Annotated in this window: 51 protein-coding genes (2 of these 51 cut by a window edge); 29 read left to right on the top strand and 22 right to left on the bottom strand. The window is 77.1% G+C overall.

All coding sequences use genetic code 11. From position 1 onward, the window contains the following. Positions 1-1,036, bottom strand: partial view of a serine/threonine protein kinase gene (locus JOD57_RS05795; protein WP_204691020.1) — the 5' portion only. It extends 1,622 nt beyond the left edge of the window; only the first 1,036 of its 2,658 coding nucleotides appear in the window; the start codon lies at positions 1,034-1,036; its stop codon lies off the left edge, out of view. Between the two features lie 50 nt (positions 1,037-1,086). Between JOD57_RS05795 and JOD57_RS05790 the strand changes: the two genes are divergently transcribed. After that, positions 1,087-1,893, top strand: a complete 807-nt coding sequence (locus tag JOD57_RS05790) for an SDR family oxidoreductase (protein ID WP_204691019.1) — start codon at positions 1,087-1,089, stop codon at positions 1,891-1,893. Positions 1,894-1,916: 23 nt separating this feature from the next. Here JOD57_RS05790 and JOD57_RS05785 read toward each other — a convergent pair whose 3' ends face one another. From JOD57_RS05785 to JOD57_RS05775, 3 genes are all read right to left on the bottom strand, one after another. Next, positions 1,917-3,314, bottom strand: coding sequence for an FAD-dependent oxidoreductase (locus tag JOD57_RS05785; protein ID WP_204691018.1), 1,398 nt, complete (start codon positions 3,312-3,314; stop codon positions 1,917-1,919). Positions 3,315-3,469: 155 nt separating this feature from the next. Further along, a complete protein-coding gene (locus JOD57_RS26135; RefSeq protein WP_204691017.1) occupies positions 3,470-4,393 on the bottom strand; it encodes a GGDEF domain-containing protein in 924 nt (307 codons plus the stop codon). A gap of 85 nt (positions 4,394-4,478) precedes the next feature. Continuing rightward, positions 4,479-5,420 (bottom strand): S1C family serine protease, encoded by a 942-nt coding sequence (locus JOD57_RS05775; protein ID WP_204691016.1) that lies wholly within the window; start codon positions 5,418-5,420, stop codon positions 4,479-4,481. 195 nt (positions 5,421-5,615) lie between these two features. On the opposite strand from JOD57_RS05775, the gene JOD57_RS05770 reads away from it, so the two are divergent. Both JOD57_RS05770 and JOD57_RS05765 read left to right on the top strand, forming a co-directional pair. Continuing rightward, complete coding sequence (locus tag JOD57_RS05770; protein WP_204691015.1) at positions 5,616-6,830, top strand: carboxylate-amine ligase; 1,215 nt, start codon at positions 5,616-5,618, stop codon at positions 6,828-6,830. Then, positions 6,778-7,599, top strand: a complete 822-nt coding sequence (locus tag JOD57_RS05765; RefSeq protein ID WP_239568210.1) for an alpha/beta hydrolase — start codon at positions 6,778-6,780, stop codon at positions 7,597-7,599. Before JOD57_RS05770 ends, JOD57_RS05765 begins: the two co-directional genes overlap by 53 nt. On the opposite strand, the gene JOD57_RS05760 is transcribed toward JOD57_RS05765, so the two are convergent. Further along, complete coding sequence (locus tag JOD57_RS05760; RefSeq protein ID WP_204691014.1) at positions 7,596-9,047, bottom strand: NAD(P)/FAD-dependent oxidoreductase; 1,452 nt, start codon at positions 9,045-9,047, stop codon at positions 7,596-7,598. The genes JOD57_RS05765 and JOD57_RS05760 overlap by 4 nt on opposite strands. Positions 9,048-9,173: 126 nt before the next feature. Between JOD57_RS05760 and JOD57_RS05755 the strand changes: the two genes are divergently transcribed. From JOD57_RS05755 to JOD57_RS05725, 7 genes are all read left to right on the top strand, one after another. Then, positions 9,174-9,863, top strand: coding sequence for an alpha/beta fold hydrolase (locus JOD57_RS05755; RefSeq protein WP_204691013.1), 690 nt, complete (start codon positions 9,174-9,176; stop codon positions 9,861-9,863). 4 nt (positions 9,864-9,867) lie between these two features. Beyond that, positions 9,868-11,034: an ROK family protein gene (locus JOD57_RS05750; RefSeq protein WP_204691012.1), complete on the top strand. Its 1,167-nt coding sequence runs from the start codon at positions 9,868-9,870 to the stop codon at positions 11,032-11,034. A gap of 272 nt (positions 11,035-11,306) precedes the next feature. Then, a complete protein-coding gene (locus JOD57_RS05745; protein WP_307824497.1) occupies positions 11,307-12,914 on the top strand; it encodes a sugar ABC transporter ATP-binding protein in 1,608 nt (535 codons plus the stop codon). Beyond that, on the top strand, positions 12,911-14,080 hold the full coding sequence (locus tag JOD57_RS05740; RefSeq protein WP_204691011.1) for an ABC transporter permease: 1,170 nt from the start codon (positions 12,911-12,913) through the stop codon (positions 14,078-14,080). The genes JOD57_RS05745 and JOD57_RS05740 overlap by 4 nt, the downstream gene beginning before the upstream one ends. A 110-nt stretch (positions 14,081-14,190) precedes the next feature. Next, positions 14,191-15,243, top strand: a complete 1,053-nt coding sequence (locus tag JOD57_RS05735; protein ID WP_204691010.1) for a substrate-binding domain-containing protein — start codon at positions 14,191-14,193, stop codon at positions 15,241-15,243. Positions 15,244-15,300: 57 nt separating this feature from the next. Then, on the top strand, positions 15,301-16,482 hold the full coding sequence (locus JOD57_RS05730; protein ID WP_204691009.1) for a Gfo/Idh/MocA family protein: 1,182 nt from the start codon (positions 15,301-15,303) through the stop codon (positions 16,480-16,482). Positions 16,483-16,537: 55 nt separating this feature from the next. Next, positions 16,538-17,542, top strand: a complete 1,005-nt coding sequence (locus tag JOD57_RS05725) for a sugar phosphate isomerase/epimerase family protein (RefSeq protein WP_204691008.1) — start codon at positions 16,538-16,540, stop codon at positions 17,540-17,542. A 49-nt stretch (positions 17,543-17,591) separates the two neighbouring features. Here JOD57_RS05725 and JOD57_RS05720 read toward each other — a convergent pair whose 3' ends face one another. The 4 genes from JOD57_RS05720 to JOD57_RS05705 form a co-directional block, all read right to left on the bottom strand. Next, positions 17,592-18,011: a hypothetical protein gene (locus JOD57_RS05720; protein WP_204691007.1), complete on the bottom strand. Its 420-nt coding sequence runs from the start codon at positions 18,009-18,011 to the stop codon at positions 17,592-17,594. Beyond that, positions 18,008-18,526 carry a cupredoxin domain-containing protein gene (locus JOD57_RS26720; protein ID WP_204691006.1) on the bottom strand — a complete coding sequence of 173 codons (519 nt, stop codon included), beginning with the start codon at positions 18,524-18,526 and terminating at the stop codon, positions 18,008-18,010. Before JOD57_RS26720 ends, JOD57_RS05720 begins: the two co-directional genes overlap by 4 nt. Before the next feature lie 103 nt (positions 18,527-18,629). Further along, positions 18,630-19,562, bottom strand: a complete 933-nt coding sequence (locus tag JOD57_RS05710; protein ID WP_204691005.1) for an alpha/beta hydrolase family protein — start codon at positions 19,560-19,562, stop codon at positions 18,630-18,632. After that, the gene (locus JOD57_RS05705) at positions 19,559-19,918 is read right to left on the bottom strand and encodes a hypothetical protein (protein ID WP_204691004.1); all 360 of its coding nucleotides are present in this window, start codon (positions 19,916-19,918) and stop codon (positions 19,559-19,561) included. The genes JOD57_RS05710 and JOD57_RS05705 overlap by 4 nt, the downstream gene beginning before the upstream one ends. A 55-nt stretch (positions 19,919-19,973) precedes the next feature. Between JOD57_RS05705 and JOD57_RS05700 the strand changes: the two genes are divergently transcribed. Continuing rightward, entirely contained in the window at positions 19,974-20,507 is a 534-nt protein-coding gene (locus JOD57_RS05700) for a helix-turn-helix domain-containing protein (RefSeq protein WP_204691003.1), read from the top strand. 40 nt (positions 20,508-20,547) lie between these two features. Here JOD57_RS05700 and JOD57_RS05695 read toward each other — a convergent pair whose 3' ends face one another. The 3 genes from JOD57_RS05695 to JOD57_RS05685 form a co-directional block, all read right to left on the bottom strand. Then, positions 20,548-21,102: a hypothetical protein gene (locus JOD57_RS05695; RefSeq protein WP_204691002.1), complete on the bottom strand. Its 555-nt coding sequence runs from the start codon at positions 21,100-21,102 to the stop codon at positions 20,548-20,550. Between the two features lie 74 nt (positions 21,103-21,176). Then, a complete protein-coding gene (locus JOD57_RS05690; RefSeq protein ID WP_239568196.1) occupies positions 21,177-22,811 on the bottom strand; it encodes a DEAD/DEAH box helicase in 1,635 nt (544 codons plus the stop codon). A gap of 281 nt (positions 22,812-23,092) precedes the next feature. Further along, positions 23,093-24,112: a GlxA family transcriptional regulator gene (locus JOD57_RS05685; RefSeq protein WP_239568193.1), complete on the bottom strand. Its 1,020-nt coding sequence runs from the start codon at positions 24,110-24,112 to the stop codon at positions 23,093-23,095. Positions 24,113-24,185: 73 nt separating this feature from the next. Here JOD57_RS05685 and JOD57_RS05680 point away from each other — a divergent pair, with 73 nt between their 5' ends. After that, positions 24,186-25,508: an MFS transporter gene (locus tag JOD57_RS05680; RefSeq protein ID WP_204691001.1), complete on the top strand. Its 1,323-nt coding sequence runs from the start codon at positions 24,186-24,188 to the stop codon at positions 25,506-25,508. A gap of 28 nt (positions 25,509-25,536) precedes the next feature. On the opposite strand, the gene JOD57_RS05675 is transcribed toward JOD57_RS05680, so the two are convergent. Together JOD57_RS05675 and JOD57_RS05670 are read right to left on the bottom strand one after the other, a co-directional pair. After that, positions 25,537-25,881, bottom strand: a complete 345-nt coding sequence (locus JOD57_RS05675) for a nuclear transport factor 2 family protein (protein WP_204691000.1) — start codon at positions 25,879-25,881, stop codon at positions 25,537-25,539. Positions 25,882-26,134: 253 nt separating this feature from the next. Further along, positions 26,135-27,673, bottom strand: a complete 1,539-nt coding sequence (locus JOD57_RS05670) for an aldehyde dehydrogenase family protein (protein WP_204690999.1) — start codon at positions 27,671-27,673, stop codon at positions 26,135-26,137. Positions 27,674-27,748: 75 nt separating this feature from the next. Here JOD57_RS05670 and JOD57_RS05665 point away from each other — a divergent pair, with 75 nt between their 5' ends. Then, complete coding sequence (locus JOD57_RS05665; protein WP_204690998.1) at positions 27,749-30,802, top strand: sacsin N-terminal ATP-binding-like domain-containing protein; 3,054 nt, start codon at positions 27,749-27,751, stop codon at positions 30,800-30,802. Between the two features lie 60 nt (positions 30,803-30,862). Here the strand turns inward: JOD57_RS05665 and JOD57_RS05660 are convergent, their stop codons facing one another. Together JOD57_RS05660 and JOD57_RS05655 are read right to left on the bottom strand one after the other, a co-directional pair. Then, positions 30,863-31,228 (bottom strand): hypothetical protein, encoded by a 366-nt coding sequence (locus JOD57_RS05660; RefSeq protein WP_204690997.1) that lies wholly within the window; start codon positions 31,226-31,228, stop codon positions 30,863-30,865. A gap of 208 nt (positions 31,229-31,436) precedes the next feature. Beyond that, entirely contained in the window at positions 31,437-31,703 is a 267-nt protein-coding gene (locus JOD57_RS05655; RefSeq protein WP_204690996.1) for a hypothetical protein, read from the bottom strand. On the opposite strand from JOD57_RS05655, the gene JOD57_RS05650 reads away from it, so the two are divergent. The 4 genes from JOD57_RS05650 (at position 31,690) to fabG (ending at position 34,539) form a co-directional block, all read left to right on the top strand. Further along, positions 31,690-31,863: a hypothetical protein gene (locus JOD57_RS05650; RefSeq protein ID WP_204690995.1), complete on the top strand. Its 174-nt coding sequence runs from the start codon at positions 31,690-31,692 to the stop codon at positions 31,861-31,863. The genes JOD57_RS05655 and JOD57_RS05650 overlap by 14 nt on opposite strands. Positions 31,864-32,018: 155 nt before the next feature. Further along, positions 32,019-32,384 carry an STAS domain-containing protein gene (locus JOD57_RS05645; protein WP_307824496.1) on the top strand — a complete coding sequence of 122 codons (366 nt, stop codon included), beginning with the start codon at positions 32,019-32,021 and terminating at the stop codon, positions 32,382-32,384. Between the two features lie 107 nt (positions 32,385-32,491). Next, a complete protein-coding gene (locus JOD57_RS05640; protein ID WP_204690994.1) occupies positions 32,492-33,703 on the top strand; it encodes an acetyl-CoA C-acetyltransferase in 1,212 nt (403 codons plus the stop codon). A gap of 74 nt (positions 33,704-33,777) precedes the next feature. After that, positions 33,778-34,539: a 3-oxoacyl-ACP reductase FabG gene (gene fabG, locus JOD57_RS05635; protein WP_204690993.1), complete on the top strand. Its 762-nt coding sequence runs from the start codon at positions 33,778-33,780 to the stop codon at positions 34,537-34,539. Between the two features lie 21 nt (positions 34,540-34,560). On the opposite strand, the gene JOD57_RS05630 is transcribed toward fabG, so the two are convergent. Then, positions 34,561-35,385: a DUF1206 domain-containing protein gene (locus JOD57_RS05630; protein ID WP_307824494.1), complete on the bottom strand. Its 825-nt coding sequence runs from the start codon at positions 35,383-35,385 to the stop codon at positions 34,561-34,563. Between the two features lie 89 nt (positions 35,386-35,474). Further along, a complete protein-coding gene (locus tag JOD57_RS05625; protein WP_204690991.1) occupies positions 35,475-36,314 on the bottom strand; it encodes a DUF1206 domain-containing protein in 840 nt (279 codons plus the stop codon). A gap of 159 nt (positions 36,315-36,473) precedes the next feature. Here JOD57_RS05625 and JOD57_RS05620 point away from each other — a divergent pair, with 159 nt between their 5' ends. From JOD57_RS05620 to JOD57_RS05610, 3 genes are all read left to right on the top strand, one after another. Beyond that, positions 36,474-37,127: a hypothetical protein gene (locus JOD57_RS05620; RefSeq protein WP_204690990.1), complete on the top strand. Its 654-nt coding sequence runs from the start codon at positions 36,474-36,476 to the stop codon at positions 37,125-37,127. Positions 37,128-37,173: 46 nt separating this feature from the next. Then, entirely contained in the window at positions 37,174-38,796 is a 1,623-nt protein-coding gene (locus JOD57_RS05615) for an SIR2 family protein (protein WP_204690989.1), read from the top strand. A 90-nt stretch (positions 38,797-38,886) separates the two neighbouring features. Then, a complete protein-coding gene (locus JOD57_RS05610) occupies positions 38,887-40,116 on the top strand; it encodes a cytochrome P450 (RefSeq protein WP_204690988.1) in 1,230 nt (409 codons plus the stop codon). Between the two features lie 41 nt (positions 40,117-40,157). Here the strand turns inward: JOD57_RS05610 and JOD57_RS05605 are convergent, their stop codons facing one another. Genes JOD57_RS05605 through JOD57_RS05595 form a run of 3 tightly spaced genes read right to left on the bottom strand, consistent with a single transcriptional unit; the run spans position 40,158 to position 44,029 of the window. Further along, positions 40,158-42,482: a HelD family protein gene (locus tag JOD57_RS05605; protein ID WP_204690987.1), complete on the bottom strand. Its 2,325-nt coding sequence runs from the start codon at positions 42,480-42,482 to the stop codon at positions 40,158-40,160. Positions 42,483-42,507: 25 nt separating this feature from the next. After that, entirely contained in the window at positions 42,508-43,317 is an 810-nt protein-coding gene (locus tag JOD57_RS05600) for an alpha/beta fold hydrolase (protein ID WP_204690986.1), read from the bottom strand. A gap of 46 nt (positions 43,318-43,363) precedes the next feature. After that, positions 43,364-44,029 carry a hypothetical protein gene (locus tag JOD57_RS05595; protein WP_204690985.1) on the bottom strand — a complete coding sequence of 222 codons (666 nt, stop codon included), beginning with the start codon at positions 44,027-44,029 and terminating at the stop codon, positions 43,364-43,366. A gap of 244 nt (positions 44,030-44,273) precedes the next feature. Here JOD57_RS05595 and JOD57_RS26130 point away from each other — a divergent pair, with 244 nt between their 5' ends. The 5 genes from JOD57_RS26130 (at position 44,274) to JOD57_RS05570 (ending at position 50,386) form a co-directional block, all read left to right on the top strand. Continuing rightward, on the top strand, positions 44,274-44,405 hold the full coding sequence (locus JOD57_RS26130; protein WP_275582059.1) for a hypothetical protein: 132 nt from the start codon (positions 44,274-44,276) through the stop codon (positions 44,403-44,405). A gap of 184 nt (positions 44,406-44,589) precedes the next feature. Next, the gene (locus JOD57_RS05590; RefSeq protein WP_307824493.1) at positions 44,590-45,393 is read left to right on the top strand and encodes an alpha/beta fold hydrolase; all 804 of its coding nucleotides are present in this window, start codon (positions 44,590-44,592) and stop codon (positions 45,391-45,393) included. Between the two features lie 14 nt (positions 45,394-45,407). After that, positions 45,408-48,059, top strand: coding sequence for a SpoIIE family protein phosphatase (locus JOD57_RS05585; RefSeq protein ID WP_239568191.1), 2,652 nt, complete (start codon positions 45,408-45,410; stop codon positions 48,057-48,059). Positions 48,060-48,146: 87 nt separating this feature from the next. Further along, a complete protein-coding gene (locus tag JOD57_RS05575) occupies positions 48,147-49,316 on the top strand; it encodes an acyl-CoA dehydrogenase family protein (protein ID WP_204690984.1) in 1,170 nt (389 codons plus the stop codon). Then, the gene (locus JOD57_RS05570; protein WP_204690983.1) at positions 49,313-50,386 is read left to right on the top strand and encodes an acyl-CoA dehydrogenase family protein; all 1,074 of its coding nucleotides are present in this window, start codon (positions 49,313-49,315) and stop codon (positions 50,384-50,386) included. Before JOD57_RS05575 ends, JOD57_RS05570 begins: the two co-directional genes overlap by 4 nt. Positions 50,387-50,471: 85 nt before the next feature. On the opposite strand, the gene JOD57_RS05565 is transcribed toward JOD57_RS05570, so the two are convergent. Then, on the bottom strand, positions 50,472-51,092 hold the full coding sequence (locus JOD57_RS05565) for a hypothetical protein (RefSeq protein ID WP_204690982.1): 621 nt from the start codon (positions 51,090-51,092) through the stop codon (positions 50,472-50,474). A gap of 134 nt (positions 51,093-51,226) precedes the next feature. Here JOD57_RS05565 and JOD57_RS05560 point away from each other — a divergent pair, with 134 nt between their 5' ends. From JOD57_RS05560 to JOD57_RS05545, 4 genes are all read left to right on the top strand, one after another. Further along, a complete protein-coding gene (locus tag JOD57_RS05560) occupies positions 51,227-51,958 on the top strand; it encodes a type 1 glutamine amidotransferase (protein WP_204690981.1) in 732 nt (243 codons plus the stop codon). A gap of 69 nt (positions 51,959-52,027) precedes the next feature. Continuing rightward, complete coding sequence (locus tag JOD57_RS26715) at positions 52,028-52,762, top strand: alanyl-tRNA editing protein (protein ID WP_204690980.1); 735 nt, start codon at positions 52,028-52,030, stop codon at positions 52,760-52,762. A gap of 1,804 nt (positions 52,763-54,566) precedes the next feature. Continuing rightward, positions 54,567-55,736 carry a hypothetical protein gene (locus JOD57_RS05550; protein WP_204690979.1) on the top strand — a complete coding sequence of 390 codons (1,170 nt, stop codon included), beginning with the start codon at positions 54,567-54,569 and terminating at the stop codon, positions 55,734-55,736. A 499-nt stretch (positions 55,737-56,235) separates the two neighbouring features. Then, a protein-coding gene (locus JOD57_RS05545; RefSeq protein WP_204690978.1) for a hypothetical protein crosses the window boundary here: on the top strand, positions 56,236-56,462 show its 5' portion. 19 nt of this gene lie beyond the right edge of the window; only the first 227 of its 246 coding nucleotides appear in the window; it begins with the start codon at positions 56,236-56,238; its stop codon lies beyond the right edge, outside the window.

Below are 56,462 nucleotides of genomic sequence, written 5' to 3'. Positions count from 1 at the left end.
TGCCGGCGGTCCCCGGGGGCGTGCCACGGGTGACTGCGGCGGTGCCCGCCCGGGACACGGCGGGCACCGCGGCCACGGGGACGGTGTCCCGGGCGCCTCCGGTGGCGGGCCGTGCAGGCGCCGCCGGGTGCAGTGCCGCGCGGGCGGCCAGCGCCAGCGCCCCCGCGCTCGGGTGGCGGTCGTCGGGGTCCTCGGCCGTGCCGCGCGCCACGACGTCGTCCAGCTCCCGCGGGACGGAGGGCGCTGCCGCGGAGGGGCGCGGCGGCACCCGGCCGGCGCCTGCCTCCGCCGTGCCGGCGGCGCGGGAGGGCGGTGCGCCGGTGAGCGCCTCGTGCAGGAGGCAGGCCAGCGCGTGGACGTCGGTCCGGTGGTCGACGGGCCGGCCGGTCAGGCGCTCGGGGGCGGCGTACCGAGGTCCCCCGACGGCCCCGCCGGTGCCGAAGCCGGTCAGGTGGCACTGCGGGTGGCTGCTGTGCCCGGACAGCAGGACGTGGGACGGCCGGACGTCGCCGTGCACGAGCCCGCGGGCGTGCGCGGCGTCGAGCGCGGCCGCGACCTGGCCGACGACGTCGACGGCCCGGTCGGCCGGGAGGGGTCCCTCGGCGGCGAGCACCGCGGACAGGTCCCGCCCGTCGACCAGCTCCGTGTCCACGTAGAGCCGGCCGTCGATCTCGCCGGAGTCGTGGACGGCGACGACGTGCGGCTCGTCGAGCTCCGCGGCGGCCCGGCACTCGCGGAGGAAACGGGCACGGAACTGCTCGTCGTGGGTCAGCTCGGGCCGGAGCAGCCGGAGCGCGACGGTGCGGTGGCGGCGGGTGTCCCAGGCGCGGTGGACCTCGCCCGTGTGGCCGCGGCCCAGGAGCTCGTCCAGCTCGTAGGGGCCGAAGGTCTGGAGCGGCAGGAGCGTCTCCCGGTGGAGCCGGAGGTGACGGTCGTCTCCGTCACCTCCCGAGTGTTCGTGCCGATCGGCCGGCCTGCCGGGCCACCTGGCGACGCGCGGGCGGGCGCACCAGCCGGTCGCGGACGGACTGCGCACGGTGAGGGGTCACCCGGCGGGGACCGGCGGCCGCGCCGAGCATGGGGCACATGACGGATGCAGTGGGCCGCGTCGCGGTCGTCACCGGGTCGGAGTCGGGCATCGGGCGGGCCGTCGCGGTCGCGCTGGCCGAGCAGGGCTGCGACGTCGGCATCACCTGGTACCGCGACGAGGCCGCCGCCCGGGGCACGGCCGAGGAGGTGCGCTCGCGCGGTCGGCGCGCGGAGGTCCGCCCGGTCGACCTGAGACAGCTGCCCGGTGCCGCGGCCGTGGTCGACGAGCTGGCCGACGCGCTGGGCGGCATCGACGTGCTGGTCAACGACGCCGGCACCGGCCACTCGACGTCGCTCCTCGACACCGACTACGAGACCTGGCGCGAGGTGCTGGCGACCGACCTCGACGCGGCGTTCCTCTGCCTGCAGCGCGCGGCGAGGCGGATGGTCGCCGCCGGCCGGGGCGGGCGGATCGTCAACGTCACCAGCGTCCACGAGCACCAGCCGCGCGTGGGTGCCGCCGCCTACTGCGCGGCCAAGGGCGGGCTCGGCCTGCTCACCCGGGTGGCGGCCATCGAACTGGCCGAGCACGGGATCACGGTCAACGCCGTCGCCCCGGGCGAGATCGCCACGCCGATGACCGGCCAGGAGGACGAGGACCCCACCGCGCCCGGGCACGAGCGGCCGGGCGTCCCGGTCGGCCGGCCCGGCGACGCGCACGAGGTGGCCGCCGTCGTCGCCTTCCTCGCCTCGCCGCAGGCGTCCTACGTGACCGGGTCCTCCTACGCCGTCGACGGCGGCATGCTGCAGATGGGCCCGATGGCCGGCTCGCACATGACCGGCGACGACTGGCGCCGCCCCTGACGACCCGCCCGGCCACCCGGCGATCAGCCCGCGAGGAGGTCCAGCAACCGACCGCGGTCGGGACCGGGGAGGGGCGCCGACGGACGGCGCTCCGTCGCGGCCATCCGCTCGCGGACCGCGGGCCGGTCGAGCAGCTCGGCCAGCGGCGCCATGCACGTCCGGTACTCGAGCATCGCGCGGAAGAGGTCGGCGTCCTGCCCGGCAGCGCCGAGGAAGGCGGCCAGCCCGGGCGGCGGCGGTGGCGGGGGCCGCCCCTCCCGGGCGGCGGCCATCCCGGCCAGCCGCGACCGGTCCTCGACCAGCTGCTCCTCGACGAACGGTCCGACCGTGCGCTCGGTGGCCTCGTCCCAGGCCACGGCCAGGTCGGCGGGCCGGTCGAGGTGCGTGGCGACCAGGTGGCGCAGCAGTGCGGCGTGCACGAGCCCCACCGACAGCCCGCGGCCGGCCGACGGGTTGGTGCAGGCCCAGGCGTCACCGACGGTGGCGAACCCGGTCACCACCGGCCGGCCGTCGACGACGAAGCGCCGGGAGCAGTCCAGGCCGCCGGCCATCGCCAGCACGCCGCCCGTGGGTTGCCCGTCGAGCCAGTGGGCGTGCAGCGGGCAGGCCCCGATGACGCGGTCGAAGACCTCCGGGGCGCGCAGGGCCTTGAGCGGCGCGTCCCCGCTCTGCGCGAAGACGGTCACCGACCAGGTGTCGTTGTCGCCGTCGAGCGTCAGCACCGAGATGCTGCCCAGCGGGCTGATCGGTGGGCCGAACGCGGCCGGCCGCTGCGGCCCGGTGAAGTAGCGGGTGTAGTAGACGAACCCCGAGTCCTGCGCCCGTGTCGTCGGCGGCCGGGCGTCGAGCGCGGCCAACCAGCCCGTCGACGGGCTGCGCCGGCCGGTGGCGTCGACGACGAGGTCCGCGCGGACGTCCTCACCCGTCGTCGTCCGGACCCCGGCCGCGTGCGGGACCCCGTCCAGCGTCGGCGTGCCGGGGAGCAGCTCGGCCACCCGGACGCCACGACGCACGGTGACCCCCGGTGCGTCCTCGGCCGCGGCGGCCACGGCCGACTCGACGACCGGGCGGCGCCCGGTGACGCCGAGCAGCCGCTCGTCACCCGGTCGCGGTGCGCGGTCGGTGAGCGAGGGTGGCATCGAGGTGAGCCGGTCCACCCAGATGCACCCGGCGTCGAGCAGCCGGTCGGTCAGCCCGGGCAGCTCCTCGTCGGCGACGGCGCGGAAGCGCGGGAACACCGTGTGCGGCTGCTGGAACTGGGCGACGCCGTGCCGGCGCCAGGACTCCCAGGCCTCCGACGGGGTGGCCGGAGCGCCGTCGGGGTCGGACTCCAGGACGGTGACCTCGTGGCCGTCCCGGGCCAGCATCATCGCCGCGCTGAGGCCCACCACGCTGCCGCCGCACACCACGATCGAGGCCATCGCCGTCTCCACGCCCGGGCCGGCGCAAGCGGCCGGGCCGCCGGGCGCACCGCACGCTGCCACGGTGCACGGCCGCCCGGACCGGCCGGCGGCGCGCCGCGGTCCGCTCCCGGGCGCGGCGGCACCCAGGGTGGGGGAGCGCTGCCGCGACCGGGTCAGCGGCGGGCGCGCTTGGCCCGGTAGAGGGCGGCGTCGGCGCGGGCGAGGAGCTCGTCGAGGCCCTCGCCCGGCCGCGCCGTCGCCGTCCCCGCCGACCAGGCCGCGCTCGAGGCCCGGCGCAGCCGGTCGAGCAGGTCCTCGGTGGTGGCCGTGTCGGTGGCGGGCAGGCAGAGCACGAACTCGTCGCCGCCGAGCCGGCCGAGCAGGTCCGAGCGGCGCAGCTCGCCGTGCCACTCGGTGGCCAGCGCCCGCAGCAGCGCGTCGCCGGCCGCGTGGCCCTCGGTGTCGTTGACCGCCTTGAAGTCGTCGAGGTCGAGGACGGCCACGGTCAGCGGTTCGCCGGTGCGCTGCGCGTGCGCCAGGAGACGGCCGGCCCCGAGCTCCCACGCGCGGCGGTTGGCCATCCCGGTGAGCGGGTCGGTGGTGGCCGCCCGGCGCAGCGCGCCCGACTGGCGCACCTGCGCCTCGGTCAGGACGACGGCGGTCACCACGGCGGCCACCCACGGCGAGGCGAAGCCGGTGGGCGCGGCGGCGGCCGCGCCGGCGCTGACGGCGGCGACCGCGCCGGCCACGTGCCAGCGGGCCGGTGCCGGCGGGAGCACGTGCCCGGCCAGCACGCCCAGGGCGACGAGCGTGCACCCCAGGCCGACGATCCCGACCGCGGTGGCCGAGCGCCACGCCAGCAGGGCCGAGGCCAGCGTGAACAGCCCCAGGCCCGCGTGGACCGCACCTCCGGGCAGCCGGTCCCGGCCCGACCAGCACGCGGCGGACGCCAGCCCGCCGACGACGGCGAGGGCCGACAGCAGGGCCACCGGCGTCCGCGGGCTCATCGGCCACATCGCCCCGGCCGCGCAGAGCCCGCCGGCGCACGCGTGCAGCAGCGCGAGCAGGCCGAGTCCGCCCCTGTGGTCCCCGTGCACCCGGTCCCCCCTCCGTCGCCGGGGCATCGTCACAGGTGGCGGCGACCCGTGGGGCGGTGGCCGCTGCGGAGCTGGACGGACGTCGTCAGCCGGTCAGCTCGGTGGGGACGGCGACGACGTCGACCATCGCGCCGCGCCGGTACACCGTGACCGGCAGCGGCCGGCCGACCGCCTCGGCGAACAGCAGCCGCTGCAGGCTCTGCGCCTCGGCCACCGGGGCGCGGCCGGCCTCGAGCACGAGGTCGCCGGCCCGCAGCCCCGCCCGGTCGGCCGGTGAGCCGGCGACGACGTCGACCACCCGCAGGCCCCGGCGCCGTCCGGTGCGCTCGGCGAGCGGTGCGGGCAGCGGAGCCGGGCTGCTGACCAGGCCGAGGTAGGCCCGCCGCACGCGGCCGTCCCGCACGAGGGTGGCCATGATGCGGCGGGTGGTGTCGTTGACCGGCACGGCCAGGCCCAGGCCCCACCCGGCCACGGCGGTGTTGATGCCGACCACCCGGCTGGTGGAGTCCGCCAGCGCGCCGCCGGAGTTGCCGGGGTTGAGCGCGGCGTCGGTCTGGATGACGTCCTCGACCACGCGCGCGGTCCGCCCGTCCCGGGTGGGCAGCGAGCGGCCCAGCCCGCTGACCACCCCGGCGGTGACCGACCCGGCCAGCCCGAGCGGGTTGCCCACGGCCACGACCAGCTGCCCGACCCGCAGGCCGGCGGCGTCGCCGAGCACGGCCGGCTCCGGCGCGCCGTCGGTCGCGCGGACGACGGCGAGGTCGGACAGCGGGTCGGTGCCCACCACCTCCACCGGCGTCTCGCTGCCGTCGCCGAACACCGCGCGCCCGGATCGCGCGCGGCCGACGACGTGGGCGTTGGTGAGCAGCAGCCCGTCGCCGGGGACGACCACCGCCGAGCCCGCGCCGGGGCGGCCGTCGCGGGCGGTGACCTGCAGCGCGGCCACGTGCGTGCCGAGGTCGGCGGCCACCGCGGTGACCACCTGCGAGTAGGCGTCCAGCGCCGCGTCGGTGTCCGGTCGGGTCACGACGCACCTCCTCTGATTACACAGTTGCACTGACCAGGAGACGCCTGCCACGGCCTGCGGTGCCACCCCTCGCGCTACGCCGTGAGCGATCAGCCGGGACGGGGCCCGGGCCGCACCCGGGCGAGCGGGTGCGACCCGGACGGCGCGGCCGTAGCGTCGGCCTCCCCGGCGACCGGACCGGCACCGAGGAGGGGCGTGGACACCGACGGCCAGCACCCCGTCAGACAGGGGTCCACCAGGACACAGGAGCGCGGCGCCGTCGGGCGCACCCTCGGCGTCGAGGAGGAGTTCCACCTCGTCGACCCCGACACCCTCGAGGTGGCGCCGGGACCGCGGGCGTCCGCGGCGGCGCTGGCCGGCGAGGCCGGTCCGCACGTGCACCCGGAGATCGCGACCACGCAGCTGGAGACCGCCACCGGCGTGTGCACCTCGCTCGCCCAGCTGCGCGCCGAGCTCGCCGGCGCCCGCGCCGAGGCGGCCGCGGCCGCGGAGCGCGACGGGTTGGTGCTGCTGCCCGCCTCCACCCACCCCTGGAGCTCCTGGCACACGATGCCGGTGACGCCGGGGCGGCGGTACGAGGCGATGGTCGAGCGCTGGGCGGGCCTGGCCCAGCAGCAGGACATCTGCGGCTGCCACGTGCACGTCGGCGTCCCCGACCTCGACACCGCCGTCGCCGTCCTCGACCGCACGCGGCCCTACCTGCCGGTGCTGCTGGCGATGACCGGCAGCTCCCCCTTCCACGACGGCGTGGACACCGGCTACGAGTCCTGGCGCACGCTGTGGTGGACCCGCTTCCCGCACGCCGGGGCGCCCGAACCGCTCGGGGACGCCGACGGCTACCGCCGGGTGCTGGCCGGGCTGGTCGCCTCGGGCGTGGTCGAGGACGGCTCGCACCTGTACTGGGACGTGCGCCCCTCGGCCCGGCTGCCCACGCTGGAGTTCCGGCTGGCCGACGTCTGCACCACCCTCGACGACGCCGTCCTGCACGCCGCGCTGGTCCGCTCGCTGGTGCGGGTGCTGGCCGGGCGCGCGTGGCGCGGCGAGCCGGTGCCGGAGCTGCGGCCGGAGCAGCTGCGGGCGGCCCGCTGGCGCGCGGCGCGCTCCGGCCTGTCCGCCCCGCTGTTCGACCCGCTGCGCGGTGAGCTGGTCGACCCGGGGGCGGCCGTCGGCGCCCTGCTCGCCGAGCTGGAGGCCGACCTCGCCGACGCCGGCGAGTGGGACGAGGTCACCGCGCGCGTGCAGGACCTGCTCGGCCGGGGTACCTCGGCGGCGCGGCAGCGGAGCACCTGGCTGCGCACGGGCGACCGCCGGGCGGTCGCCGAGCAGGTCGTCCGCGAGGGGCGGCCGGGAGGACCTGATGGGCGGCGACGGGTTCGGGGCACCGGCGCTGCCGCTGCGCGACGCGGGTGACCTCGTGCCCCCCACCACCCGCACGCTCGCCGCGGGACCCGGCACGGGGCCGCGCCCGGCCCGCGACGGCCGCCTCGGCACCCGGCCCGGCGCCGATCCCGCCGGGCCGCCGCTGCCGCCCGGCACCACCGCGCTCGACCTCGGAGGAGCCGAGGCGCTGGTCGCGGTGCCCGACGGGCCCCCCGGACCGCGGCCCCTGCTCGTGTTCTGCCACGGCGCCGGCGGGAACGCCGGGCAGAGCCTGGGCGCGGTGGCCGACGCGGCCACCGCGCGGGGGGTCGCGGTGCTCGCGACGACCTCGGTGGCCTCCACGTGGGACCTGCTGGCCGGCGGGCTCGGCCGCGACGTCGCCGTCCTCGACGCCGCGCTGGAGCAGGCCGCGGCCGGGCTGGCGGTGGCGCGGCTGGCCCTCGGCGGGTTCTCCGACGGCGGCTCGTACGCCCTGTCGCTGGGCCTGGCCAACGGCGGTCTGTTCGAGGCGCTGCTCGCCTTCTCGCCCGGCTTCGTCGCCCCGCCCGGACGCGACGGCCGCCCCCGGGTCTGGATCTCCCACGGCACCCACGACCGCGTCCTGCCGGTGGCGCGCTGCGGCCGGCGGGTGTCGCGCGACCTCGCGGCGGCCGGCTACGACGTCGTCTACGAGGAGTTCGACGGCGGCCACGTGGTGACCCCCGACCTCGTCACCGCCGCGCTGCGGACGTGGCTCGGCCCGCCCGGCCAGGAGCCGGACGGGCCGGGGCCGCCCCTCCGCGGGGGCTACGCCGGTTAGGCGGTGCGGCGGCCGACCAGGTCCTGCTGCTGCTCGGGGTTGACCGTGTCGGGCTGGGCTGGGTGGTCCTTGGGGCCACCGGTCTTCGACGTCGCGAAGCCGTCACCGAGCTTCTCCAGCGCCAGGCGGCCGTAGACCTGCTGCTGGGTGGCCACCCGCTGCGAGCGGCCGCGGCCGAGGAAGCTGACCATCCAGTGCAGCACGGTGGTGATCCGGCTCTTGAAGCCGATGATGTAGAAGAGGTGCACCACCAGCCAGATCACCCAGGCGATGAAGCCCTCGAACTTCATGTTCTTGATGTCGGCGACGGCGGAGAACCGCGAGATGGTCGCCATGTTGCCCTTGTCGCGGTAGCGGAACGGACCCCGGGGCGCCTTGCCCGCGAGCCGCCGCTGGATCTGGTCGGCGGTGTAGCGCCCGCCCTGGATGGCCACCTGGGCCACGCCGGGCAGCTTGTCGGGGTGGTTGGCCATGTCCCCGATGACGTGCACCTCGGGGTGCCCGGGCAGCGTCAGGTCCGGCTGCACCGAGATGCGGCCGGCGCGGTCGACCTCGGCGCCGGCCTGGTCCCCCAGCAGCCGGCCCAGCGGCGACGCCTGCACACCGGCGGCCCACACCTTGGTGGCCGCGGGGATGCGGCGGAGCTCGCCGTCGGCGTCCTTGACGGTGAGGCCGTCGGCGTCGAGGTCGGTGACCATCGCGCCGAGCTGGACCTCCACGCCGATCTCGTTGAGGTGCCGGCGGGCCTTCTCGCCCAGCTTCGGGCCGAACGGCGGCAGCACCTGTGGCGCGGCGTCGAGCAGGATGATCCGCGCCCGCTGCGGGTCGATCGAGCGGAAGTCGCGGCGCAGCGTGCGGTGGGCCAGCTCGGCGATCTGCCCGGCCATCTCCACGCCGGTGGGGCCCGCGCCGACGACGACGAAGGTCATCAGCCGGTCGATCTCGGCCTGGTCGGTGGCGAGCTCGGCCAGCTCGAAGGCGCCGAAGATGCGCCCGCGCAGCTCGAGGGCGTCGTCGACGCTCTTCATGCCCGGGGCGAACTCGGCGAAGTGGTCGTTGCCGAAGTAGGACTGCCCGGCGCCGGCGGCCACGACGAGCTCGTCGTAGGGGTGCACCGTGGTGCGGCCCAGGACCGTCGAGGTCACCGTGCGCGCGGCGAGGTCGACGTCGACCACCTCGCCGAGGACCACCCGGGCGTTGGCCTGGTGGCGCAGCACCTCGCGGGTGGCCGGGGCGATCTCGCCCTCGGACAGGATGCCCGTGGCCACCTGGTAGAGCAGCGGCTGGAACAGGTGGTGGCCGGTCTTGCCGATGACGGTGATGTCGACCGGGGCCTTGCGCAGCGCCTTGGCGGCGAACAGGCCCCCGAAGCCGGAGCCGACGACGACCACCCGCGGCCGGCCGGTCGCGGGGGTGCCGGCAGTGGTGGGCGCAGGTGATGTCGTCATGATGACTGATCCTTCCCTGTCAGGAACTCCAGCGTCCGGTGGCGGGCCGGGTGAGGAGGTGATCCCCCTCACGGCCGTCGTCCGGTCCGATCGCGGTCGGCGCCGCCGACCAGTACAACCGGGCCGGTGGCCACCGTCATCCCCCGGCTCGTGCTGGTCCCTGGCCTGGGGCTGGACGGACGGTCGTCGTCGCGGCTGCGCCGGCGGGTGCCCGCCGACGTCGTCCTCCTACCCGGGATGGGCCGGTCTGCACCCGTTCCGCCGCTGGACGTGCTGGCCGCCCGGCTGAGGAGGCGCCTGGGGGCCGGGCCGGTCGTGCTGGTCGGCCACTCGCAGAGCTGCCAGGTGGTCGCCGCGGCCGCCGTCGACCCGCGGGTGACCGGCGTGGTCCTGCTCGGGCCGACGACCGACCCGCGGCTGCGCCCGCTGCCCCGGCTGGCCGGGTGGTGGCTGCAGACGGCGGTCCGCGAGCCGTGGTGGCAGCTGCCGCTGGTCCTGGCGCAGTGGCTGTCGACCGGCCCGCGGGCGATGCGGGCGCTGTGGCGGGTCGCCGCGCCCGACCGCATCGACGCCCGGCTGCCCGCCGTCCGGGTGCCGGTGACCGTCGTCCGCGGCACCCGCGACCGGCTGTGCCGCGCCGACTGGGCGCGGCAGGTGGCCGCCGCCGCGCCGCTGGGCCGGGTCCACGAGCTGCCGGGTGCAGCACACATGGCCGTGCAGACGCACCCGGACGACGTCGCCGCGGTCCTCCGGGCCGCCCTCGCGGACGTGCCCGGGCCGGGCGGCGGAGACCGGGCCAGCGGCGTGTCACCATGACCGCGTGGCCACCTCCTCCGCCTCGGCCGGCGCGCTGCTGCACCACGTGCGCACCGGCCGCGCGCGGAGCCGGGCCGAGCTGGTCGCGCTGACCGGGGCCGCGCGCAACACCGTCAGCGCGCGGGTCGACCAGCTGATCGCCGCCGGGCTGCTCGAGGAGGGCGGCCGGGGCTGGAGCACCGGCGGCCGGCCGCCGACGCTGCTGCGGTTCAACAGCCGGGCCGGGTGCGTGCTCGCCGTCGACCTCGGCGTCACCAGCGTCGACGTCGCGGTCACCGACCTGTCGGCGCAGGTCCTCGCCACGGTCGGGCACCCCATCGACATCGCCGACGGCCCCGGTCCGGTGCTGGCCGAGGTCGACCGGCTCGCGCAGCAGGTGCTGGCCGAGGCCGGGCTCACGCCGGCCGACGTCTGCGCCGTGGGCGTGGGCATCCCCGGCCCGGTGGAGTTCTCGACGGGGCGGCCGTCGCACCCGCCGATCATGCCCGGCTGGCACGACCACCCGATCCCCAGCGCCTTCGGCCGCTACGGGTGCCCGGTGTTCGTCGACAACGACGTGAACGTGATGGCCCTGGGCGAGATGGGCGTGGCCGGGTCGGTGCAGGACGTCCTGGTGGTGAAGGTCGGCACCGGCATCGGCTGCGGGATCATCGTCGACGGCGCCGTCTACCGGGGTGCCCAGGGCAGCGCGGGGGACATCGGGCACATCCACGTCCCGCAGCCCGACGGCCGGACGGTGCTGTGCCGCTGCGGCAACGAGAACTGCCTCGAGGCCATCGCCGGCGGCGGTGCCCTGCTGCGCGACGCCCTCGCCGCCGGCCTGCCGGTGAGCAGCACCCGGGAGGTGGTCGAGCGCGCCGCCCAGGGTGACGGGCCGGCGCTGGAGCTGGTCCGGCGGGCCGGCCGCACCATCGGGACCGTGCTCGCCGCGCTGGTCAACTTCTTCAACCCGCACCGGATCGTCATGACCGGCGGGGTGGCCCAGGCCGGCGCACCGCTGCTCGCCGGCATCCGCGAGGCCGTCTACGGCCGCTCGCTCCCGCTGGCCGCCCGCGCGCTCGAGATCACGGTCAGCGACGCCCCCGACCTGTCGGGCCGGATCGGCGCTGCCCTCATGGCCATCGAGGGCCACCTCGACGAGGACTCGGTCCACCAGGCGCTCGCCCGCTGAGGTAGGGCCCCCTGTCCCTTCCGCTCGCACGCTCGCGGCGGCCCCTGGCGCGAGCCGGGACGGCACCTGGCCGCGGTGCGGTCCGGAGGCCGCTCCGTCCCCGCTTCATCCCGATTCGGTAACCGGCCTGCCGGTGCCTTGACCGCGTGTGACTCGCCCCATATGTTCTGCGCTCAGCGGACTAATGGTCAACAATGAGCAGAAGTCGGGAGTGACGCTGTGGTCACCGAGGGACGACGCCGGACCGCCGGCGGTTCCGGGCGAGCCGCCCGGTGACCGCGCCGGCACGGGAGGCAGCGCTGCGCGAGGCGCCGCTGCTGGAGATGCAGGGCATCGTCAAGACCTTCCCGGGCGTCCGGGCGCTCGGCGGCGTCGACCTCGACGTCCGGGCGGGCGAGGTGCACTGCCTGCTGGGTCAGAACGGCGCGGGGAAGTCGACGCTGATCAAGGTGCTCGCCGGGGCCCACCAGCCCGACGAGGGCACGATCCACTGGCGCGGCGAGCGGGTCCGGCTCGGTGACCCGCAGGCCGCCCTCGGGCTCGGGATCGCGACGATCTACCAGGAGCTCGACCTCGTCGCCGGCCTGACCGTGGCCGACAACGTCTTCCTCGGCCGGGAGCAGTCCCGCTTCGGGCTCACCTTCCCCGGGGAGATCAACCGGCGGGCCGCCGCGCTGCTGACCCGGCTCGGTCACCCCGAGATCCGGCCCGGTGCGGAGCTGGGCTCCCTGTCCGCGGCCTCGCAGCAGATGGTCAGCATCGCGCGGGCGCTGTCGCAGGACGCGCGGCTGATCATCATGGACGAGCCCTCCGCCGTCCTGGACAACGAGGAGGTGCAGCGCCTCTTCGCCGTCATCCGCGACCTCACCGCCGAGGGCGTCGCCGTCGTCTACATCTCCCACCGGCTCGAGGAGATCCGCGAGATCGGTGACCGCATCACCGTCCTCAAGGACGGCCGGACGGTCGCCACCGGGCTCCCGGCCCGGGAGACGCCGACCCGCGAGGTCATCACCCTGATGACCGGCCGCACCATCGAGTACGTCTTCCCCGAGCGCCGCCGGCCGGTGGCCGGGGACCAGGAGCCGCTGCTGGAGGTCGAGGACCTCGGGCTGCACGGCACCTTCGCCGGCGTCTCCTTCGCCGTCCGGCCGGGCGAGATCGTCGGGCTGGCCGGGCTCGTGGGCTCGGGCCGCTCGGAGGTCCTGGAGACCGTCTACGGCGCGCGCCGGGCGACCTCGGGCCGGGTCCGCGTGGCCGGCCGGCGGCTGCGCCCGGGCGACGTCGGCGCCGCGGTCGCCGCCGGCGTGGGCCTCGCACCCGAGGAGCGCAAGAGCCAGGCGCTGCTGCTCGGTGAGTCCGTGGCCCGCAACATCACCATCTCCAGCCTGGCCCGCTTCGCCACGGGCGGGCTGCTGTCCGGTGCCGCCGAGCGGGCCGCTGCGCGCGAGCAGGTCCGCTCGCTCGACGTCCGTCCCGCCGACGAGACCCGCGAGGTCCGCACCCTCTCAGGCGGCAACCAGCAGAAGGTCGTCCTGGCCCGCTGGCTGCTGCGCGACTGCCGGGTGCTGCTGCTCGACGAGCCCACCCGCGGCGTCGACGTCGGCGCCCGCTCGGAGATCTACGCGCTCGTGCGCGACCTCGCCGACCGCGGTGTCGCCGTCGTCGTCGTCTCCAGCGAGATCCCCGAGGTGCTGGGGCTGGCCGACCGCGTCCTCGTGCTCGCGGAGGGCCGGGTGCTGGCGCAGGAACCGGCCGAGGCGCTCGACGAGCACCGGGTGCTCGACCTGGTGATGCAGGGGACCACCACGCACGGCGTCGCGCCGGAACTCCACCACACGACAGGCGTCGGGACGGCGCAGCACGAAGGGACCGGAGCATGAGCAGCGACACCAGCGGCGGCAGCACCACGCTGACGGCGGGGACGGGGGAGTCCGGCGCCGGCCGCCGGGGGCGCTCCGGCGGCGGCTTCGCCGCCGGACCTGTGGGCCGCAACCTGGGCCTGGTCGTCGCGCTGGTGATCCTCTGCATCGTCGGCATCGTCACCGCCGGTGACCGCTTCGCCGACGTCGACAACGTGCTGACCATCCTCCGGCTGGCCTCGGTCATCGGCGTGGTCAGCATCGGCATGACCTTCGTGATCATCGGCGGCGGCATCGACCTGTCGGTCGGCGCGCTCGCCGCGCTGGCGTCGGTGTGGGCCACCACCCTCGCCACGCAGCAGATGGCCGAGGACGTGCACTGGATCGTCATGGTCTTCACCGCGCTGGCGGTGGGCGCGGTGGCCGGCCTGGTCAACGGCGTGGTCATCGCCTACGGGAGGCTCGCCGCCTTCATCGCCACGCTGGCGATGCTCGCCGCCGCCCGCGGCCTGGCCGAGATCATCGCCAACCGCCGCACCCAGATCGTGCGGGACCAGGACTTCCTGTCCTTCTTCGCCGGCGACGTGCTCGGCGTCCCGACGCTGGTGATCATCTTCGCGCTGGTCGCCGTCGCCGGGTGGGTGCTGCTCAACCGGACCACCTTCGGCCGGCGCACGTTCGCCGTCGGCGGCAACGCCGAGGCCGCGCGGCTGGCCGGCATCCGGGTGCAGCGGCACACGGTCAAGCTCTACGTGCTCTCCGGCATCACCTGCGGCATCGCGGCCGTGATGATCATGGCGCGGACGACGACCGGCAGCTCGACCCACGGCACCCTGTGGGAGCTCGACGCCATCGCCGCGGTGGTCATCGGCGGCACGCTGCTCATCGGCGGGCGCGGGACGATCGTCGGCACCGTCCTCGGCGTCCTGATCTTCACGACGCTGGGCAACGTGTTCACGCTCAACAACCTGTCGAGCTCGGCCCAGGCCGTCGCCCGCGGCGTGATCATCATCCTCGCCGTCATGCTGCAGCAGCGGCTGGCCACCGGCGGTTTCAGCTTCCGCCGGCCCACGGCCGGACCCCCCGCCGGCGGTCCGGTCACGGCCGGCGCACCGGCCGGCGCGGTCTCCGGAGGCACCACGGCCGACGGCGCCCCGGGCGGCACCGTCCAGGCCCCGACCCGCTGATCCACCGGCGCGCGGCGGTCCGCGCGCCGGCCGGCACCACCCACCGGACGCCCCGTCCGGTGGCGTCCCACCCGGCTCCCGGACAGGGAGGCGACACCCGAGGAGAGAGCATGTCTGCAACGAGGCAGCGTCCGTTCCGCCGTCTGCCGTACGCCACGGTCGCCCTGCTCAGTGCGGGCGTGCTCGTGGCCGGCTGCACCAGCAACACCCCGGAGGCCTCCGGCGGCGGCGGCGGCAACCAGGCCGCCAGCGACAACGACGAGACCGGCGACACCGTGACCATCGCGTTCTCGGCGCCGGCCGCCGACCACGGCTGGATCGCCGGCATCACCGAGGCCGCCCGCGCCGAGGCCGAGGGGTACGAGGACGTCGAGCTGGCGTTCGCCGAGGGCACCAACGACGTCAGCACCCAGATCAGCCAGGTCGAGACGTTCATCAACCAGGGCGTCGACGCGATCGTGCTGCTGCCCTTCGACGGCGCCGCGCTCACCCCGGTCGCGCTGCAGGCCATGGAGGCCGGCATCCCGGTCATCAACGTCGACCGCGAGTTCGACAGCCCGTTCGCCGCCCGCACCACGATCCTCGGCGACAACTACGGCATGGGCGTCTCCGCCGGCACCTACATCTGCGAGCAGCTGGGCGACCAGCCCGACGCCGTGGTCGCCGAGATCGCCGGCATCGACTCGCTGCCGCTGACCCAGGACCGCAGCCAGGGCTTCGCGGACGCGCTGGGTGACTGCGGGCTGGAGGTGGGCAACCGCGTGTCCGCGGACTTCACCGTCGAGGGCGGCGAGGAGGCGGCGGCCAACCTGCTCCAGGCGGCGCCGCAGATCGACGCGGTCTGGAACCACGACGACGACCAGGGCGTCGGCGTCCTGGCCGCGATCGAGGCCGCCGGCCGCGACGAGTTCTTCATGGTCGGCGGCGCCGGCTCGGCCAACGCCATGCGGGAGATCCAGGCCGGCGACTCGGTGCTGCAGGCGACGGTCATCTACCCGCACACCCAGGCGGCCGACGGCATCCGCCTGGCCCGGCTGATCGCCCAGGACAAGTCCCTGTCCGACCTGGTCGAGCTCGAGGTCCCGCGGCAGATCGTGCTCAACGCGCCGGTCGTCACCGCCGACAACGTCGACCAGTACATCGACAGCGCCTTCGAGTCCTGATCGCCCGGGCGGGGTCGCCGGTCCGCCGGCGGCCCCGCCCCTCCCCCGGGAGTCCCCATGACCTCAGCTGACCGGCCGACCCTCGGGGTCGGCCTCATCGGACACGCCTTCATGGGCGCGGCGCACTCGCAGGCCTGGCGCACCGCCCCCCACTTCTTCGACCTCCCGCTGCGCCCGGAGCTGACCGTCCTCGCCGGCCGCGACCGCGACCGGGTCACCGACGCCGCCGCCCGCCTCGGCTGGGCGTCGGTGGAGACCGACTGGCGGCAGGTCCTAGAGCGCGACGACGTCGGCCTGGTCGACGTCTGCACGCCCGGTGACACGCACGCCGAGATCGCCGTCGCGGCGCTGGAGGCCGGCAAGCACGTCCTGTGCGAGAAGCCGCTGGCCAACACCGTCGCCGAGGCCGAGGCCATGGCCGAGGCCGCCGCCCGGGCCGCCGCCCGCGGGGTGCGCTCGATGGTCGGCTTCACCTACCGCCGGGTGCCGGCGATCGGGCTGGCGCGCCGGCTCGTCGCCGAGGGCCGGCTCGGCCAGGTGCGGCACGTGCGCGCGCAGTACCTGCAGGACTGGATCGCCGACCCCTCGGCCCCCATGTCGTGGCGACTGGAGAAGGACCGGGCGGGCTCCGGCGCGCTCGGCGACATCGGCGCGCACGTCGTCGACCTCGCGCAGTACGTCACCGGCCAGGCGGTGACCGGCGTCAGCGCCGTCCTCGAGACCTTCGTCCGTCAGCGCCCGCTGCCGGCGTCGGCCGGCTCGCTGTCCGGGGTGGCCGGCGAGGGCATGGGGGAGGTGACCGTGGACGACGCCGCGCTGTTCCTCGGCCGCCTCACCGGTGGCGCGCTCGCCAGCTTCGAGGCCACCCGGTTCGCCCTCGGCCGCAAGAACGCGATCCGCCTGGAGGTCAACGGGTCCGAGGGCAGCCTGGCCTTCGACTTCGAGGACATGAACGTGCTCGAGTTCTTCGACGGCACCGAGCCCGCCGAGCGGGCGGGGTTCCGCCGGGTCATCGTCACCGAGCCCGAGCACCCCTACGTGGCGGCCTGGTGGCCGGCCGGCCACGGGCTGGGCTACGAGCACGGCTTCACCCACCAGGTCGTGGACCTGGTGACCGCCATCGCCAAGGACGAGGACCCGGCGCCGTCCTTCGCCGACGGGCTGCAGGTCCAGCGGGTGCTGGACGCCGTCGAGCGCAGCGCCGCGAACCGCTCGACCTGGACCGACGTCCCCAACTGATCGAAGGACCTCCCTGCGGGGAGGCCGCCCCAGCCGCTCGACCGAGAGGACCCCCGTGCCCCGTCCCGTCACCCTGTTCACCGGCCAGTGGGCCGACCTGCCGTTCGAGGAGGTGTGCCGGCTGGCCTCCGGGTGGGGCTACGACGGCCTGGAGATCGCCTGCTGGGGCGACCACCTCGACGTCGTCCGCGCCGCCGAGGACGACTCCTACGTCGCCGACCGCAGGGCGCTCCTGGGAAAGCACGGCCTGCAGGTGTTCGCGATCTCCAACCACCTCAACGGGCAGGCCGTCTGCGACGACCCGATCGACGAGCGGCACCGGGGCATGGTCAACCCGCGGGTGTGGGGCGACGGCGACCCCGAGGGCGTGCGGCAGCGCGCCGCCGAGGAGATGAAGGCGACCGCCCGCGCCGCGGCGAAGCTGGGCGTCAGGACCGTCGTCGGGTTCACCGGGTCGTCGATCTGGAAGACCGTGGCGATGTTCCCGCCGGTGCCCGAGTCCATGGTCGAGGCCGGCTACCGCGACTTCGCCGACCGGTGGAACCCGATCCTCGACGTCTTCGACGAGGTGGGCGTGCGCTTCGCCCACGAGGTGCACCCCTCGGAGATCGCCTACGACTACTGGACGACGGTCGCGGCGATGGAGGCGATCGGCCACCGGGAGGCCTTCGGGCTCAACTGGGACCCCAGCCACTTCGTCTGGCAGGACCTCGACCCGGTCTCGTTCCTGTGGGACTTCCGGGACCGGATCTACCACGTGGACTGCAAGGACGCGAAGCGCCAGGTGGGCAACGGCCGCAACGGCCGGATGGGCTCGCACCTGCCGTGGGCCGACCCGCGGCGCGGCTGGGACTTCGTCTCCACCGGCCACGGCGACGTCCCGTGGGAGGCCTGCTTCCGGATGCTCAACACGATCGGCTACGACGGGCCGATCTCGGTCGAGTGGGAGGACGCCGGCATGGACCGCCTGGTCGGTGCCCCCGAGGCGCTGGAGTTCGTCCGCCGGCTGGCGTTCGACCCGCCGGCGGCCGCCTTCGACGCGGCCTTCTCCGCCCGCTGAGCCGGCGGGCGGTGGACGGCGGGCCGGACCCGCCGTCCACCGCCCGGGGTCAGCGGCCGGTCCGCCGGCCGGCGAGGACCGCGAGCGCGGTCAGGACGACGACGGCGGCGACCTCCACCCAGAACGACTCCCACCACAGCGTCGCCGTGGTGGTCTCGACGAAGCCGAAGAGCCCGACGGTCGTCGACAGGAGCAGGGCGGCCAGCGACCCGGCGGCGAAGGCGGCGCACAGCACGGCCACCCACCTCACCAGGCGCGGCGGGACGGCGAGCAGCAGGAGCGCGCCGCCCGCGCCGAGCACCGTCTGGACGAGGAACGCCGGGCCGATGACGTCGATGCCGTCGTAGCCGATCTGCCACAGGTAGCCGTGGATGACGGCGATCACCGCGAGCAGGACCGCCCCGGCCAGCCGCAGCAGCCCGATCGCGACGCCGGTCCGCGAGGTCCGGGTCGTGGTGTCCCGGCTCATGCGCTCACCGTCACGGGAGTCTCCATGCCCATGGCGCGGTGGTTGCCGATGGAGCAGTAGAAGACGTACTCGCCCGCCTCGAGGGTGACCGTCAGCGTCGCCGACTGTCCCGGCGCGATGTTCTCGGTGGCGGCCACGTCCTCGCCGTCCCGCTCGACCACCAGGTCGTGGGTGGCGTTGCCCTCGTTGACCACCTCGATGGTGTAGCTGCCGGGGGAGAAGGAGTCCTCGGACAGCTCGATGAACATCTCACCCTCGGTGGCCGTGACGGTCCGGGCCTCGGCCTCGGTGGGCGCTCCTGCCGTCGACGGTGCCGGTGCGGCGATGCTGGTCTCGGCCGCCGCACTGCTCTCCGGGGCCGCGCTGCTGGTCGCGGCGCTCTCGGACGTGGCACTCGTCGAGGCCGACGCGCCGGCGGCGTCCTCGCTCGCGCCGGAGTCCGAGCAGGCGCTCAGCAGGCCGACGGCGAGGGCGAGGGCCGCGGCGCGGCGGGTGGAGCGGGTCGGGTGGGACACGCAGGCCTCCTGGGGACCGGGTGGTGGCCCCGCCGGGCGGCGGCGCCCCGTGGCGGAGATCCTGCGGCGTTGGAGCAGTTCGCGGAACCCCCGACCCGCGGGATCAGGGCACGGACGGGACACCACTCACCCGCCGGCACCAGCCCACCACCGTCGCCAGCACCTCCGGGTCGACCGGACGGCGCAGCTCGCCGCGGTAGGCGCGCAGCGACGCCGGGCCGGGCTGGCGGCGCAGCGTGTGGGTGAGGTCGGGGACCAGGAGCGTCTCGACCGGTCCGGGCACCGTCGCCGCGATCGCGTCGAGGTCGTCCGGGCGGACCTGCAGGTCCTTGCTGCCGGTCACGGCGAGGACCGGCACCGTCAGGCGGGCCAGGTCGGTGCGCGGGTCGTGCGCCAGGAACTCCCGGTGCCACCGCGCGTTGACGCGCACGCCGCCGATGCGGGCGACGTCGGTGGTCGTGGCCCGGATCCGCTCGTGGTTCGCGGCCACCTTCCGCTCCAGGTCGGTGCCGAACAGCCGCAGCAGTGCCCGGACGGGAGCCGGCAGGGTCGGGGCGATCTGCCGGGCCTGCCAGCGCAGCAGCTCGTCGCCCGGCGTGGCCGACCCCGCCAGCAGCACGACGCCGGCGGCCGGCACCCCGCGCGCGGCCGCCGCGGCGGCCAGCAGGGCCCCCTCGCTGTGGCCGGCCAGCACGACCCGGCCGCCGTCGACCTCGGGCCGGGCGGCCAGGGCGTCGCGAGCGCGCACCAGGTCGTCGACGTGGTCGTACAGCCCGGCCCGCCGCCAGTCCCCGGGGGTGCCGCCGACGCCGCGCTTGTCGTGGCGGAGGGAGGCCAGCCCGCCCTCGGCGAGGGCGTGCGCCAGTTCCCGGGTGACACCGAAGCGGGCCCGCCGGTGGTCGGAGTCGCGGTCCAGCGGCCCGGAGCCGGGTGCGAGCAGCACCGCCGGCACGGGGCCCGGTCGGTCCGGCAGGGTCAGGGTGCCGGCCAGCGGGGGGTCGCCGGGCACCGTCAGCCCGACCTCGCGCACGGTCACCGGCGACCGGCCAGCTGCGCGTCCAGCGCGGCGGCGACCGCGGCCGCGTCGTCGGCGGACACCAGCACGGTGTCGTGGCACTGACCGGCGAGCTCGACGCGCACCGTGGGCCGGCCGCGGCGCACGCTCACGAGGGTCCGGCTGCCGCGCCGTCGCCACGTCCCGATCAGCCGGAGACCCGGCAGTCCGAGCCCGGGAGCGCGCACCCCTCGGGCGGCGGCCACGCCGTCGGGGACGACGGCCACCGAGCGCACCGCGCTCAGCGGGACCTCGAGGTCGCGCAGGAGCCCGAGGACCTTCTCGGTCCGGGTGAGGGAGACGCGCAGCGTCCCGGATGTCGTCTCGATCGTCGCCATGGGACCATTGTTCTCAGCGATGAGACCGTTGTCAATCATGAGAAAGGTGGCTGGCGTGGCATCTGCGGACCTGCTGCTGCACCCCGTGCGCCTCCGGGTCGTCCAGGCCCTCCTGGGGGACCGGGCTATGACCACCGGGGACCTGCACGCCGAGCTGCCCGACGTCCCGGCCGCGACGCTGTACCGGCACGTCGGCCTGCTCGCCGACGCCGGTGTCCTCGAGGTGGTCGCGCAGCGGCGGGTGCGGGGCAGCACCGAGCGCACCTACCGGCTCGTGGTCGAGGCCGCCTCGGTCGGCCTGGACGAGGCGGCGGGCATGACCCCCGAGGAGCACCGCCGCGCCTTCGGGACCTTCGTGGCCGCGCTGCTGGCCGACTTCGACCGCTGGGTCGACGGCGCCGGCGACGAGGGGCTGCGCCCCGCGGAGGACGGGGTCGGCTACCGGCAGGTCGCGCTGTGGCTCACCGACGCGGAGCTCACCGCGCTGGTCGCCGACCTGCGCGAGGTGCTGCGTGCCCGGACGGCCGCCGGACCGGGGGAGGGACGCCGCCGGCGGCTGGTGAGCACCGTGCTGCTGCCCGGGGACTGAGGGAACCGGGCGGTCCCGGCTCCCTCGGTCCCCGGCCGTCTCAGGCGGCGCGGGCGGTCCTGGCGGCGCGAGCGGCCCGCTGGGCGACCTTCTGGCGCTCGGCCTTCCGCTCGGCGCGGGCGACCCGCTTGTTGGCCTTGGCGAGGATCTTGGCGGCCTTGGTGACGCGCTTGCCGCCGCGGTCGACGGTGCCGCGGGTCAGCAGGCCGACGCCGATGCCGAGCAGCCACACGTCCTTGGCGACGGACAGGCCCTGCTCGGTCGGCGCCAGGCTGCCCTCCTTGCGCATGCCCGGCGTCTTGAGGTAGAGGCCGAGCAGGCCGCCGGCGAAGCCGGTGAGCGCGGCGCCGGCGACGGCGGTGGGCACGAACGGCGTCAACAGGGCCGCGCCGATCGCGATCTCCGCGGTGGACAGCGCCTGGACGAACTGCCGCGGCTCGACGTCCTTGAGGAACGGGTAGGTGCCGGTGGCGAAGCCGTGCAGGCCGGCCGCGGTCTGCTCGTCGGCGGCGCGCTTGCCCAGCCCGCTGTTGAGGATGAAGGCACCGGCCGAGATCCGCGGGCCGATCTCGGACAGGGTGATGGGCAGAGCCACGGGTTACCTCGCTGGGTCGTCGGGACGGTCGGGGGGACTCTTCCCGACCGTCCCGACGACGACACCCGCAGGGGTCAGCGACCGCCGCGCCGTGCCCGGCCGCTGAAGGAGGCCGCCGTGTGCGTGCCGGCCCGGGCGGCCAGCTCGGCGCGGGTGCGCGCCGGGCCGGTGGCGCGGCCCGAACCGGGCTTGCCTGCGGCCGAGCCGCCGCGGCCGCCGGCCGCGGGGGTGGCTGCCGACCCGCCGGAGCCGGAGCCCCCGGAGCGCCGCCGCCGGCCGCCGCCCTGTCCGCCGCCCTGTCCGCCGCCCTGGCCCTGCGGCTGCGCGGCGGGCACCGGGGCCGGCTCGACGTGGGGCGCGGCCGGGCCGGTGAGCTCGGCGATCTGCTCGGCGCCCGGTCGCACCGCCGTCACGATCGGGGAGATGCCGGCCTGGCGGGTCAGCGTGCGGACCTCACCGTTCTGGTCCGGCGTGGAGACGGTCACCACGGTGCCGCCGGCCCCCGCGCGGGCGGTGCGGCCCGAGCGGTGCAGGTAGGCCTTGTGCTCGGTCGGCGGGTCGACGTGCACGACCAGCGCCACGTCGTCGACGTGGATGCCGCGCGCGGCGATGTCGGTCGCGCACAGCACACGGGTCTCGCCGGAGCTGAACGCCTCGAGGTTGCGCTCGCGGGCGTTCTGGCTGAGGTTGCCGTGCAGGTCGACGGCGGGGATGCCGGAGGCCGTGAGCTGCTTGGCCAGCTTCTTGGCCTGGTGCTTGGTGCGGGTGAACAGCACGCTGCGGCCCTGGCCGGAGGCCAGCTGGCGGACCACCTCGGGCTTGTCGGCCGCGGCCACGTGCAGCACGTGGTGGGTCATGGTCGCCACCGGGGCGACGGCCGGGTCCACCGAGTGGGTGGTCGGGGCCGTCAGGTAGCGCTTCACCAGGACGTCGACGCCGTTGTCCAGCGTGGCCGAGAACAGCATGCGCTGACCGACCGCCGGCGTCCGGTCCATGATCCGCTTGACGCCGGGCAGGAAGCCCAGGTCGGCCATGTGGTCGGCCTCGTCGAGGACCGTGACCTCGACGGCGCCGAGGTCGCAGTGCCCCTGGCCGATGAGGTCCTCGAGCCGGCCGGGGCAGGCGATGACGACGTCGACCCCGCGGGCCAGCGCCTGCACCTGCGGGTTCTGGCCGACGCCGCCGAAGATCGTCGTCGCGCTCATGCCGAGGGCGCGGGCCAGCGGCTCGACGACGGCCAGCACCTGGTTGGCCAGCTCGCGGGTCGGCACCAGGACGAGGGCACGCGGCCGCTTCGGCTGGCGGCGGGTGGTCGAGGCGGCCAGCCGGGCGACCAGCGGGAGGCCGAAGGCCAGCGTCTTGCCCGAGCCGGTGCGGCCGCGGCCGAGCACGTCACGGCCGGACAGCGAGTCCGGCAGCGTCGCGACCTGGATGGGGAACGGCGCGGTGATGCCGCTGGCGGTGAGCACCTCGACCAGCGGGGCGGGCACGCCCAGCGCCTCGAACGTGGTGTCGGTGGGCAGCACGGTGGCGACGTCGCCGGCGGGGACGACGGCGGGCGCCGGTGCTTCCGTGCCCGGGGCGGGGCGCGGCTGGGGGGTCTGGGCGGTGCTGCCGGTGCCGGTGCCGGTGCCCGTGCCGCGGCCGCGGCCGCCGCGACGGCGGCGCGGCCGGGAGCCGGCGGGGGAGGGGGACTGCGGGGAGGTCATGGGGTCCTCGGGCGTTCTCGGGTCGCCGTCCTCGGTCACCGCACGCGGGCGCACGCCGGCCCCGGGGAGGGGCGGGTCGCGCCGTCGGCGACGTCGGACAGCCGGGCGCGCCTCCGTGGCGCTGCTCCAGCCCGACGTCGAGTCCTGCAGCTCCGGATGAGCGAGGGCAACGCCGGTACACCCCACTCAACCAGACGCGGGCGCCGTTCCTGCCGCAGGCGCGGGGAGTCGCCCGTCACACCTCACCCGTCCGGGTGCCTCCCTGGCGCAGCGGGCACCTCTCAGGCGGTGCGGCCGGCGCCGCGGTAGGTGCGGCGGTAGGCCCCGGGCGCGACGCCGAGCGCGGCCCGCAGGTGGGCGCGCAGCGACGCCGTCGTCCCGAACCCGGCCTCCTCGGCGACCCGGTCGACCGAGGCGTCGGTGGACTCCAGCAGCCGGCGGGCCAGGGCGATGCGCTGCGCGGCCAGCCAGCGCAGCGGCGAGAGGCCCGTCTCCTCGCGGAAGCGCCGGGTGAAGGTGCGCACGCTCATCCGCGCGTGCGCGGCGAGGTCGGCCAGCGTCAGCGGCTCGGCCAGGTGCTCCACCGCCCACGCCCGGGTGGCCGCCGTCCCCGCCTCGCCGGCGTCGGGCAGCGGCCGCTCGACGAACTGCGCCTGGCCGCCCTCGCGCCACGGGGCGACGACGTTGCGCCGCGCCACCCGGTTGGCCACCTCGCTGCCGTGGTCGCGCCGCACCAGGTGCAGCAGCAGGTCGATGCCGGCCGCGACGCCGGCGCTGGTGAGGACGTCGCCGTCGTCGACGAAGAGGACGTCGGGGTCGAGGCGGACGGCGGGGAAGAGCCGGCGGAAGCGGTCGGCGTCGCGCCAGTGCGTCGCGGCCGGCCGCCCGTCGAGCAGGCCGGCGGCCGCCAGCACCGAGGCGCCGGTGCACAGCGACACGAGCCGGGCGTGCCCCGAGGCGCGGACCAGGGCGGCGCGCAGCGCGTCGGGGATCCGGCCCTCGGACAGCGCCGTGCCGCCCTCGGTGCCCGGGACGACGACCGTGCCGGCCTCCCCGAGCACCGCCGCGTCGTGCCCGGGCACCACCGACCAGCCGTCCGCCGTCCGCACCGGGCGGCCGTCCAGGGTGGCCACGCGCACCCGGTACAGCGGGCGGCCCTCGGCGTCCTCGGCGATGCCGAGCAGCCGGTGGGGGAGGCCGAGCTCGAGACCGACGACGTCCTCGAGCGCGAGCACGACGACCTCGTGCGGTGCCGTGGTCCCGGGGGTGCCCGTCATGGCCGGGACCGAGCCGTGTGTCATGGCCGGATCCTGACACACGGTGGCCGCCGGGCCACTGGCCGGTCGCCGACGGCATCGGTCATGCTCTCCGGTCGTGACGACGACCGCGCCCGCCCGGAGCCGCCGCGTGCACCCCGCCTGGTGGGTGGCCGCGGTGACCTTCCTGGCCCTCGTCGGCGCCGCTGCGTTCCGCGCGGTGCCCGGCGTGCTCATCGACCCGCTGCGCGCGGAGTTCGGCTGGTCGGTGTCGACCATCTCGGCCGCCGTCGCGGTGAACATGGCGCTCTACGGGCTGACCGCGCCGTTCGCCGCGGCGCTCATGGAGCGCTTCGGCATCCGGCGGGTCGTCGTCTGCGCGCTGCTGCTGACCGCGCTGGGCAGCGGCCTCACCGTCTTCATGACGGCGAGCTGGCAGCTGGTGCTGCTGTGGGGGTTCGCGGTCGGGCTCGGCACCGGGTCGATGGCGCTGTCGCTGGTCGCCACGGTGACCGGACGCTGGTTCGTCTCCCGGCGCGGCCTGGTCTCCGGGATCCTCACCGCCGGCGGCGCGACCGGGCAGCTGGTGTTCCTGCCGGTGGTCGCCGCGGTCGCCGAGACCAGCGGAGGCTGGCGGGCGGCGTCGCTGGGCACCACGGCCGCCGCGCTCGCCGTCGTCCCGCTGGTGGCCTGGCTGCTGCGCGACCGGCCGCGCGACGTCGGTGCCGTCCCCTACGGCGGGACGGCGGCCGACGACGTCGACCCGGTGCGCTCGGGAGCGGCGCGCACCGCCGTCCGCGGGCTGCTCGACGCCGCCCGGTCCCGCCCCTTCTGGCTGCTCGCGGCGGGCTTCTTCATCTGCGGGGCGTCGACCAACGGGCTGGTGCAGCCGCACTTCATCCCGGCCGCGCACGACCACGGCATGCCGGTGACGACGGCGGCGGCGCTGCTCGCGGTGGTCGGGGTCTTCGACATCGCCGGCACCGTGCTGTCCGGCTGGCTCACCGACCGGACCGACCCGCGGGTGCTGTTGCTCGCCTACTACGCGCTGCGCGGCCTGTCGCTGTTCCTGCTGCCGCCCCTGTTCGGGCCGGACCTGCACGTCAGCATGATCGCGTTCATCGTCTTCTACGGCCTGGACTGGGTGGCCACCGTGCCGCCGACCCTGGCGCTGTGCCGCGAGCACTTCGGTGCGCGGGCGCCCGTCGTCTTCGGCTGGGTGTTCGCCTCGCACCAGGTGGGGTCCGCGGTGGCCGCGTTCGGCGGCGGCGTCGTCCGCGACGTCACCGGCTCCTACGACCTGGCCTGGTTCGGCGCCGGCGCGCTCTGCCTGGTGGCCGCGGCGCTGTCGGTCTCGATCCGCCGCCGCCCGGTCCCGGCCGCGCCGCCCGCCGTCCCCACCGAGCCGACGACCGCCTCCGCCGCCACCACCCACGGCTGACGGCGGATCGGCCGGTGGAGCGGCCCGGTCAGCCGGTGCGCTCCAGGGTGAACCGGACCGTCTGCACACGGATCGAGTCGCCGGCGAAGACGAACGTGTCGACGCCCTCGGCCCGCGCCTTCTCCGAGACCGCCGTCCACTCGATGAAGAGCACGTCGTCCACGAAGTGCTGGGTGGGGATGTCCCACGCGGCGTCGGGGATCTCGCCGAGCAGCCCGGCGAAGGCGCTGCGGATGCCGTCCCTGCCCCTGACCACCCCGTCGGGCGTGATGAACAGGGCGTCCTCGGCGTAGTCGGCAGCGATGCCGTCGAGGTCGGCGTTGCCGATCGCGGTCACGTGCGCCGCGAAGATCTCCTGCGGGGTGCGGGCCATGGCTGCTCCTCGTCGCGGTGGCCGTCCGGGCGCCCGAGCATCCACCGCGGGCCCGCCCGATGGACAGCCCTCCGCGCACGCCGCGACCGGGGTGTTCCTCGTCCTCCCGGGGTCCTGCAGGACTCGAGGAGGCCGCGGAACACCCCCGGGGCGCCCGTCCCGGCCGCGGTCGGGCGGCGGTGGCGGCGAGCCCCGGGTCGACGGTGCGGCCGGTCACGAGGTCGGCGGCCCGCTCGGCGACCACGACCGTCGCTCACCGGTGCCGGCCGTGCACCACGCCCACGACCCGCGCCAGCGCGTCGGCCGCGGCCGGCGGGCGGGTGAACGACGTGAGGTCCACCGGCAGCGGGAAGCGCCGGCGGGTGATCGCCTTGGCCCGGGTGAACTCCTTGAGCCCGTCCTCGCCGTGGATCCGGCCGAAACCGCTCTCGCCGACCCCGCCGAAGGGCAGCGCCGGGACCGAGGCGAAGGTCTGAACCGAGTTGATGCTCGTCATGCCGCTGCGCATCCGGCGCGCGAGGTCCATCGCGCGCGCCCTGGAGCGGGAGAACACCGCGCCGGCCAGCCCGTAGGACGTCGCGTTCGTCCGCTCCAGCGCCTCCTCGGCGTCGGCGACCCGGGTGATGGTGAGCGTCGGCCCGAAGGTCTCCTCCCGCACCGCGGACGACGACTCGGGGACGTCGAGGAGCACGGTCGGCAGGACGAACCCGCCGTCGACGGTGCCGCCGAGGACCGCGCGCCCGCCGGAGGACGTCGCGTCGTCGAGGTGCCGCCTCACGACGTCGGCCTGCGCGGCCATCGTCATCGGGCCGTAGGCGGCCTCGTCGTCCGAGCCGGGGCGCAGGCCGCGCACCCGCTCGGTCACCTCGGCGACGAAGCGGTCGTAGACCGGGGCGGTCGCGTAGACCCGCTCGATGCCGATGCAGGTCTGCCCCGCGTTGCTCATCGCGCCCCAGACGGCGGCGTCGGCCGCGGCGGGCACGTCGGCGTCGTCGTCGACGATCATCGCGTCCTTGCCGCCGAGCTCCATGAGCACCGGCGTGAGGGTCTCGGCGCAGGCGGCCATGACCCGCCGGCCGGTCGGCGCCGAGCCGGTGAAGGCGAGCTTGCCGACGCCGGCCCGGCAGAGCGCCGCACCGGTCTCTCCGAAGCCGGTGACGACCTGGAAGGCGTCGGCGACGTCGGGGACGGCGGCCCGCCAGGCGGCGGCGAGCCACGCGCCGACGGCGGGCGTGTGCTCGGAGGGCTTGAACACGACGGCGTTGCCGGCGGCCAGCGCGTAGGCGATCGAGCCCATCGGCGTGAACACCGGGTAGTTCCACGGGCCGATGACGCCGACGACCCCGAGCGGCTGGTACTCCAGGTACGCGGCGTGGTTGGCCGCCAGCAGCCCGGCGCGCACCCGGCGCCGGCCCAGTGTCCGGCGGGCGTGCGCGCCGGCCCAGGCCAGGTGGTCGACGGCGAGGGTGATCTCGAGGATCGCGTCGGCGCGCGGCTTGCCGTTCTCGCGGTGCACCAGGTCGGCCAGCTCGTGCACCCGCCGGGCCAGGTAGCCGCGGTAGGCGGCCAGCCGCTGCCGGCGGCCGTCGAAGCCGAGGTCGGCCCACGGCCGCGCGGCGGCCCGGGCCCGGTCGACGGCCTCCTGCACGGCCTGCGCGTCGTGCACCGGGAAGACGCCGACGACGGCGCCGGTGGCCGGGTCCGTCGACTCGAACGTCTCGGTGGTGGCGTGCCGGTCGACCGTGCCGGCGGTGGCGTCGGTGACGGTGTCGAGCTGCTCCGCGGGCGACATGTGGCGCAGGTTACCGGCGAAGTTACCGGTGCGTAGCGCCGGTCGTGGACCCGTTCGGGGGACCCGCGCGCTGCCATGCTGACCCCCGTGGTGGACCCCTTCGACACCGCGGCGCTGCGCCGGCGGGTGCTCGCCGCCTGGAGCGACTCCCCGGCGCGCTTCCGCGAGGACGCCAACGCCGAGGAGGACCTGGTCCGCGGCGGCTACCGCGACCGGCTGCTGGTCGAGCTCGCGCAGAACGCCGCCGACGCCGCGGTCCGCGCCGGCGTGCCGGGCCGGTTGCGGCTGGAGCTGGCCGACGTCGGGGGCGGGGGAGAGGTGCTGCACGCGGCCAACACCGGGGCGCCGCTGGACGCCGACGGGGTGAGCGGACTGGCGAGCCTGCGGGCCTCGGCCAAGCGGGACGAGCCCGCGACCGTCGATTGGCCCGCGGATCCGGAGGGGCCACGGCTCCCGACGGTCGGCCGGTTCGGGGTGGGCTTCGCCGCGGTGCTCGCCGTCAGCGACGAGCCGGCCGTGCACTCGACGGGCGGCGGCGTGCGCTTCAGCGCCGCACGCACCCGCGCCGAGGTCGCCGACGTGCCCGCGCTCGCCGAGGAGGTGGCCCGCCGGGAGGGCGTCGTCCCGGTGCTGCGGCTGCCGTGGCCGGCCGAGGGGGCGCCGCCGGCGGGCTACGCCACCGAGGTCGTCCTGCCGCTGCGCCCCGGCTCGCGGGCCGCCGTCCGCGCGGCGCTGGAGGAGCTCGAGGCCGAGCTGCTGCTCGCGCTGCCCGGCCTCGCGGAGGTCGAGGTGGTGGTCGACGGCGCGGTGCGGACGCTGTCCTGCACGCGCACCCGCCCGCTGGCCCGGCTGCGCGACGGCGACCGGACGACGACCTGGCGGGTGGAGGAGCGCACCGGCGAGCTGCCGGCGCAGCTGTTCGCCGACCGCCCGGTCGAGGAGCGCGCCCGCCGCGGGTACACCGTCACCTGGGCGGTGCCGCTCGACGACGACGGCCGGCCGCTGCCCCTGCCGGTGCGCCAGGTGGTGCACGCGCCGACGCCGAGCGACGAGCCGCTGTCGCTGCCCGTGCGCCTGGTCGCGCCCTTCCCGCTCGGCCCCGACCGCCGCCACGTGGCGCCGGGACCGGTCACCGACGCGCTGGTCGCCGTCGCGGCGGAGGCCTACGCCGACCTGCTCGCCGCGCTGCCGCCCGACCCCGCGGTGCTCGCCCTCGTGCCGCGGATCGGCCTGGTCGCCGCCGAGCTCGACGCCGCCCTGGGCAGCGCCGCGCTCGACCGGCTGCGGACGACGGCCTGGCTGCCTGTCGCCGGTCCGGACGGAGCGGGGGAGACCCGGCTGACCCCCGACCGCGCCGCCGTCCTCGACGAGGCCCCCGACGAGCGGGTCGCCGTCCTGGCCGGTGTCGTGCCGGGGCTGCTGCCGGCCGGCTGGTCCCGGCGGGACGGGGCGCCCGCGCTCGCCGCGCTCGGCGTGCGGCGGGTCGGGCTGGCCGAGGTCGTGGAGGCCGTCGGCGGGGTGGCCCGGCCACCGGCGTGGTGGGCCCGGCTCTACGCGGCCCTCGACGGCGCCGACCGCGAGGAGCTCGGCGCCCTCCCGGTGCCGCTGGCCGACGGCCGCACGGCGCCCGGCCCGGCCGGGGTGCTGCTCCCGGCCGACGACCTGCCGGTGGAGCGGCTCGGGCCGCTGTCGCTGCGGGTCGCCCACCCGGAGGCGGTCGCGCCGCCCGCGGCCCGGCGGCTGCTCGAGCGCCTCGGCGCCCGCCCGGCCACCGCGGCCGCGGTGCTCGCCGACCCGGCGGTGCGGGCGGCGGTCGAGCAGTCGGTGGACGCCGTCGAGGAGGGCTGGTCCGACGCCGACCCGGCCGAGCTGGCCGCCGCGGTGCTCGCCCTGGTGGCGGCGGCGGGGACCGCACCCGGTGAGCTGCCGTGGCTGGCCGAGCTCGCGCTTCCCGACGGCGGGGGCGCGTGGGCGCCGGCGGGAGAGCTGCTCCTGCCGGGCGCGCCGCTCGCCGCGGTGCTCGGCGACGGCGCGCTCGGCACGCTGGACCCGGACTTCGCCGCCACCGCCGACCCCGCGGCGCTGCGGGCGGCCGGCGTCCTGGCCACGTTCGGGCTGGTCCGCGCGGAGGACCCCGACGACCTCGACGTCGACGCCGCCGACGAGTGGGCCGACGCCGTCCTCGACCGGCTGCCGGCCGGGACGCCGCCGCCCCCGTGGCCGCCGCTGACCGCCGTCCGGGACCTCGAGCTGGTCGCCGACTGGGCCGGCGCGCTGCCCCTGCTGGCCGCGGTCGGGGAGGAGGCGTGGGCCGACGTCCTCCTCGACGGCGTCGCGGTGCCCGGCTACCTGCGGTGGTGGCTGACCACGCACCCGGTCCTCGGCGGGCAGCGCCCCGACCGGCTGCGCGCCCCCGGCAGCCGGGAGCTGCAGGGGCTCTACGACGAGGCGCACGGGCCGCCGGAGGTGCTCGGGCGGCTGCGCGTCCCCGCCACGGTGGCCGACGTGCTGGCCGACGTCGACGGCGCGCTGGACCTGCTGGACCGGCTCGGCGACCCCGCCCGCACGGTGCTGCCGCCGGTGCTGCGCACCGTGTACGCCCGGCTGGCGGTCGCCCTCGACGACGTCGACGTCGACCCGCCGCCGCGGGTCCGGGTGGCTCCCGACCGGGTGGCCGACCCGGGCCGCGAGCCGGTGGTGGTGCTCGACGCCCCGTGGCTGCAGCCGCTGGTCGACGCGCTGCTGGTGCCCGCGGGCGGCGCGCCCGGACCGGTCGCGGACCTGCTCGACCTGCCCCTGGCGAGCGAGCGCGTGCAGGCGACGGTGACCAGTGTCCCGGCGCGCCGGCAGCCGTGGCCGGCCGTGCCCGGGGCCGGGCTGGCCGCCGCCCGGCTCGGGGTCGCGGAGCTGACCGGCGAGGTCGCCGTCCACGAGCCGCTGCTCGCCGGCGGCCGGCCGGTCCCCTGGTGGCCGGACGCCGACGTCGACCACGTGGACGGCACCCCGGGCGCCCTCGGCCGGGCGCTGGCCTGGCGGGCCGGGGTCTGGCCGCTGCGGCAGGCGCTGGCCGAGGCGTTCGCCGAGCCCCGCCGCGCCGCCGACCTCGCCGCGGAGGACGCGGTCGGCTAGCGGAGGACCCCGGCCCCTGCCCCCGCCGCGGGGCCGCGCCGGGGGAGGCAGGGGGTCCCCCTACTGCCAGCGGGGGGCGGCCAGCGCGCCGGGCGCGTGCCCGTGCGCCGAGGGCCGTCCGACCGGCGCCCGGCCGGACGGGCCCGCACCCGGCGCCGGGGCGCTCGACCGCCAGCACCGGTACAGCGACAGCCACTGCTCGGTGGTGAGCGCTGACGCCCGGGCGGTGGGCGGCAGGCCGGCGGTCCGCAGCCACCGCACGCCGGCGAGCCCCGGCAGCCGGGCCCGCAGCACCGCTCCGAGCGCGGCGCCCGGGGAGGCGAGGACGGCGGACGCGAGCCGGTCGAAGGCGTCGGCGTCGGACGGGGGGAGCGCGGCGTGGGCGGCGGTGGCCGCGGCGCCGAGGGGACGGACGGGACGTGACACGGGTGCCTCCTGGAGGAGGTCGGACCGGCCGCGGGCAGCCGGCAGCCAGGGAGGAACGCGCCCGGCGGACGGGCGGAGGGGGAGCGGGGAACCGGGGCTCGACCCGCGGGCGTCCCGGCGGGGACGCGGGCGTCGTCGTGAGGGGGCTCAGGAGCGCATGGGGGGACCGTAGGTCGGCGGTCCCCGCCGGTCGACCGCTTTTCCGGGGTCAGCCCCGGCCGTCGTCCCCCGGCGTCCGGGTGCCGGCGGCCCGGGCGGCCTTCTCCGCCTGCCTGGCCTGGTGGGCCTCCCAGCGCTCCCGGTCGCGGGCGCGGGCGCCGGCGGTGCGCTGGCGCTTGACCGCGCGCCGGCGGGCGCGGGCGAGCTCCCGCTGCTCGAAGTCCGGGTGCTGCTCCCAGTCGCCGGCCATCGCCAGGACGACGAGCAGCACGAAGCCGAACACGATGAACGCGGTGGCGACGATGACGTTGCCCACGGCGGCCAACGCGACGACGGACACCGCCGCCCAGATCAGACCCGCCAGCACCAGCCGCCACCTGCTCACGCCGACCAGTATCCCCGCGCCCGCCACCGGCCGGTGGCGGCTGCACCGGGCCGGTGAGCAGCGGCTGCACGACGCCGGGCAGCAGATGTGAGACGGACCCGGACCCTTGCGCGCCACAGGCCCCGCGCCTACCGTCCGGTGTGCGGTTCAACCATCAGCCGTGCACGTCAGCACCGGACTCCGCGCCGTGGTGCGGCCCTCGCCGCTCTCCTCCGTACGGGCCCGCTCTCCCGCGAGGAGTGCACCGTGACCACCCTCTCACCGAGCCCCACCGACGAACTGCTGACCGTCGACAGCGCCACCGTCGACGGCACCGCCCGCCTGGTCCTGGCCGGTGAGGTGGACTGCTCCACCGCCCCGCTGCTGCGCCGTGCCCTCGATGCGGCCTTCGCCGACGAGCCGCGCGGGATCACCGTGGACCTCGAGGCGGTCACCTTCCTGGACTCGGCCGGCCTGTCGACGCTGGCCATCGCGCACCGGACCGCCGCGGCGCAGGGCGTCCGGCTGCGGGTGCTGGTCGGGACCCGCGCCGTGGCCCGGGCACTGCAGGTCACCGGCCTGTGGGACCTCCTCGGCGTCGAGCAGGTCGAGCCCGGCGCCGGCGCCGCCTGAGGTAAGGACCTCCCTCCCCGGTCCGGCTGCGCGGACGCCGGTCCGGGGGAGCACACTCGGCGGCGCCGGGACGAGACGGTGCCGGCCGAGTCGAGGAGGAGGACGCCGTGCGCGACGCGGTCATCTGTGAGCCGTTGCGGACCCCGGTCGGGGGCTTCGGGGGCTCGTTGCGGGACGTGCCCGTGCAGGACCTGGCCAGCACCGTCGTCCGCGCGCTGATGGAGCGCACCGGCCTGCCGCCGGAGTCGGTCGACGACGTCGTCCTCGGCCACTGCTACCCGACGATGGAGGCACCGGCGATCGGCCGGGTCGCCGCCCTCGACGCCGGCCTCCCGGTGACCGCCGCGGGCATCCAGGTCGACCGCCGCTGCGGGTCGGGCCTGCAGGCGGTGCTCTACGCGGCGATGCAGGTGCAGACCGGCTCGGCCGAGGTCGTGCTGGCCGGCGGTGCCGAGTCGATGAGCAACGCGCCGTTCTACTCGACCGCCATGCGCTGGGGCGTCAAGGCCGGCCCGGGCGTCCTGCTGCAGGACGGCCTGGCCCGCGGCCGCGTCACCGCCGGCGGGGTCGACCACCCGGTGCCCGGCGGCATGCTCGAGACCGCCGAGAACCTGCGCCGTGACTACGAGATCGGGCGCGAGGAGCAGGACGAGTACTCCGTCCGCAGCCACCGGCGCGCCGCCGCCGCCACCGAGGCCGGCCGCTTCGCCGACGAGATCGTCCCGGTGACCGTCAAGGGCCGCAAGGGCGACACCGTCGTCGACCGCGACGAGCACATCCGCCCCGACTCGAACGTCGAGACCCTCGCGAAGCTGCGCCCGATCATGGGCAGGGACGACCCCGAGGCCACCGTCACCGCCGGCAACGCCAGCGGCCAGAACGACGGCGCCGCGATCTGCGTCGTCACCTCGCCGGAGAAGGCCGCCGAGCTCGGGCTGCGCCCGCTGGCCCGGATCGTGTCGTGGGCGGTGGCCGGCGTCCCGCCGAAGACCATGGGCATCGGCCCGGTCCCGGCGACGGCCAAGGCGCTCGACCTCGCCGGCCTCAAGCTCTCCGACGTCGACCTCATCGAGCTCAACGAGGCCTTCGCCAGCCAGGTCCTCGCGGTGACCCGCGAGTGGGGCTTCACCGAGGCCGACTTCGACCGGATGAACGTCAACGGCTCGGGCATCTCCCTCGGCCACCCGGTCGGCGCCACCGGCGGTCGCATCCTCGCCACGCTGATCCGGGAGATGGCCCGCCGCGAGGCCCGCTACGGCCTGGAGACCATGTGCATCGGCGGCGGGCAGGGCCTCGCCGCGCTCTTCGAGCGGGTGTAGCACCCCGCCCGGCGGGGACGGGGGCTGCCCGGCATGATCGGCCGGCAGCCCCCGAGCCCCAGGAGAACGCCCCCATGAGCGAGACCCCCGCCCGCGTCGCGATCGTCACCGGCGCCGCCCGCGGCATCGGCGCGGCCACCGCGCTGCGCCTGGCCGCCGACGGCTTCGCCGTCGCGGTGATCGACCTCGACGAGTCCTCGACCGCGGGCACCGTGCAGGCGATCGAGGCCGCCGGGGGACGCGCGCTGGGCGTCGGGGCCGACGTGGGCGACCCCGAGCAGGTGCAGGCCGCCGTCGACCGGGTCGCCGCCGAGCTCGGCCCGCCGGTCGTGCTGGTCAACAACGCGGGCGTCACCCGCGACAACATGCTGTTCAAGATGACCGACGCCGACTGGGACCTGGTCATGCACGTGCACCTGCGCGGCTCGTTCCTCATGGCCCGCGCCGTGCAGCGGTACATGGTCGACGCCCGGTGGGGCCGGATCGTCAACCTGTCGAGCACCTCGGCGCTGGGCAACCGCGGCCAGGCCAACTACGCCACCGCCAAGGCCGGCCTGCAGGGCTTCACCAAGACCCTGGCCGTCGAGCTGGGCAAGTTCGGCGTGACCGCCAACGCCGTCGCCCCCGGCTTCATCCAGACCGAGATGACCAAGGCCACCGCCGAGCGGATCGGCCGGGACTGGGAGGAGTACGTGGCCGAGCGCGCCGCGGCCATCCCGGTGGCCCGGGCCGGTGTGCCCGAGGACATCGCGCACACCGTGTCGTACTTCGTCAGCGAGGGTGCCGGCTTCGTCTCCGGCCAGGTCGTCTACGTCGCCGGCGGCCCCCGCACCTGACGGGCCCCGCCAGGGGGGCCGTCAGGACGACGGGTCGCGGTCGGGATAGCGGGCGCGGGCCAGCGCGTACACCCCGAACGCGGCGAACCCGGCCGCGACGACGGTCAGCAGCACCGGGCCGGCGCCGGTGCCCCCGATGGCGGTCACCGCGCCGTCCAGGCCCGTGGCGGTGCTGACGTCGGCCGTCGTCGCCGCGCGGAACAGCAGGACGCCGACGACGCCGAACGCCACGCCCTTGGCCGCGTAGCCGACCCGCCCGATCACCTCGATGACCGGCTCCCAGCGGTCGGGCGCGGCGGGCAGGTCGATGTCGCGCATGAAGCCGCCGGTGACCCCGCGCAGCAGCGAGTAGGCCCCGAGCCCGACGACGCCGACCGCGGCGGCCGCCACCGCGACCGCGCCGCCGGGCACCTCGAGCGTCTCGCCGGTCAGCTCGCGCAGCCGCTCGTCGGCCTCGTACTCCGCGCCCACGGCGAACAGCAGCGCGGTGACCGCGAGCACGGCGTAGACGGCCGACTTGGCCAGGCACTTGGCGCACACGACCGCCGTCCGGGTGCGGTGCTCGCGGTCGAGCAGCCCCCGCCACCACAGCAGCACCTCACCGCCCTGCCACAGCGCCAGCGCCAGCATCCCCAGGCCGATCGCCCACAGCAGCACCGACCCGCCAGGGGTGCCTGCGACCGTCTGCAGTGCGCCGGTCTGGTCGGCGTCGGTGCTCCCCGCGCCGCGGGCCACCTGCCAGGTCAGCCAGCCGATGAGCAGGTGGACGACGCCGTAGGCCACCAGCCCGACGCGCGCCGCGGCGGCCAGCACCGGGTGGTCGGTGACCTCCCGAGCCGCCTCCACCGCCCGGTGCACACGGTCCAGCAGGGCCCGTGGCCCCCTCCCGGGGCCCATCCCGCGCGTGCGAGGGGTGGGGAGGAGGGGGTCCTCCATCAGGTGCGCTCGGGATAGCGCGCCCGCACGAAGCAGAACGCGCCGAACGCGGCGATGCCCAGCGCGACGAGCGTGAGCAGCACGCGGCCGAACGGTGCGTCGAGGATGGTCCGCAGCGCGCCGTCGAGTCCCGCGGACTGCGCGGGGTCGACGGTGACCGCCGCGTACACCAGCAGCGCCCCGACGACGCCGAGCGCGATGCCCTTGGCCGGGTAACCGACCTGGCCGAGCCGGGTGACCAGGCGCTCGGCACCGGGGGGCGCCGCGGTGAGGTCGATCTCCTCGAGGAAGCTCTTCTTCAGGCCCTTGAGGACGTGGTGCACGCACACCCCGATGACGACGAGCCCCGCCAGGCCCACCAGCCAGCGCCCGCCAGGCCAGCCGAACACGCCCGCCGTGGCCTGCTGCTGCTGGCCGGCGCTGGACTGCCCGCCGCCGGTGGCGAAGCGGAACGCCAGGACCGCCAGCGCCGCGTAGACGACGGTCTTGGCCACCGCCTTCACCGTCTTGGTGACGGCGCGCTTCCGGACGTCGCCGGACGCCGACCAGCCCGACCGCCAGCGCAGCACCTCGGCGGCCTGCCAGAGCGCCAGCGCGACCAGGCCGACGGCCAGCACCCACAGCAGCGGCTTACCCACCGGTGAGGCGGCCAGCGTGGCCAGCGCGCCCGACTGGTCGGCCGACTGCCCGCCGCCGCCCCAGGCCAGCTGCAGGGCCAGCCAGGCCACGAGCACGTGCACCACCCCGTAGGCGATGAGCCCCACCCGGGCCAGGTGCTCCAGGGCGTCGCTGTCCCCCGCCCGGCCGGCGGCACCCGTCGTCGTGCGCTGCCCGCCCATGGTCGGTCTCCTCTCGGCGCCCCCGTGTGACGGATCAGCGTGGCACAACGGGCCCCCGCCCGCCGCGTCGTCCGGCGCGGTCGGCCCGCGGGTGGCGATCGCCGGGTCGACCGGCCCGTCCAGCGCCCCGCCGGGTGCGCCGCGGAGCGGGTGGCGGGCGTGCGGGACACTGGGCCCGTGGTCAACGGGACGACGGCACGCACGGCACGACGGACGACGACCGGCACGCGCAGCGCGCAGGAGACGGCGCGGCGGGCGTGGCCGGTCCGGGCGGGACTCGGCGTGCTGCTGGTCGTCCTCGCGGTGGTCGCCGTGGTGACCGGTGACCTCGGCGCCCGGCTGCTGCTCGGTGCCCTCGGCGTGCTCGCCGCCCTCCGCGGTGCGGTCCTGCTGCGCGCCGGCGCGGCCCTGCCCGGCGGCCTGGCCGTCGCCGAGGGCGTCGCCGCCGCCGTGGTGGCGGTCGTCTCCGCGGCCGCCACCGCCTGGGTGCTGCTCGCCGGCGTGCCGCTGGCGCTGCTCGCCGCCGCGGCGGTCGCCCTCGCCCGCGGCGGCACGACCCGCCGCGCGGGCTCCGCGCTGACGGTCTGGGCGGTCCTGGTGACCGGGCTGCTGGCCGCGACCGCCGCCGTCGTGGGCACCGACCGCGCGGCCGGCGTCGCCACGGCCGTCGCCGCGCTGGTGACCGGCCTGGCCGCGGTGCCGCTCCTGGTCGGCGCGGCCGGGCTGCGCGCCGTCGCCGCGCGGCCGGTGCCGGCCCGCCCGGCCGGGTGCGCCGGCTGCGCGTGCGCGGCGGGCGGCTGCGGCAGCGCCTGAGCCCGGGCTGGTTCCGGCCGGGGGAGTCCCGGGGTAGGAGCCGGGCGTGAGCGGACACGTCTTCGTCGTCGGCGCCGACCTGACCCGCCTGGTCTGCGACGACGTCCTCGTGCCCACCGGCCGCAGCCTGCGGGTGGCCGGCAGCTGGCGGGACCTGCTGCCCGACGACCTGGTCGCCGACGAGGACGCCGAGGGCGTCTGCGTCGACCTCGCCTGGTCGGGCGCCGAGCGCGTGGTGCAGGTCCCCGGGACGGGCGACCGGCGGGTCTGGCTGCTCGACACCGTCGACGACTGCGGCCGCGGCCTGGACTGGCTGCTCGAGGGCGCCCGCGAGGCGCTGGCCGCCGTCGCCCGCCGCGCGGTCGGCGAGCCGGTGCACGGGCGGGCGCGGCGGCTGGTCGGCCTGCCGGCCCTGGGCACCGGCTGGGGCGGGGCCGCCGGGCGCCGCGGCGACCTGCTGCAGCAGCTGCTGCCGGTACTGCGGGACGCGGCCGCCGAGCACGGCTTCGACGTCGCCCTGGTGCTGCGCGGGCCCAGCGACCTGGCCGCCGCCCAGCGGATCCGCCGCGGCACGGCCGGCTGGGACCTGCCCGACCCGCTGCGGGCGCTGGCCGAGCAGCTGGGGGAGCGGGCGCGCCGCGGGCAGCTGGCGCTGTTCATCGGCGCCGGCGTCAGCGCCGCGGCGGGGCTGCCCACCTGGGAGCAGCTGCTCGACGAGCTGGCCGGGCGCTCCGGCCTGGACGGGGACCTGCGCGCCGGGCTGTCCCAGCTGCCCCCGCAGGACTCCGCGGCGCTGCTGGCCCGCGAGCTGGGGCGCGAGCGGCTCGAGGAGTTCGTGCAGGAGCGCTTCGGCCCCGGCCCCTACGCGCTGGCCCACGCCCTGATCGCCGACCTGCCGGTGCAGGAGTTCGTGACCACCAACTACGACCCGCTGGTCGAGCTGGCCGCCGCCGACATCGGCCGGGAGCTGTCGGTGCTGCCCTACGACGAGGCGCAGCCGGGCCGGCCGTGGCTGCTCAAGCTGCACGGCGACGCCGCGCACCCCGCCAGCGTCGTGCTGACCCGCGAGGAGTACCTGCAGCTGGGTGACTCGCGGGCCGCGCTGGCCGGTGTCCTGCACTCGCTGCTGCTCACCCGGCACGTGCTCTTCGTGGGCACCTCGATGCTCGACGACGACCTGATCCGCATCGCCCACCAGGTGCGCAGCGCCGTCAACGGGCCCGGCCGCGAGCCGCGCCACCGGTCGGGCACCGTGCTGGCGCTGCGCGAGGACCCCGCCCGCAGCCGGCTGTGGGAGCAGGACGTCGAGACCGTCGCGATGTCGCGCGCCGACACCCCGGCCCCCGAGGCCGCCCGGCGGCTGGAGGTGCTGCTCGACCTCATCGGCTGCCTGTCCACCCCGCCCACCGGGTACCTGCTCGACCCCGCCTACCGCGGGATGCTCGACGACGACGAGCGCGGGCTGGCCGAGGCGCTGCAGGCCGTCGCCGCCCGGGTGCCCGAGGGGTCGGCGACGACGTCGGCGGCCGGGGAGGTCGCCGCCCTGCTGCGCCGGCTGGGTCACGGCCGCTCGGCGGGCCGCCGCGACGACCGGTCGCCCGGCGAGAGCCCCCCGGACGGGGCCACCGAGCCGCGCGACGACCGCGTGCAGGAGCAGCGGCCCGGGTGAGCGCCCCCGGGTGAGCGACGTGGCGGGACCGGCGGTCGCGGCGACGCCGACCGCGGTTGTCCGGCCACGGCCCTGGGCAGGGGGTCCGGCATGCCACGCCTGGAGAACGGCCTCGCCCTGCTGACCAAGGGCTACGCCTGGATGCCCGACCTGCGCCGCGCCCGCGGCCTGCGCGCGGCCGGCACCCGGCTCGGCGGGCTGCCCGCGGTCGCCGTCGAGGGTCCCGAGGCCGCGCGGTTCCTCTACGACGAGGACCACGTGCACCGTGCGCACGCCATCCCCGAGCCGGTGCAGGGGACGCTGTTCGGCAAGGGCGCGGTGCACACCCTCGACGGGGAGGCCCACCGGGTGCGCAAGGCGATGTTCGTGTCGGTGCTCATGGACCCCGCCGCCGTCGAGGCCCTGGTGCAGCGGGCCTGCGCGGACTGGGACACCGCCGCGCGGGAGTGGGCGACCCGGCCGGAGGTCGTGCTGTTCGACGAGTCGGCGCGGGTCATCGCCGGCGCGGTCACCCGGTGGGCCGGTGTCCCGCTGACGCGGGACGAGGTACCGGCGCTGGCCCGTGACCTGCTCGCGATGGTCGACAGCTTCGCCAGCGCCGGCCCCCGGCACTGGCGGGCGCGGCGGGCGCGGGGCCGCCGCGAGGACTGGCTGGCGGGGATCGTCGAGCAGGTCCGCGCGGGGGAGGACGTGGCGCCGCCGGGGTCGGTGCTGCAGGTGGTGGCCGCGCACCGCGACGCCGACGGCGGGCTGCTGGACCCGCGGGTGGCCGCCGTCGAGCTGCTCAACGTCATCCGCCCGACCACCGCCGTCGCCTGGTTCACGGCCTTCTCCGGGCACGCGCTGGCCCGGTGGCCGCAGCACCGCGCGCGGCTGGCCGGCGCCGACGCCGCGTTCGCCGAGGCCTGGGCGCACGAGGTGCGCCGCTTCTACCCGTTCGCGCCGTTCATCGGCGGCCGGGCGCCGCAGCGGCTCGAGTTCGGGGGGCAGACGATCCCGCGCAACTCCATGGTGCTGCTCGACGTCTACGGGCAGGGCCACGACCCGGACCTGTGGGAGGACCCCTACACCTTCCGGCCCGAGCGCTTCCTCGGCCGGGAGATCGGGGAGTTCGACCTCGTGCCCCAGGGCGGCGGCGACCCGCGGACCAACCACCGCTGCCCCGGCGAGCAGATCACCGTCGCGCTGCTGGCCGCGCTGGCCCCGCAGCTGGCCAGGGCGCCGTTCGAGATCCCCGCCGACCAGGACCTCACGATCTCGCTGCGCCGGATCCCGGCACGCCCGGCCAGCGGCGTCGTCCTCCGGCCCACCGCGCGCTGAGGCCCGGCCGTCCTGCAGGGGCCCTGCAGGACGGCCCGTCGTCAGGCCGCGGCGGTCTCCAGCCGGGACAGCACCGCCGGCAGCGGGCCGGGGGCGAGCACGACCAGCCGCTGGGTGGCGCGGGTGAGCGCCACGTAGAGGTCGTTGACCCCGCGCACGCCCTCGTCGAGCACCCCCTGCGGGTCGACGACGACCACCGCGTCGAACTCCAGTCCCTTGGCCTCGCCGGGGGTCAGCACGACCGGGCCGAGCGAGGAGTCCGCGCCGGGGCCGGACTGCACGTCGGGGCGCAGCTCACGCAGCGCCGCGACGACTCCGGCCACCCGGCTCGGCGGCACCAGCACCGCCGTCGTCCCCTCGTTCCCGGCCAGCTCCGCGGCCACCGACGCCACCCGCCCGGCCAGCCGCGCCGACCCGGTCGTCTCGGCCACCGGCGGCCTCCCCCCGGTGCGCACGGAGCGCGGCGGCCGGGCGTCCGAGCCGCCGGCGGCCAGCACGTCGGCGGCGACCTCCATGACCTCGGCCGGCGTCCGGTAGTTGACCGTCAGCTCCTCCAGCCGCCAGGCGTCACCGACGTGCGGGCGCAGCACGGCGTCCCAGCGGTCCGCACCGGCCAGGCTGCCGGTCTGCGCCACGTCGCCGACCACGGTCATCGACCGGGTGGGGCAGCGGCGCACCAGCAGCCGCCAGGCCATCGGAGAGAGCTCCTGCGCCTCGTCGACGACCACGTGCCCGAAGGTCCAGGTGCGGTCGGCGGCGGCCCGCTCGGCGGTGGTGCGCAGGTCCAGCTCGCGGTGCCGGTCGGCCAGGTCCTCGGCCGACAGCAGGTCGCCGGCGCTGAGCACCTCCGCCTCCAGGTGCTCGTCCTCGAGGTCCACCGAGCGGGAGCCGTGCAGCACGTCGAGCGTCTCCTGCGCCCGGGCCAGCGCCCGCCGGCGGTCGCGGTCGGCGCGGGCCCGCTGGGCGCTGTCGTCGAAGCCGAGCAGCTCCTCGGCCTCCTCGAGCAGGGGGACGTCGGCCGGCGTCCAGGCTGCCGGGGAGGCGGCGCTCCCGCGCGGGCGGTGCAGCAGCGCCCGGTCGGCGTCCGACCACCCGGGGGTGGCCGCCGCGATGCGGGCCGGGTCGGCGTAGAGGTCGGCCAGCAGCCGCTCGGGGGTCAGCACCGGCCACAGCTGGGCCAGCAGCGACCGGACGCCGGGTTCCCCGGCCACCTCGCGGCGCAGCGCGGCGAGGTCGTCGGAGTCGAACAGGTCCCGGCCGACGTCGATGCCCGCGCCGATCCGCTCGGCGTAGCGGCGGGTGAGCAGGTCGACCACCCGCCGGACGAACACCGGCCGGGCCAGGTTGTGCAGCGGGTCGGCGCGGCGCGCGGCGTTCTGTGCCCGGACGACGTCGATCGGCCGCAGCCGCAGCGCGAACCCGTCGACGAGGACCTCCCGAGGCGAGTCGGGCACGACCTGCCGGTCGGCGATCGCGGCGCGCAGCACGTCGACCATCTCCAGCCGGCCCTTGACCGCCGCGGCCTGCGGTGACTCCTCCCCGCGGGCGTCGAGGCCCGGCCGCAGCTGGCCGAGCCCGGCGAGCAGCACGCCGGTCTCGCCCAGGGAGGGCAGCACGTCGGCGATGTAGCGCAGGAAGGTCGGTGTGGGCCCGACGACGAGCAGGCCGCGCCGCGCCAGCCGCTCGCGGTGCGTGTACAGCAGGTAGGCCGCGCGGTGCAGGGCCACCGCCGTCTTGCCGGTGCCCGGCCCGCCCTGGACGACCAGCACGCCGCGGTCGTCGGCGCGGATCACCCGGTCCTGCTCGGCCTGGATGGTCCGGACGATGTCGGTCATCCGCCCGGTGCGGGAGGCGTCCAGGGCGGCCAGCAGCGCCGCCTCGCCGGTGAGGCCGGACCCGGCGACCCCGTCGGTGAGCACCTCGTCGTCGAGCCGGACGACGGTGCGCCCGCGGGTGCGGATGTGCCGGCGCCGCCCGATGCCCAGCGGGTGCACGGGGGTGGCCGTGTAGAAGGGCCGGGCCGCGGGCGCCCGCCAGTCGACCAGCGCGGGGTCGCTCGCGGCGTCGTCGGCGGGCAGGCCGATCCGGCCGATGTAGAGGGGGCCGTCGTCGAGACGGTCGATGCGGCCCACGCACAGGCCCGCCTCGGCGGCGTCGAGGGCGGTGACCCGCTCGGTCTGGAACCGCACGGTGGCGTCGCGCTCCTGCAGCGCCTGCGGGTCGACGGCCGGCCAGGTGATGGCCTGGCGCAGCCGCCGGGTGGCCAGCTCCCGGGCGGCGTCGAGCCGGGTGTAGAGGTCGGTGACGTAGTGCTGCTCGCGGGTGAGCTCGGGGTGGGGGACGACGTCGGACCGGGTCGTCGACAATGCACGTCCTCTGCTAGAATGGCCGTCAGTTCTCTTCCGCCGCCATTTCCGCGCCATTCCCGGCGCGCGCGGCAATCGACCATCCTGCGCCATTCCGGGCCCCGCTGTCACCCCTTCCCGACGTGTGCCGCGTCTCGCGCAGGCAGGCGTCGAGCGCCGCGGCCAGCTCGGCGGGCCGGCTGAGGGCGGCCAGGTGACCGCCGGGCACCTCCTCGACGTCGAGACCCAGTCGCTCGCGGGCCACCCGCCGCTGCAGCGCCGGGGGGAAGAACCGGTCGTCGCGGCCGGCCAGCACCCGGGTGGGAACGGCCGGCCAGGCGGCGAGCGGCCACGGCTCGGTGAACGGGGTGCCCGACTGCTCCCCGGCGTGCGCGGCGCCCGCGGCCCACACCTCCGCCGGGACGTCGTGCGAGAAGTCCGACCCGACGTCGTCGTCCTCCGGGCGGCCCTGCGCCCGCGCGCACGCCGCGCGGGCGCCGGCCTGGTCGACCGCCTCCCACCACTGCCCGCCGGTCTCCCCGGGCCGCGGCACCATCGCGTTGAGCAGGACCAGCAGCCGCACCGGCCGGCGCGCGGCGACCAGCGGTGCGGTCAGCCCGCCCATCGACTGCCCCAGGACCACGACGTCGCCGTCCACCGCACCACCGTCGGCGCCCGCCGACCCGAGGGCGGCGAGCGCCACGTCGGTGTAGGTGCGCAGGCCCGCGGCGTCGTCGCCGGCCGGCAGGTCCACGGCGACCGCCCGGTGCCCGCGCCGCTCGAGCTCGGGCACCAGGCGGTGCCAGTACCAGGCGCGCCCGCCGGCACCGGGGACCAGGAGGAAGGTGGTGTCCACCTGCTCCTGACCGCCCGGCGGCCCGGGACTCATCGGCCGGCGCCGGTCAGAAGAGCGTGCGCAGCGCCTCGGCCACCAGGCCCCCGGTCGGCTCGGCGTCCTCCATCTGCGCGGGGACCGCCGGCTCCTCGCCGGTCAGCGAGCGGATGCCGCCGTCGGCGACGGCGTCGTCGGAGGCCAGGCCGTAGCCGTACTCGACGGTGGTCTCCCAGTAGAGCCAGCCGTCGGCCTCGGCGAACACGTAGCTGACCGACGCGTACTCGTAGGACGTCACGTACGCCGGCTCCGACCAGTCGGCGTAGCCGTCGTCGTCGTGGTCGTGGGCCAGCGTGTCGATGGAGCCGTCGAGGTCGGTGTCGGCGCCCCACACGTCGGGCAGCGCGTTGACGGTCGTGTCCACGCCGACCTCCTCGACGTGGCCGTCCTCGTCGCTGTCGAAGGCGAAGGTGTCGGCCCAGCCGTCGAGGTCGGTGTCGACGGCGACCTGCTCGACGAGGCCGTTCTCGTCCCGGTCGATCGCCCAGGTGTCCTCGTAGCCGTCGCCGCTGTCGTCGAAGGCGTAGGCGTCGTGGTGGCCGTCGGCGTCGGTGTCGTAGGCGTTGTGGGCGTACGGGTCGGCCGACGCGGTGCCCGCGGTGGCGAACACCGTGGCGAGCGCGGCCACGGGGACGGCGGTGCGCAGCAGGGTGCGGGTGGTGCGGGTGCGGGTCATGGCGGGGCCCTTCCTCGGTCGGGAGCCGTCGTCGGCTCGCTGCCGGGACGCTGACGCGGGCCACCTGCACCGCACTGGGACCCGTCTTGGACGCCGGCTTGCAGACCGCCTGTGGCGGCAGGACGGGCGCCGGTGGCCCGCGTGAGCCGCGTGACGCGCCGGTGTCCGCTCGCAACCGCGATGTCATCGAGACGTCATGACGGGTGACTACCGTCGGGGGCTCACCCGGACGACGAGGAGAACCATGAGCACCACCACGACCGAGCGGACCACGGACCGGGCGACGGGTCGGATGACCTGGACCTGCCCGAACTGCCGCGTCGAGACCACCACCGCCAAGAAGCGCTGCACCGACTGCGGCACGTCGCGCTGGTGACCCCTCGCACCCGGCTCCCTGCGGGTCCCTCCCCCGGTGCGGGGTAGGGGACCCCCCTCCTCCAGCACCCGTCCTGCCCGCCCGGCGCGGTCGACGGCCCGACGGGCGTCGCGGCGCGGTTCCGGCTCGGAGCGGTGCGCCCCCGGACGGCGACAGGGACGGCGCCGTCCGTTACGTTCGGAGCGTGAGCGCGATCACGCGGAACTGTGTGCGCGTGAGCGGCCCGGAGGCCGGCCGGCCGATGCTGTTCGCCCACGGGTTCGGCTGCGACCAGACCATGTGGCGGGCCGTCGCGCCCGGCTTCGCCGCCGACCACCGGGTGGTCACCTTCGACCACGTGGGCTCGGGCGGCTCCGACATCTCGGCCTACGACCCGCAGCGCTACGGATCGCTGCGCGGCTACGCCGACGACGTCGTCGACATCTGCCGGACGCTGGAGCTGACCGACGTCGTCTACGTCGGCCACTCGGTGAGCGCGATGATGGGCGTCCTCGCCGTCGCGCAGGCGCCGGAGCTGTTCGGCGCGATGGTGATGGTCGGCCCCAGTCCCCGCTACGTCGACGAGCAGGGCTACTCCGGTGGCTTCTCGCGCGCGGACGTCGCCGCGCTGCTGGACTCCCTGGACAGCAACCCCCTGCAGTGGTCGGCGGCGCTGGCGCCGGTGGTCGCGGGCCCCGGCAACCCGGGGGTGGCCGAGGAGCTGGCCGAGAGCTTCTGCCGCACCGACCCCACGGTGGCCCGCCAGTTCGCGCGGGTCACCTTCCTGTCCGACAACCGCGCCGACCTGCCCGGGGTCTGTGTCCCGACGCTGGTCCTGCAGTGCAGCGAGGACGCGATCGCCCCGGAGGCCGTGGGCCGCTACGTGCACGAGAACGTGCCCGGCAGCGTCTTCACGAAGCTGTCGGCCACCGGGCACTGCCCGCACCTGTCGGCGCCGGAGGAGACCACGGCGGCCATCCGCGCCTTCCTCCGCCGCATCGAGAGCTGACCGGGCCGGCCGGCATGGACCGTGCGGAGAACGGGCCCCGGGACGAGGGACTGGCCCGGCTGCTCGAGGAGGACCCCGCGGACCTCTACGAGAACGCGCCCTGCGGCTACCTGTCGATGGTCCCCGACGGGCGCGTGGTCAAGGTCAACGGCACCTTCTGCGCCTGGACCGGACGGCACCCCGACGACGTACGCGGCCGGCGGCTGCCCGACCTGCTCAGCGCCGGCGGCCGCGTGTTCTACGAGACCCACCTCGCGCCGCTGCTGCGGCTGCAGGGGGCGGTGCGGGAGGTGGCGCTCGACGTCGTCCGCGCCGACGGGTCGGTGCTGCCCTGCCTGCTCAACGCCGTGGAGGTCCGCGACGCCGAGGGGCAGCCGGTGCTCGTGCGCGCCACGGTCTTCGAGGCGACGTCGCGACGGCGCTACGAGCGGGCGCTGCTGAGCGCGCAGCGGGCCGCCGCGGACTCCGAGGCCCGGGCGCGGACCCTGCAGCAGGTGGTGTCCGAGCTCGCCGCCGCCTCCTCGGCCGAGCAGGTCGCCGACGTGGTGGTGCGCCGTGCGCGGTCGGCGGTCGAGGCCGGCGGCGCCGGGTTGTGGCTGGCCGAGCCCGTCCCGGGGGAGCGGGTCGAGGGGCAGCCGGTCCCGGTCACCCTCGCGGCCGCCGACGGGCTGTCGGCCGAGCTGCTCGTCGAGCTGGCCACGGCGGCACCGGCGGGGGCCGAGCTGGTGCGCACGGGCGGGGTGCGGGCGGCGCCGGTCGGGCCCGAGCTGCGGCAGCGCTGGCCCGGCCTGGCCGCGACCATGACCGAGGCCGGGCAGGAGGCGCTCGTCGTCGTCCCGGTGTCGGCCGCCGACGACCGCCACCTGGGCGCCCTCGTCCTCGTCCTCGGCGTCACCGACGACAGCGAGCTGATCAGCCTCTCCGAGCCCGGCACCCGCGGCGCGCTGGTGCCGGCCGACGCCGAGCTGCTGGCCACCCTCGGCCGCCAGGCCGGGCAGGCGCTGGAGCGGGTCCGGCTGTACGAGGAGACGGTGCGCCAGGCGGCCCGCTCGGCGTTCCTGCTCGACGCCGCCCGGCTGCTGGCCGCGCCGAGCGAGGTCGGGGAGACCGTCGAGCGGCTGGCCGAGCTGGCGGTGCAGCAGCTGGCCGACATCTGCGTCATCGACCTGGTGACCGAGCGCGGGCTGGTCGCGCCGGTGGTGGCGCACGCCGACCCGGCCCGCCGGCACCTGGTCGAGCAGCTGCGCGACGAGCACCTGCCGCGCCGCGACGGCAGCCACCCGAGCGTCCGGGCCATGGTCGAGCACCGCACGATCTGGGCGCGGGGGGTCGACCCGCCCCTGATGGAGCTGCTGAGCACCTCGCCGGAGCACCTGGAGGTCACCCGGGCGCTCGAGCTCGCCGACCTCATCTGCGTGCCCCTGATGGTCGAGGGCCGGCCGCTCGGTGTCATCTCGCTGGGCGCCGACGCCCGCCGCGGGCGGTTCACCGAGGCCGACGTCGAGACCGCCGAGCAGCTGGCGCTGCAGATGTCGCAGGGCATGGACGTCGCCCAGCGCTTCGAGCTCGAGTCGCGCACCTCCCACACGCTGCAGGGCAGCCTGCTCCCGCCGGACCCGCCCGAGGTGCCCGGGCTGGCCCTGGCGGTGCGCTACCTGCCGGGCAGCCGCGGCGCCGACGTCGGCGGGGACTTCTACGACGTCGTCCCGCTGCCCGGCGGCACCGACGTCGCGCTCGCCGTCGGTGACGTCGTCGGCCACGACGTCACCGCCGCCGCGACGATGGGGCAGCTGCGCAGCGTGCACCGGGCGCTGCTGGTCGACCGGCCGCGGCCCGGGGCGCTGGTCGAGCGGCTGCACGACAGCTGGCCGCTGCTCGGGCTGCCGCGGATGGCCACCGCGCTGTTCGCCACGCTGCGCCCGTCGACCGGGGAGCTGCGGATCGCCTCGGCCGGGCACCTGCCGCCGCTGCTGGTGACCGGCGGGCGCGCGGAGCTGCTGCCGGTGTCCCCGGGCCGCGTCCTGGGGGCGCCGCCCGGCCCGGCGCCGGAGTGGTCGGGCCGGCTGCCGGCCGGCGCGTCGCTGGTGCTGTTCACCGACGGGCTCGTGGAGAGCCGCACCGCCGACCTCGACGCGGGGCTCGACCGGCTGCGCGCGGTCGCCGAGGAGGTGGCGGCGGAGTCGGAGGGGCCGGCCGACCCGGACGTGCTGTGCGACCGGCTGCTGGCCGTCCTCACCGGTCCGCGCCGGGCCGACGACGTCGCCCTGCTGGTGCTCACCCGCCTGTCCGGCACGGCGGGGGACGGGACGGGAGCCGGCGACGTCGCCGTGCCCGGCCCGGACCCGGGCCCGGCCCTGCCCGCGGTCGTCCCCGCGCCCGATCCCGACCTGGCCGACGCGCTCGACGGGGCCGGCGGTGACGTCACCGTATCCGGCGACGCGATGCGCTGGTCACCGGAGCGGGCGGAGCCGCCGGCGCCCGCGGCCGGCTTCACGGGGCTCGACGTCGCCGCAGGGCTGGGGATGGCGCTCGGGCTGGACCCCGCGTCGGTGCGCCGGCTGGTGTCGGGGGCGCTGCACCGGCTCTCGGGCGTGGCCGGCGACGTCGTCGGGGAGCTGCGGCAGCTGGCCCGCGACGTCCGGCCCGGCGGCGACGAGGACCGCTGATCCCGTCCCCCTGAGGAGACCGGGCGGCCCGCGCCCTGTACAACCGACGCAGGAGAACTGCCACGCCGACGTGGGGACGGATCCGCTATGAGCAGCAACTCGTTGACCCTGGCGCCCGCGCCACCCTCGGAGGCCGCCGAGCAGGTCCGGCTCGAGGTGCGGCAGTTCCTGGCCGAGGAGCTGGCCGCCGGGACCTTCAGCACGCACGTCGACACCTGGCTGTCCGGCGTGGACCCCGAGTTCTCGAGGAAGCTGGGCGCACGCGGCTGGCTGGGGATGACCTGGCCCCGGCAGTACGGCGGCCACGAGCGGACGGCGATGGAGCGCTACGCCGTCACCGAGGAGCTGCTGGCCGCCGGTGCGCCGGTGGCCGCGCACTGGATCGCCGACCGGCAGTCGGGGCCGAACCTGCTGCGCTACGGCACCGAGGAGCAGCGCAAGGACATCCTGCCGCGCATCGCCGCCGGCGAGTGCTACTTCGTCATCGGCATGAGCGAGCCCGACTCCGGCTCCGACCTGGCCTCCATCCGCACGCGGGCGACCCGCGACGGCGACGGCGACTTCGTGGTCAACGGCGCCAAGGTGTGGACGTCCAACGCCCACCACTCCCACTACGGGATCGTGCTGGTGCGCACCGGCCCGCCCGGGGAGGGCCCCCGCGGCAAGCACCAGGGGCTGACCCAGCTGCTGGTCGACCTGTCGCTGCCGGGCATCACGATCAACCCCATCCGCATCCTCGACGGCGGACACCACTTCAACGAGGTGGTGTTCGACGACGTCGTCGTCCCCGCCGGGATGCTGCTGGGCACCGAGGGCGCCGGCTGGCACCAGGTGACCGCGGAGCTGGCCTTCGAGCGGTCGGGACCGGAGCGGTTCCTGTCCACCTGGCCGCTGCTGGCCGAGTTCGGCCGCCGCGCCGCCGCGACCGGCGACCCCGCCCAGCTGGCCACCCTGGGCCGGCTGTCGGCGCGGGCGCTGGCGCTGCGGCAGCTGTCGTTGCGCATCGCCGCGGCGCTGGACCGCGGGGAGCTGCCCGACATCCCGGCCGCGCTGGTGAAGGACGTGGGGACGACGTTCGAGCAGGACGTCGTCGACGAGGTGCGCCGGGTGGTCGACGTCGTCCCGTCGCTGGACTCCCCGGACCCGCTGGGCCGGGCGCTGGCCGAGGCGCAGCTGCACGCGCCGGGCTACACGCTGCGGGGCGGGACCAACGAGATCCTGCGCGGGATCGTGGCACGAGGGCTGGGACTGCGATGAGTGATCAGGACCTGGTGGTCGAGACCGTCCGGGACGTCCTCGCCGGGCACGAGCCGCTGCTGCTCTCGGCCGAGCGGCCGTGGGACGAGGGCCTGTGGACGGCGCTGGCCGAGGCCGGGCTGACCGGGGTCGGCCTGCCCGAGGAGGCGGGCGGTTCCGGTGGCGAGCTGGCCGACGCCGTGGCGGTCGTGCGCACGCTGGCCGCCGGCGCCGGGGCGGTGCCGGTGGCCGAGCAGCTGCTCGTGGCCGCGCCGGCGCTGCTGGCCGCCGACCTCGACCTGCCCGCGCCGGAGGAGCCGCTGACCATCGCGGTGGACGGCGCGGTCACCGCCGAGCCGTCCGACGACGGCGACGGCCCGGGCCGCTTCACCCTCACCGGCACCGCCGTCGACGTCCCCTGGGCGGGGGTTGCCCGGCACGTCGCGGTGCTCGCCACCCCGCCGGCCGGCATCGAGGGCGCGGTGCTCGCCGTGGTCGACACCGCGGGGCTCGACGCCTCTCGGGCGGTCAACCTGGCCGGCGAGCCGCGCGGGTCGCTGGTCCTCGACGGTGTCGGCGTGCCCGGGGCGCTGCTGGGCCCGGCGCAGGCGGGGATGGTGCGCGCCCGCTACGCGCTCGCGCGGGCGGTGCAGATCTCCGCGGCGCTGGAGCAGGTGCTGGCCTGGACGGTGCAGTACGCCGGCGAGCGAGTGCAGTTCGGGCGGCCGCTGGGGAAGTTCCAGGCCATCCAGATGGAGCTGGCGCAGATGGCCGGCGAGGTCACCTCGACCGCCGCTCTGGTCGACGCCGCCGTGCAGGCGCTCGACCGCGGGGAGGACACCGTCGTGCTGGCTGCCGCGGCCGCCAAGGTGCGCGCCGGGGCCGCCGTCGAGGTGGTCGCCAAGCTCGCCCACCAGGTGCACGGTGCGATCGGCTTCACCCAGGAGTACCGGCTGCACCACCTCACCCGCCGCTGCTGGTCCTGGCGCGACGAGGGCGGCACCGAGCTGGCGTGGTCGCGGACGCTGGGCGCCGGCCTGGTCGCCGCCGGCGGCGACGACCTCTGGCCGGCGCTGACCCGCGTCGTCTGAGGGAGGACCCCGTCCCACCCCCGACCGCTCGGGGGCTCGCTGCAGGCCTCTGCAGGGAGGCCATGTGGGGGGCGGGAGGGTGTCCTCAGACGGTCTCGGGGATGCGCAGGTGGGCGAGCACCAGGTCGAACTCGTCGTGGTCGGTGATCTCGAGCCGCATGAGGCGGGCGAAGTCGTCGCGGCTGGCCCGGGCGTGCGTGCGGCTGGCCTCCATGCACTCGCGGTCCTCGAAGGTCACCGCGGAGGCGGACCGGCCGGTGGCGCGGTCGATCATGAGGCTCACGCTGCAGAAGCCGCCGTAGTCCTCCATCCGCGGCACCATCACCGCCCGGTAGGCGTCGAGGACCCGGTCGACGTCGGCGGGGTCGCACCGGCTCCAGGTGACCCGGGTGCAGGCGCCCGACGGCGCCTCGGAGCGGCGGTGCATGACGGCGACCTCCCACTCCTGGACCTCCGGGGGACCGCCGAAGATGCTCCCGGCGCGCTCCCGCATGCCGCGGATGCCCTCGTCGCTGGCCCGCATGGACTCGGCGTCGTGCCAGGACGAGGTGACGATGCAGCGGCCGCTCTCCCGGTCGGCCAGCATCGACAGGCCCACGCAGCCGGGCATCTCCGTGACGGCCGGCATGACCTCGTCGCAGACGTAGGCGATGCCGTCGTCGACGGTCATGGGGGTGCCGTTGATCGTGGTCGAGCGTGCGTACATGCCGGTCCTCCTCGTCGGACGGCGGCACCCGCGCGGCCCGCCGCGCCCGCCAGCGTCCTCGCAGCGACCGTCCGGGGGAAGCCCTCGTGTCCAGGACGTCCGGGGCCCGGCGCGCCCCTGCCGATACTGGGGGCATGGGAACCGCGCTCGTCCTCGTCCACGACGCCGACCCCTCCCGCGGGCACCGGCTGGTCGGCGGCCTGCGCCCGGCGCTGGAGGCCCAGGGGCTCACCGTCGTCGTCGGGACGGCGGTCGGGCCCTCGCCGCTGCTGACGGCGCTGCCCGACCCCGGCGCGCTGCGCACGCTCGTGGTCATGGGGTCGGGCGCGGCCGCCTACGACGACACGGTGCCGTGGCTGGGCGCGGAGCTGGCCTACCTGCGGCGGGCGGTGGACGCCGGGACGCCGGTGCTCGGGGTGTGCTTCGGCGGCCAGGTGCTGTCGCGGGTGCTCGGCGGGGTGGTGTCCGAGGCGCCGGCGGGGGAGCACGGCTTCCTCGACGTCGCGACCGTCGACCCCGCCCTCGTGCCGGCCGGGCCGTGGTTCGAGTACCACGGCGACCGGTTCACGGTGCCGCCCGGCGCGGTCGGGGTGGCGTGGACCGAGCGGGCGGTGCAGGCGTTCACGTACGGGCCGCACCTGGGCGTGCAGTTCCACCCGGAGATCGACCCGGGTGCCTTCTCCGCGTGGGAGGAGACCTGGGAGCTGACCGGCCCGCCGCCGCCCGAGGCCGCCGCGCTGGTGCCCGGGCTCCGGAGGGAGATCGCGGCCCGCGCGCCCGAGGCGGCGGCGGCCTGCGCGCGGCTGGTGGAGGCGTTCCTCGCCCGGGCCGACGGGTCGGCGGCGGAGGACGGGACGGCGGCGTGAGGCGGTGTGCCCCGGTGATCACGACGGGCCGGACTCCCCGCAGGCCGCCGCGCGCGGCACCATGCACCGGTGAGCGCTGACCGGCACGGACACACCCACCGGCTCGACCTCGCCGACGCCACCGTGCGGGAGTGGGACGCGACCGTGGTGGCCGCCGATCCCGAGCAGGGCGTCGTGCTCGACCGGTCGGCGTTCTACCCGGGCGGGGGTGGGCAGCCGCCGGACGAGGGCGTGCTGCTGTGGGGCGGTGTCCGCACCCGCATCGCGGGCACCCGCAAGGGCGACGAGCTGTACCTCGTCCCGGTCGAGGGCGACCCCGTGCCGCCGCCGGGCACCGCCGTGCGCGGCGCGCTCGACGACGAGCGGCGCACCCGGCTGATGCGCACGCACTCCGGCCTGCACGTGCTCACCGGCGTCGTCTTCCGCGACTTCGGGGCCCTGGTGACCGGCGGCAACATGGAGCCGCTGACCGCGCGCATGGACTTCGACCTGGCCGAGGTGCCGGCCGACTTCAAGGACCGGGTCGCCGAGGCGGTGAACGCCGAGATCGCCGCCGACCGGCCGATCGAGGTGCGGACGCTGCCGCGCGACGAGGCCTTCGCGATCCCCGACGTCATCCGGACGGCGACGAACCTGCTGCCGCCGGACATCGAGGTCGTGCGGATCGTCGACATCGTCGGTCTGGACACCCAGGCCGACGGTGGGACGCACGTGGCCTCCACGGCGATGGTCGGCCGTGTCGAGGTGGTCAAGATGGAGAACAAGGGGCGCGGCTTCCGCCGGCTGCGCGTCCGGATCGTCTGACTGCCGCGGACGGCGTTCTGTCGTCCTCTCGTTCCGTTTTCTCGCCGTTCCGCGGGCGGAGCAGCCCACCCGGCCCTAGCCTGGGTCCGTGCACGGGAACAACTCGGCACGGACGGCTGCGGGGTCCGCGGCTTATGCCTGCTGGGTTGATCGCGTCCTCCTCCTGCTGGGTCTGGTGGGCTGCCTCTACGCCCTCCTGCTGGTCTCGTCCGGGAGCGCGCGTGCTGAGGACGGCGACGGCCTGCCGAGTGCGGTCCCCGACGCCGTGGCGCCCGTCGAGTCGCTGACCGAGGCGGTCACCGAGCCGGTGCCGGAGTCGGCGGACGACGCGGTGGCTCCCGTGGCCGAGGTCGTGCCGCCGGTGGCCGAGGTCGTGCCGCCGGTGGCCGAGGTCGTCGTCCCGGTGGTCGTCCCGGTGGTCGAGCTCGTGGTCGACGTTCCCGCGGGAACACCGGAGCCGGCGGACGACGAGGTGGCTCCCGTGGTCGAGGACCTGCCCCCGGTGGTCGACGAGGTGCCCCCGGTGGTGGACGCGGGGGCGCCGGTCGTCGAGCCGGTCGGTCCGCCGGCCGATGTGCCCGGGGTGCCGCCGGGTCCGCCGGCTGACCGGCCGGGGGCCGAACCGGTCGGTCCGCCGGCCGACCTACCCCCGGTGACCGAGCCGGTGGACGCGGGGGCGCCGGTCGTCGAGCCGGTCGGTCCACCGGCCGACCCGCCTGTGGTGCCGCCGGATCCGCCGGCCGATCGGCTGGGAGCCGAGCCGGGTCCACCGGCCGACTCGCCCGTGGCGTCGCCGGGTCCGCCGGCCGACCCGCCCGTGGTCCCGCCGGGTCCACCGGCCGACCCGCCCGTGGCGTCGCCGGGTCCACCGGCCGATCGGCCGGGGGCCGAGCCGGGTCCGCCGGCCGACCGGCCGGGGGCCGAGCCGGGTCCACCGGCCGACCCGCCCGTGGTCCCGCCCGGCCCGCCGGCCGACCGGCCCGTGGTCCCGCCGGGCCCGCCGGCGGACCCGCCCGTGGCGTCGCCGGGCCCGCCGGCGGACCGGCCGGGGGCCGAGCCGGGTCCACCGGCCGACCTGCCCGTGACGTCGCCGGGCCCACCGGCCGACCTGCCCGTGGCGTCGCCGGGTCCACCGGCCGATCGGCCGGGGGCCGAGCCGGGTCCGCCGGCCGACCGGCCGGGGGCCGAGCCGGGTCCACCGGCCGACCCGCCCGTGGTCCCGCCCGGCCCGCCGGCCGACCGGCCCGTGGTCCCGCCGGGCCCGCCGGCAGACCCGCCCGTGGCGTCGCCGGGCCCGCCGGCGGACCGGCCCGGAAGCGAGCCGGGTCCACCGGCCGACCCGCCCGTGGTCCCGCCCGGCCCGCCGGCGGACCGGCCCGTGGTCCCGCCCGGTCCGCCGGCCGACCGGCCCGTGGGCCCGCCGGCGGACCGGCCGGGAGCCGAGCCGGGTCCGCCGGCCGACCGGCCCGTGGGCCCGCCGGCCGACCGGCCGGGAGCCGAGCCGGGTCCACCGGCCGACCCGCCCGTGGTCCCGCCCGGCCCGCCGGCCGACCTGCCTGTGGTCCCGCCCGGTCCGCCGGCCGACCGGCCCGTGGGCCCGCCGGCGGACCGGCCGGGAGCCGAGCCGGGTCCACCGGCCGACCGGCCCGTGGGCCCGCCGGCGGACCGGCCGGGAGCCGAGCCGGGTCCACCGGCCGACCCGCCCGTGGTCCCGCCCGGCCCGCCGGCCGACCACCGGCCCGTGGTCCCGCCGGGTCCACCGGCTGATCGGCCTGTGGCCCCACCGGTGGCCGAGGCGGAGCCGGTGGGCGAGGTCGTGGCTCCGGTGGCGGAGCCGGTGGGTGAGGTCGTCGAGCCAACCGTCGACGCGGGGCCCCCGGCCGTCGGCGCCCCCGCGGAGACACCGCCGCCCGTCGTCGACGTCGTCCGCCCCGTGGTCCACCCGGTGGCCCCGGTCACCCAGCCGGTGGTCGACGCGGTGCCCCCAGCGGCCCAACCGGTGGCGCCGGTGACCCAGCCGGTGACCGAGGACGTGACCCCGGTCGCGGAGCCGCGGCCTGACCGCGTCCCGAGGGCCGTCGCCCCGCACGTCCCGCCGCTGGTCGAGGAGTCCCGGCCGGTGGTCGAGGTCGTCGCGCCGGTGGTGGAGCCGCTGCCTGACCGCGTGCCACCGGTGGTCGAGACCGCCGCCCCCGTGGCCGAGGTCGTCGTCCCGGTGCGCGAGGCTCCGGTCCCCCCGGTGGAGACCTCCGGTCCGGTGGTCGAGCCCGTCGACGACGTCCCCCTCCCGGTGACCGACGTGCCGGTCCCCGAGGCCGAGGGAGTCACCGACGTCCCGCCGACCGCCGTGCCGGCCCCGGAGCCGGTGACCGAGGACGTGACCCCGGTCGTCGAGCCGTCGCCGGAGACGGTGGCGACCGTCGAGCCGGTGACCGACGAGGTGAGCGCGGGGGTCGAGCCGGCGACCGCGACCGCGGACCCGGCGAGCGCCGGGACCGCGGAGCCGGCCGTCGCCGACAGCACGACGACCACGACCACGACGAGCTCGGCGGCCGACCCCGGCCTCGTCCCGGCCGGCGAGGTCGCCGTTCCGCCGACCGTCGTGGCGGTCCCCGTGCCGCCCTGCGCGCACTCGGTCGTGGCCGACCTGCTGCGGCAGGGGACGCCCAGGGCCGACCTCCTGCAGCAGGGGAGGCCCAGGGCCGACCGGCCCTCCCCCGACCCGGCCGCTCCACCGCCGGTCCCGGCCGCCGAGCCGGCGCCGCCCCCGCCTGCCGAGCCGGCGCCCGTCCCGGTTGCACCCGCTCCGGCCGGGCCCTCCACGCTCACCTCGTCGTCGACACCGCTGGCCGCCCTCGCCGCGGTGCTGGACTCCGGCCTACCGCTCCCCGCTGCGGGTGGCGTCCTGGTGCAGTCCCCGGTCCACGACCCGGTGGGCCCGACGCTGTCCGACCCCGGCTTCTCCCCCGACTGACCTCCCTCCGGCGTGCACACGGCCGTCGCGGGGGAGAGCACTGTCCGCTCCCCGCACCAGGTCGTCGGTGCACGCCTCCCCGGCGTGACCCCGACCTGGCTCCGGCTGGGCCGGGGCCACCGGGCGGGGAGGTATCGGGGCTGGGGGTACCAGGCACAGCGGCCGCTGCCGCGCCGGGGACCCCTGACCTCCCCGTCCATCCCGAGAGGACGGCGGGGGCGGCGCTCCTGGGCGCCGTCCCCGCGGTCCGGCGTGCAGGACGTCCGCACGCGGCGGGAAACCTGTCGCGTGCGGACTCCTGCCGCGTCGCGCCCCCTCGGCACGGTGCGCGGCTCGACGGCGGTCGTGGTCCTCGTCCGACGGTGGGGGCTCCGACGGCGGGGGCTCCGACGGTGGCGGCTCCGACGGCGGGGGTGGCGGTGGGCACCGACTCGCCCGTCCCGCAGCCGCCGCGCGGCGAGGACTCGCGCACGAACCCCCGGCGCGGGACAGTTCCGCCATGACGGCAGTCGTGGTGGTCGGGATGGTGACGGTGCTCCTGCTCATGGCGCTGGGCCTGCGGCGCTCCTGGGCGGTCGCCGAGCGGCGGAGCCGGGTGGCCGGGGGCAGATCCGGTCCCGGCCTGCGGTCGAGGCCTGCCCACGACGTCGGGTACCTCGCCGCCGGCGGCGTCGTCAGCGGTGGGTTCGACGGCGGTCTCGGGGGCGGAGGCTGTGACGGCGGCGG

The organism is Geodermatophilus bullaregiensis, from assembly GCF_016907675.1.
GTDB lineage: Bacteria > Actinomycetota > Actinomycetes > Mycobacteriales > Geodermatophilaceae > Geodermatophilus > Geodermatophilus bullaregiensis.
The sequence above is the reverse complement of the archived record's forward strand: the minus strand, read 5'-3'. Positions and strand labels throughout refer to the sequence as shown.

What these genes read in the sequence shown, in the direction of transcription:
- JOD57_RS05625 (WP_204690991.1), bottom strand. Translation starts at nt 36,314, where the DNA reads ATGGGCGGGCAGCGCACGACGACGGGTGCCGCCGGCCGGGCGGGGGAC.
- JOD57_RS05610 (WP_204690988.1), top strand. Translation starts at nt 38,887, where the DNA reads ATGCCACGCCTGGAGAACGGCCTCGCCCTGCTGACCAAGGGCTACGCC.
- JOD57_RS05685 (WP_239568193.1), bottom strand. Translation starts at nt 24,112, where the DNA reads ATGACACACGGCTCGGTCCCGGCCATGACGGGCACCCCCGGGACCACG.
- JOD57_RS05560 (WP_204690981.1), top strand. Translation starts at nt 51,227, where the DNA reads ATGGGAACCGCGCTCGTCCTCGTCCACGACGCCGACCCCTCCCGCGGG.
- JOD57_RS05575 (WP_204690984.1), top strand. Translation starts at nt 48,147, where the DNA reads ATGAGCAGCAACTCGTTGACCCTGGCGCCCGCGCCACCCTCGGAGGCC.
- JOD57_RS05735 (WP_204691010.1), top strand. Translation starts at nt 14,191, where the DNA reads ATGTCTGCAACGAGGCAGCGTCCGTTCCGCCGTCTGCCGTACGCCACG.
- JOD57_RS05790 (WP_204691019.1), top strand. Translation starts at nt 1,087, where the DNA reads ATGACGGATGCAGTGGGCCGCGTCGCGGTCGTCACCGGGTCGGAGTCG.
- JOD57_RS05570 (WP_204690983.1), top strand. Translation starts at nt 49,313, where the DNA reads ATGAGTGATCAGGACCTGGTGGTCGAGACCGTCCGGGACGTCCTCGCC.
- JOD57_RS05720 (WP_204691007.1), bottom strand. Translation starts at nt 18,011, where the DNA reads ATGAGCCGGGACACCACGACCCGGACCTCGCGGACCGGCGTCGCGATC.
- JOD57_RS26130 (WP_275582059.1), top strand. Translation starts at nt 44,274, where the DNA reads ATGAGCACCACCACGACCGAGCGGACCACGGACCGGGCGACGGGTCGG.
- JOD57_RS05595 (WP_204690985.1), bottom strand. Translation starts at nt 44,029, where the DNA reads ATGACCCGCACCCGCACCACCCGCACCCTGCTGCGCACCGCCGTCCCC.
- JOD57_RS05740 (WP_204691011.1), top strand. Translation starts at nt 12,911, where the DNA reads ATGAGCAGCGACACCAGCGGCGGCAGCACCACGCTGACGGCGGGGACG.
- JOD57_RS05585 (WP_239568191.1), top strand. Translation starts at nt 45,408, where the DNA reads ATGGACCGTGCGGAGAACGGGCCCCGGGACGAGGGACTGGCCCGGCTG.
- JOD57_RS05705 (WP_204691004.1), bottom strand. Translation starts at nt 19,918, where the DNA reads ATGGCGACGATCGAGACGACATCCGGGACGCTGCGCGTCTCCCTCACC.
- JOD57_RS05650 (WP_204690995.1), top strand. Translation starts at nt 31,690, where the DNA reads ATGACGTTGCCCACGGCGGCCAACGCGACGACGGACACCGCCGCCCAG.
- JOD57_RS05670 (WP_204690999.1), bottom strand. Translation starts at nt 27,673, where the DNA reads ATGTCGCCCGCGGAGCAGCTCGACACCGTCACCGACGCCACCGCCGGC.
- JOD57_RS05690 (WP_239568196.1), bottom strand. Translation starts at nt 22,811, where the DNA reads ATGACCTCCCCGCAGTCCCCCTCCCCCGCCGGCTCCCGGCCGCGCCGC.
- JOD57_RS05760 (WP_204691014.1), bottom strand. Translation starts at nt 9,047, where the DNA reads ATGACGACATCACCTGCGCCCACCACTGCCGGCACCCCCGCGACCGGC.
- JOD57_RS05785 (WP_204691018.1), bottom strand. Translation starts at nt 3,314, where the DNA reads ATGGCCTCGATCGTGGTGTGCGGCGGCAGCGTGGTGGGCCTCAGCGCG.
- JOD57_RS05730 (WP_204691009.1), top strand. Translation starts at nt 15,301, where the DNA reads ATGACCTCAGCTGACCGGCCGACCCTCGGGGTCGGCCTCATCGGACAC.
- JOD57_RS05675 (WP_204691000.1), bottom strand. Translation starts at nt 25,881, where the DNA reads ATGGCCCGCACCCCGCAGGAGATCTTCGCGGCGCACGTGACCGCGATC.
- fabG (WP_204690993.1), top strand. Translation starts at nt 33,778, where the DNA reads ATGAGCGAGACCCCCGCCCGCGTCGCGATCGTCACCGGCGCCGCCCGC.
- JOD57_RS05565 (WP_204690982.1), bottom strand. Translation starts at nt 51,092, where the DNA reads ATGTACGCACGCTCGACCACGATCAACGGCACCCCCATGACCGTCGAC.
- JOD57_RS05765 (WP_239568210.1), top strand. Translation starts at nt 6,778, where the DNA reads ATGGGCGGCGACGGGTTCGGGGCACCGGCGCTGCCGCTGCGCGACGCG.
- JOD57_RS05665 (WP_204690998.1), top strand. Translation starts at nt 27,749, where the DNA reads ATGCTGACCCCCGTGGTGGACCCCTTCGACACCGCGGCGCTGCGCCGG.